Annotated in this window: 51 protein-coding genes and 2 pseudogenes (2 of these 53 running past the window's edge); 33 read left to right on the forward strand and 20 right to left on the reverse strand. The window is 68.6% G+C overall.

Annotated elements, in window-relative coordinates; genetic code table 11:
• On the reverse strand, positions 1 to 1,467 hold the 5' portion of the coding sequence (locus OG870_RS27275; protein WP_327691605.1) for a sigma-70 family RNA polymerase sigma factor. 405 nt of this gene lie to the left of the window's left edge; the window shows 1,467 of its 1,872 coding nt (coding positions 1-1,467); it begins with the start codon at positions 1,465 to 1,467; the stop codon falls past the left edge of the window.
• A 293-nt stretch (positions 1,468 to 1,760) separates the two neighbouring features.
• On the opposite strand from OG870_RS27275, the gene OG870_RS27280 reads away from it, so the two are divergent.
• The 8 genes from OG870_RS27280 to OG870_RS27315 all read left to right on the forward strand — a co-directional run bounded on the left by OG870_RS27280 (position 1,761) and on the right by OG870_RS27315 (position 9,206).
• Positions 1,761 to 2,174, forward strand: a complete 414-nt coding sequence (locus tag OG870_RS27280) for an SsgA family sporulation/cell division regulator (protein WP_266844519.1) — start codon at positions 1,761 to 1,763, stop codon at positions 2,172 to 2,174.
• Between the two features lie 243 nt (positions 2,175 to 2,417).
• The gene (locus OG870_RS27285) at positions 2,418 to 4,232 is read left to right on the forward strand and encodes a hypothetical protein (protein ID WP_327691607.1); all 1,815 of its coding nucleotides are present in this window, start codon (positions 2,418 to 2,420) and stop codon (positions 4,230 to 4,232) included.
• 590 nt (positions 4,233 to 4,822) lie between these two features.
• On the forward strand, positions 4,823 to 5,416 hold the full coding sequence (locus OG870_RS27290; protein ID WP_327691608.1) for a hypothetical protein: 594 nt from the start codon (positions 4,823 to 4,825) through the stop codon (positions 5,414 to 5,416).
• A 39-nt stretch (positions 5,417 to 5,455) separates the two neighbouring features.
• Positions 5,456 to 5,770 carry a hypothetical protein gene (locus OG870_RS27295; protein WP_266519410.1) on the forward strand — a complete coding sequence of 105 codons (315 nt, stop codon included), beginning with the start codon at positions 5,456 to 5,458 and terminating at the stop codon, positions 5,768 to 5,770.
• Between the two features lie 485 nt (positions 5,771 to 6,255).
• Entirely contained in the window at positions 6,256 to 6,477 is a 222-nt protein-coding gene (locus OG870_RS27300) for a hypothetical protein (protein ID WP_266519412.1), read from the forward strand.
• Positions 6,474 to 7,709, forward strand: a complete 1,236-nt coding sequence (locus OG870_RS27305) for a WXG100 family type VII secretion target (RefSeq protein ID WP_266844508.1) — start codon at positions 6,474 to 6,476, stop codon at positions 7,707 to 7,709. The genes OG870_RS27300 and OG870_RS27305 overlap by 4 nt, the downstream gene beginning before the upstream one ends.
• Before the next feature lie 25 nt (positions 7,710 to 7,734).
• Positions 7,735 to 8,523 (forward strand): hypothetical protein, encoded by a 789-nt coding sequence (locus OG870_RS27310; RefSeq protein WP_266844506.1) that lies wholly within the window; start codon positions 7,735 to 7,737, stop codon positions 8,521 to 8,523.
• A complete protein-coding gene (locus OG870_RS27315) occupies positions 8,520 to 9,206 on the forward strand; it encodes a hypothetical protein (RefSeq protein ID WP_266844504.1) in 687 nt (228 codons plus the stop codon). The genes OG870_RS27310 and OG870_RS27315 overlap by 4 nt, the downstream gene beginning before the upstream one ends.
• Positions 9,207 to 9,287: 81 nt before the next feature.
• Here the strand turns inward: OG870_RS27315 and OG870_RS27320 are convergent, their stop codons facing one another.
• Entirely contained in the window at positions 9,288 to 9,488 is a 201-nt protein-coding gene (locus tag OG870_RS27320) for a DUF397 domain-containing protein (RefSeq protein ID WP_266519420.1), read from the reverse strand.
• A 10-nt stretch (positions 9,489 to 9,498) separates the two neighbouring features.
• Positions 9,499 to 10,350, reverse strand: coding sequence for a helix-turn-helix domain-containing protein (locus OG870_RS27325; protein ID WP_266519422.1), 852 nt, complete (start codon positions 10,348 to 10,350; stop codon positions 9,499 to 9,501).
• A 238-nt stretch (positions 10,351 to 10,588) separates the two neighbouring features.
• On the opposite strand from OG870_RS27325, the gene OG870_RS27330 reads away from it, so the two are divergent.
• A complete protein-coding gene (locus OG870_RS27330; protein WP_266519424.1) occupies positions 10,589 to 11,008 on the forward strand; it encodes an ATP-binding protein in 420 nt (139 codons plus the stop codon).
• Between the two features lie 167 nt (positions 11,009 to 11,175).
• Here OG870_RS27330 and OG870_RS27335 read toward each other — a convergent pair whose 3' ends face one another.
• The 5 genes and pseudogenes from OG870_RS27335 to OG870_RS27355 form a co-directional block, all read right to left on the reverse strand.
• A complete protein-coding gene (locus OG870_RS27335) occupies positions 11,176 to 12,192 on the reverse strand; it encodes a hypothetical protein (RefSeq protein ID WP_266844501.1) in 1,017 nt (338 codons plus the stop codon).
• A 77-nt stretch (positions 12,193 to 12,269) separates the two neighbouring features.
• Positions 12,270 to 12,462 (reverse strand): annotated as a pseudogene (locus OG870_RS27340) (hypothetical protein); the annotation flags it as partial.
• Positions 12,463 to 12,607: 145 nt separating this feature from the next.
• A complete protein-coding gene (locus OG870_RS27345; protein ID WP_266844499.1) occupies positions 12,608 to 13,276 on the reverse strand; it encodes a hypothetical protein in 669 nt (222 codons plus the stop codon).
• Between the two features lie 159 nt (positions 13,277 to 13,435).
• Positions 13,436 to 14,509 carry a hypothetical protein gene (locus tag OG870_RS27350; RefSeq protein ID WP_266844497.1) on the reverse strand — a complete coding sequence of 358 codons (1,074 nt, stop codon included), beginning with the start codon at positions 14,507 to 14,509 and terminating at the stop codon, positions 13,436 to 13,438.
• Entirely contained in the window at positions 14,506 to 15,159 is a 654-nt protein-coding gene (locus OG870_RS27355; RefSeq protein WP_266519432.1) for a hypothetical protein, read from the reverse strand. Before OG870_RS27355 ends, OG870_RS27350 begins: the two co-directional genes overlap by 4 nt.
• Before the next feature lie 354 nt (positions 15,160 to 15,513).
• On the opposite strand from OG870_RS27355, the gene OG870_RS27360 reads away from it, so the two are divergent.
• The 4 genes from OG870_RS27360 to OG870_RS27375 all read left to right on the forward strand — a co-directional run bounded on the left by OG870_RS27360 (position 15,514) and on the right by OG870_RS27375 (position 21,075).
• Entirely contained in the window at positions 15,514 to 18,462 is a 2,949-nt protein-coding gene (locus OG870_RS27360; protein WP_266589302.1) for a BTAD domain-containing putative transcriptional regulator, read from the forward strand.
• Positions 18,463 to 18,517: 55 nt separating this feature from the next.
• The gene (locus OG870_RS27365) at positions 18,518 to 19,252 is read left to right on the forward strand and encodes a prepilin peptidase (protein ID WP_266683146.1); all 735 of its coding nucleotides are present in this window, start codon (positions 18,518 to 18,520) and stop codon (positions 19,250 to 19,252) included.
• A 145-nt stretch (positions 19,253 to 19,397) separates the two neighbouring features.
• Positions 19,398 to 20,597, forward strand: a complete 1,200-nt coding sequence (gene mqnC, locus OG870_RS27370) for a cyclic dehypoxanthinyl futalosine synthase (RefSeq protein ID WP_266589306.1) — start codon at positions 19,398 to 19,400, stop codon at positions 20,595 to 20,597.
• 7 nt (positions 20,598 to 20,604) lie between these two features.
• Positions 20,605 to 21,075, forward strand: coding sequence for an imidazolonepropionase-like domain-containing protein (locus tag OG870_RS27375; RefSeq protein ID WP_266519440.1), 471 nt, complete (start codon positions 20,605 to 20,607; stop codon positions 21,073 to 21,075).
• Between the two features lie 87 nt (positions 21,076 to 21,162).
• Here OG870_RS27375 and OG870_RS27380 read toward each other — a convergent pair whose 3' ends face one another.
• On the reverse strand, positions 21,163 to 22,185 hold the full coding sequence (locus OG870_RS27380) for a chitinase (protein WP_266844493.1): 1,023 nt from the start codon (positions 22,183 to 22,185) through the stop codon (positions 21,163 to 21,165).
• A 304-nt stretch (positions 22,186 to 22,489) separates the two neighbouring features.
• On the opposite strand from OG870_RS27380, the gene OG870_RS27385 reads away from it, so the two are divergent.
• The 4 genes and pseudogenes from OG870_RS27385 (at position 22,490) to OG870_RS27400 (ending at position 26,122) form a co-directional block, all read left to right on the forward strand.
• Positions 22,490 to 22,918 carry a hypothetical protein gene (locus tag OG870_RS27385; protein WP_266589312.1) on the forward strand — a complete coding sequence of 143 codons (429 nt, stop codon included), beginning with the start codon at positions 22,490 to 22,492 and terminating at the stop codon, positions 22,916 to 22,918.
• A 126-nt stretch (positions 22,919 to 23,044) separates the two neighbouring features.
• Positions 23,045 to 24,103 (forward strand): annotated as a pseudogene (locus tag OG870_RS27390) (glycosyltransferase); the annotation flags it as partial.
• A gap of 175 nt (positions 24,104 to 24,278) precedes the next feature.
• On the forward strand, positions 24,279 to 25,403 hold the full coding sequence (locus OG870_RS27395) for an acyltransferase family protein (RefSeq protein ID WP_266844489.1): 1,125 nt from the start codon (positions 24,279 to 24,281) through the stop codon (positions 25,401 to 25,403).
• A gap of 23 nt (positions 25,404 to 25,426) precedes the next feature.
• Positions 25,427 to 26,122, forward strand: coding sequence for a demethylmenaquinone methyltransferase (locus OG870_RS27400; protein ID WP_266519450.1), 696 nt, complete (start codon positions 25,427 to 25,429; stop codon positions 26,120 to 26,122).
• A 74-nt stretch (positions 26,123 to 26,196) separates the two neighbouring features.
• On the opposite strand, the gene OG870_RS27405 is transcribed toward OG870_RS27400, so the two are convergent.
• Both OG870_RS27405 and OG870_RS27410 read right to left on the reverse strand, forming a co-directional pair.
• A complete protein-coding gene (locus tag OG870_RS27405; RefSeq protein WP_266520551.1) occupies positions 26,197 to 26,520 on the reverse strand; it encodes a PASTA domain-containing protein in 324 nt (107 codons plus the stop codon).
• Between the two features lie 172 nt (positions 26,521 to 26,692).
• Positions 26,693 to 27,199 (reverse strand): GNAT family N-acetyltransferase, encoded by a 507-nt coding sequence (locus tag OG870_RS27410; protein ID WP_266519452.1) that lies wholly within the window; start codon positions 27,197 to 27,199, stop codon positions 26,693 to 26,695.
• Between the two features lie 99 nt (positions 27,200 to 27,298).
• Here OG870_RS27410 and OG870_RS27415 point away from each other — a divergent pair, with 99 nt between their 5' ends.
• The gene (locus tag OG870_RS27415; protein ID WP_266519454.1) at positions 27,299 to 28,591 is read left to right on the forward strand and encodes a geranylgeranyl reductase family protein; all 1,293 of its coding nucleotides are present in this window, start codon (positions 27,299 to 27,301) and stop codon (positions 28,589 to 28,591) included.
• A 609-nt stretch (positions 28,592 to 29,200) separates the two neighbouring features.
• Here the strand turns inward: OG870_RS27415 and OG870_RS27420 are convergent.
• A complete protein-coding gene (locus tag OG870_RS27420; RefSeq protein WP_327691619.1) occupies positions 29,201 to 30,007 on the reverse strand; it encodes a C40 family peptidase in 807 nt (268 codons plus the stop codon).
• A 767-nt stretch (positions 30,008 to 30,774) separates the two neighbouring features.
• On the opposite strand from OG870_RS27420, the gene OG870_RS27425 reads away from it, so the two are divergent.
• The 15 genes from OG870_RS27425 to recQ all read left to right on the forward strand — a co-directional run bounded on the left by OG870_RS27425 (position 30,775) and on the right by recQ (position 49,085).
• Positions 30,775 to 31,134: an NADH-quinone oxidoreductase subunit A gene (locus OG870_RS27425; protein ID WP_003992243.1), complete on the forward strand. Its 360-nt coding sequence runs from the start codon at positions 30,775 to 30,777 to the stop codon at positions 31,132 to 31,134.
• A gap of 13 nt (positions 31,135 to 31,147) precedes the next feature.
• Complete coding sequence (locus tag OG870_RS27430) at positions 31,148 to 31,702, forward strand: NuoB/complex I 20 kDa subunit family protein (RefSeq protein ID WP_030610600.1); 555 nt, start codon at positions 31,148 to 31,150, stop codon at positions 31,700 to 31,702.
• On the forward strand, positions 31,699 to 32,478 hold the full coding sequence (locus OG870_RS27435) for an NADH-quinone oxidoreductase subunit C (RefSeq protein WP_266519462.1): 780 nt from the start codon (positions 31,699 to 31,701) through the stop codon (positions 32,476 to 32,478). Before OG870_RS27430 ends, OG870_RS27435 begins: the two co-directional genes overlap by 4 nt.
• A complete protein-coding gene (locus tag OG870_RS27440) occupies positions 32,475 to 33,815 on the forward strand; it encodes an NADH-quinone oxidoreductase subunit D (RefSeq protein ID WP_327691622.1) in 1,341 nt (446 codons plus the stop codon). Before OG870_RS27435 ends, OG870_RS27440 begins: the two co-directional genes overlap by 4 nt.
• The gene (nuoE, locus tag OG870_RS27445) at positions 33,812 to 34,684 is read left to right on the forward strand and encodes an NADH-quinone oxidoreductase subunit NuoE (RefSeq protein WP_327691624.1); all 873 of its coding nucleotides are present in this window, start codon (positions 33,812 to 33,814) and stop codon (positions 34,682 to 34,684) included. The genes OG870_RS27440 and nuoE overlap by 4 nt, the downstream gene beginning before the upstream one ends.
• On the forward strand, positions 34,684 to 36,030 hold the full coding sequence (gene nuoF, locus OG870_RS27450) for an NADH-quinone oxidoreductase subunit NuoF (protein ID WP_405659251.1): 1,347 nt from the start codon (positions 34,684 to 34,686) through the stop codon (positions 36,028 to 36,030). Before nuoE ends, nuoF begins: the two co-directional genes overlap by 1 nt.
• The gene (locus tag OG870_RS27455) at positions 36,027 to 38,531 is read left to right on the forward strand and encodes an NADH-quinone oxidoreductase subunit G (protein WP_266589320.1); all 2,505 of its coding nucleotides are present in this window, start codon (positions 36,027 to 36,029) and stop codon (positions 38,529 to 38,531) included. Before nuoF ends, OG870_RS27455 begins: the two co-directional genes overlap by 4 nt.
• Complete coding sequence (gene nuoH / locus OG870_RS27460) at positions 38,528 to 39,892, forward strand: NADH-quinone oxidoreductase subunit NuoH (protein ID WP_266519479.1); 1,365 nt, start codon at positions 38,528 to 38,530, stop codon at positions 39,890 to 39,892. The genes OG870_RS27455 and nuoH overlap by 4 nt, the downstream gene beginning before the upstream one ends.
• Positions 39,885 to 40,496, forward strand: coding sequence for an NADH-quinone oxidoreductase subunit NuoI (gene nuoI / locus OG870_RS27465; protein WP_266519481.1), 612 nt, complete (start codon positions 39,885 to 39,887; stop codon positions 40,494 to 40,496). The genes nuoH and nuoI overlap by 8 nt, the downstream gene beginning before the upstream one ends.
• Positions 40,493 to 41,329 carry an NADH-quinone oxidoreductase subunit J gene (locus OG870_RS27470; RefSeq protein WP_266519483.1) on the forward strand — a complete coding sequence of 279 codons (837 nt, stop codon included), beginning with the start codon at positions 40,493 to 40,495 and terminating at the stop codon, positions 41,327 to 41,329. The genes nuoI and OG870_RS27470 overlap by 4 nt, the downstream gene beginning before the upstream one ends.
• Positions 41,326 to 41,625: an NADH-quinone oxidoreductase subunit NuoK gene (gene nuoK, locus OG870_RS27475; protein WP_242779136.1), complete on the forward strand. Its 300-nt coding sequence runs from the start codon at positions 41,326 to 41,328 to the stop codon at positions 41,623 to 41,625. Before OG870_RS27470 ends, nuoK begins: the two co-directional genes overlap by 4 nt.
• Before the next feature lie 15 nt (positions 41,626 to 41,640).
• Positions 41,641 to 43,536, forward strand: a complete 1,896-nt coding sequence (nuoL, locus tag OG870_RS27480) for an NADH-quinone oxidoreductase subunit L (RefSeq protein WP_266519488.1) — start codon at positions 41,641 to 41,643, stop codon at positions 43,534 to 43,536.
• A 5-nt stretch (positions 43,537 to 43,541) separates the two neighbouring features.
• Positions 43,542 to 45,113 carry an NADH-quinone oxidoreductase subunit M gene (locus OG870_RS27485; protein WP_327691625.1) on the forward strand — a complete coding sequence of 524 codons (1,572 nt, stop codon included), beginning with the start codon at positions 43,542 to 43,544 and terminating at the stop codon, positions 45,111 to 45,113.
• Positions 45,110 to 46,768 carry an NADH-quinone oxidoreductase subunit NuoN gene (gene nuoN, locus OG870_RS27490; protein WP_266519492.1) on the forward strand — a complete coding sequence of 553 codons (1,659 nt, stop codon included), beginning with the start codon at positions 45,110 to 45,112 and terminating at the stop codon, positions 46,766 to 46,768. The genes OG870_RS27485 and nuoN overlap by 4 nt, the downstream gene beginning before the upstream one ends.
• Before the next feature lie 241 nt (positions 46,769 to 47,009).
• Entirely contained in the window at positions 47,010 to 49,085 is a 2,076-nt protein-coding gene (gene recQ / locus OG870_RS27495; RefSeq protein WP_266520553.1) for a DNA helicase RecQ, read from the forward strand.
• A gap of 58 nt (positions 49,086 to 49,143) precedes the next feature.
• Here recQ and OG870_RS27500 read toward each other — a convergent pair whose 3' ends face one another.
• From OG870_RS27500 to fahA, 8 genes are all read right to left on the reverse strand, one after another.
• Positions 49,144 to 51,990 (reverse strand): fumarate reductase/succinate dehydrogenase flavoprotein subunit, encoded by a 2,847-nt coding sequence (locus OG870_RS27500; protein ID WP_327691627.1) that lies wholly within the window; start codon positions 51,988 to 51,990, stop codon positions 49,144 to 49,146.
• An 11-nt stretch (positions 51,991 to 52,001) separates the two neighbouring features.
• The gene (locus tag OG870_RS27505) at positions 52,002 to 52,808 is read right to left on the reverse strand and encodes an ABC transporter ATP-binding protein (RefSeq protein ID WP_266519496.1); all 807 of its coding nucleotides are present in this window, start codon (positions 52,806 to 52,808) and stop codon (positions 52,002 to 52,004) included.
• Positions 52,792 to 53,727 carry an ABC transporter permease gene (locus tag OG870_RS27510; RefSeq protein WP_266589322.1) on the reverse strand — a complete coding sequence of 312 codons (936 nt, stop codon included), beginning with the start codon at positions 53,725 to 53,727 and terminating at the stop codon, positions 52,792 to 52,794. Before OG870_RS27510 ends, OG870_RS27505 begins: the two co-directional genes overlap by 17 nt.
• Positions 53,724 to 55,082 (reverse strand): ABC transporter substrate-binding protein, encoded by a 1,359-nt coding sequence (locus OG870_RS27515; protein ID WP_405659234.1) that lies wholly within the window; start codon positions 55,080 to 55,082, stop codon positions 53,724 to 53,726. The genes OG870_RS27510 and OG870_RS27515 overlap by 4 nt, the downstream gene beginning before the upstream one ends.
• Positions 55,083 to 55,096: 14 nt before the next feature.
• Positions 55,097 to 55,324 (reverse strand): 4Fe-4S dicluster domain-containing protein, encoded by a 228-nt coding sequence (locus OG870_RS27520; protein WP_016437651.1) that lies wholly within the window; start codon positions 55,322 to 55,324, stop codon positions 55,097 to 55,099.
• A gap of 33 nt (positions 55,325 to 55,357) precedes the next feature.
• The gene (locus OG870_RS27525) at positions 55,358 to 56,146 is read right to left on the reverse strand and encodes a GntR family transcriptional regulator (RefSeq protein ID WP_266519501.1); all 789 of its coding nucleotides are present in this window, start codon (positions 56,144 to 56,146) and stop codon (positions 55,358 to 55,360) included.
• 145 nt (positions 56,147 to 56,291) lie between these two features.
• Complete coding sequence (locus tag OG870_RS27530; RefSeq protein WP_327667185.1) at positions 56,292 to 57,233, reverse strand: M56 family metallopeptidase; 942 nt, start codon at positions 57,231 to 57,233, stop codon at positions 56,292 to 56,294.
• A 231-nt stretch (positions 57,234 to 57,464) separates the two neighbouring features.
• A protein-coding gene (gene fahA, locus OG870_RS27535) for a fumarylacetoacetase (protein ID WP_327691630.1) crosses the window boundary here: on the reverse strand, positions 57,465 to 57,671 show its end. It continues 1,032 nt past the right edge of the window; the window shows 207 of its 1,239 coding nt (coding positions 1,033-1,239); the start codon falls outside the window, past its right edge; the stop codon is at positions 57,465 to 57,467.

A 57,671-nucleotide genomic window follows, 5' to 3' on the forward strand; every position in this document is an offset into this window, starting at 1 on the left:
GGGTGCGGGGGGCGCCGCCGGGGGTGCTGGGGGTGCTGGGGGTGTCGGGGGTGCCGGGGGTGCTGGGGGTGCCGGGGGTGCCGGGGGTGTCGGGGGTGCCGGAGTGTGCTTCGGCGGAGCTGCCGGGGCCGGGGCTTCCGGAGCCTGCGGCTCTTCGTGCTCCCTTCCCGTCGCGGGGGGAGCCGGATCCGTGCCCTTGGGCGTGGTCTCGGTCGGCTTCTCCGGCACGGTGCCGGCCGGCGACGGGGTGTCGTCCGTCTGCTCTCCCGCGGTCTCCCCGTCCGGTGTCACCCGGACCTGCTCACCGCCGTGCCCGCCATCCACCCGGGCTGATGTGCCCTCCCTCTCCGGCAGCCCGACCCGCGGGCCCTCAGCCGGCGGAGCCACCGCCGCAGCCACCGGCACCTTCGCTACAGGTACCTGCGCCACCGGCCTTTGCGCCAACGGCACCTTGACGGCAGGCGCCTCGGCCACCGGTGTCCGCTGCTCCGGAACCGTGGAGGAGTCGAGCGAGCCGAGCACCAGAAGGACCGCGGCGATACCTGCCGCAACCGCGCCGCCCGCAGCCGCCGCCTGCGTCTTCGAACCGCCGACCGCGGCCTGGCGCACCGCGTGCAGCAGCCCGCCACCGTGCCCGCCGCCGCCCGCCGTGAACGCGGCACCGGCAGAACCGGCCGTGAAGGCGAGCAGGAACTTGCCGCCACCGCCCACCACGAACACGAGCAGCGCCGGACCGACGAGCGCGGGCAACCGGTCGTTGGCACTCATCAGGGCGGCGAGCCGCGCCCGGCAGTCATCGCACGCGTCCACATGCCCGAGCAGCCGCTCGGACTGCTTCGCCGTTGCCGCACCGCGCACGTACGCGGGCATACGACTCCAGTGGACCTGGCAGACGGGATCGTCCGGAGCCCCGGTCTGTGTCTTCAGGAACGCCTGCCGCATGCCCTCGCGGGCGCGGTGCAGCAGCACGGCCGTCGCACCGTCCCTCGTGCCGAGCTGCGGGCCGATCGCCGCAAGCGGCTGGCCCTCGGCCTCGGCCAGCCACAGCGCCTTCACCCACCGCTCGGGCAACTGCCCCAGCACACGCACCACCAGGTCGACGCAGGACACCTGCTCGGCAGGGTCGTTCCCATACGCGTACCCGCCGGTCTCACCCCGCTCGTCGCCGTGCGGATCCTGCGGCGTCTCGCGTACGGCGCTGCCGGCGGCGATCGCGAGGTGCCGCACCGTCGTCATCAGATACGCCGGTACGTTCTCGATCTCGTGCCCCGCCGCCAGCCGCCGCCACACCTTGAAGTGCGCCTCGGCGACGAGGTCTTCGGCGGTCCAGGCGTTCCTGGTGAGCGAGCGGGCATACGCGACCAGACGCGGTTGCTGCTCTTCGTAAATGCGGGCGTACGCCGCCGTGGCCGTGGCCGTAGCGGTGGTGGAGGCCGGTGCGGACACCGCAGGGGAACCGTCGGACATGGCGGAACGCTCCAGTTGCCTGCTGAGGGTGGGGAGTTTTGTAAGCGTAGATGGCGAAACTTTCAACCAAAGTTTCAGAGTCAGGCCAATGTGACGCAGGTCACGAGAGTCGGCTTCCGTTACGGCGTAATGCCCACCCCCTCTACGTGCTCGAAGGGGTGTACAGGCCCAACTGGCCATCGCCCGGCCCGATATAGCTGACCTGACCCAACCTGACCCGACCTGACCCGACATGGCTCGAAATGCTCGACTTGATCGGCTTACTCGACATGTCTGAATGAGGGAGCACGCTCGTGTACATCGCCCTGGAGCAACCCACAGGCGCCCGTCTGCTCACCCCTGACCACGACGAGCTGGCGGTGCCCGTCACCCTCCGCTACGCCTCCGACGACCCTTTGGCGGTGCACCTCGTCTTCCCGGCCTGGATCTCGTTCGACGGCGAGGAGGTGACGTGGACGTTTGCGCGGGGGCTGTTGGAGGAGGGGCTGGGCAACGCCGCGGGCGTCGGCAACGTGCGCATCCGGCCGTACGGCCCGTCCCGCACCGTCGTGGAGCTCCACGCTCCGGAGGGCACGGCGGCCATCCTCTTCTACACAACCGCCCTCCAACGCTTCCTGCTTCGCTCGTACACCGTCACGGAGCCGGGCGGCGAGCCCCTGGAACCGGCGCTCGACCGGGGGCTGGCGTCATTGTTCGGCGGGGTGTGAGGCCGGGGTGTCTGCGGTATGGCGACTGGTGAGCCGCAGTGGTCCGCAGAGCACTCCACCTCACTCCACTCCACTCATCTTCGCTTCACTCCACTCTGCTCGGGGGTGACGCCAAACCGTTGGCACTAGCGAAGCTGCGCGCGCCCCCGATAGGGTCCGTAAGGCTGTGATCGCGCTCCGTCACCATCGTGTGGTGCCCGATCAACACCGGTGCCTACATGAGACGTTGACTAGGGGAAGTGCATGCGCCCGGACGACGGCGGGGGAGACTTCCGCGGTATCAACCCGGATCGACTCGGTGATCTGATCAGGGCGGTCAACTCCAGTACCGGCGATGGCGGTGCGGCGGCCCAGCCGCACATCAACAGCTGGATGAGTCACGCGCGTCGGCTTCAGATGGACACCTCGCGCCTGTCGAAGATGACCAAGCATCTGAGCTGGGCGCACGATCAACTTCCCATGCTCCGCCGCCGGCACAGCCTGGCCATGGACGAGGAGAAGCAGGACAAGGAGATCGGTCTCGGCGGTGGCATGGTCTCGGCCGGCGCCGGCGACATGGGCGCCTACAAGACCCAGTCCGAAGCCCAGAAGGCCGCGAAGAAGGACGCGAAGGCCTACAAGGACGGGGACATGGGCCTCGATGAGTACATGAAGAAACTCGAGGCCAACCAGAACGACCCGGACTACTGCAAGGCCGCGATGGACGAGCTGGGTCCCACGGCGCTCTACCGGCTGCAGGACGGCCCGATGATGTTCGACCCCGATCATCCCGAAGCCGGCACACGCATTCTGGCGACGACCGTCGCCACCGCCATGCGGAACGGAACGACGTTCAAGGACGACCAGGGCAACGAGGACCTCCAGCACCTGTCCGGACTCCTCGCGTTCGCCGACTTCCCGACGGACGTCGTAGCCAACCTCGGCAAGCAGTGCCTGGCCCCGGGCAACTACATGTACGGCGAGAAGGTCTGGGAGGCGATGGGGAACGACCCTGCGGCCTCGACCAAGTTCCTGCACGACAACATGGACCGGATTCCCCAGTGGATGAAGGACGACTCGGATCATCACGGGGGGCTGCCTGACTTCCAGGCGAAGGCTTTCGCAGGTGTCATTGCGGCGGGGACGCTGAACGGGATGGGCGCGGATGAGAACGTGGCCGCGGACAACACCACGAAGCTGATCAAGTATTACGCCAGCCACGACGGGGAGCACACCCATTCAGAGGTCCAGGCCGTCTTTGCCAAGGACATCGCCCACTACTTCCCGGACCTTCAGGCTTCGTTGACCGACCCAGGGTTCACGGACCTGGGTAAGGGGCACGTCACGGTTGATTCGAAACAATGGCAGGCTTTCACCGGCGAAGCTATGCAGAATGCAGACGCGGGGGCCAAACTCCTGGTGTTTGCATCGCAGCAAGCTGATGCCTATTCAAGAGATAATCCAGACAGTCCAGTAGCCACTCATGCAAGCGGGGTCATTGACGGATTCTTTAGCCAGGAAGCAACCAATGTGTACCAGCAGATGGTGCACGACAAGAAAGAAAATTCGGATGAATGGAAGAGTAAATTCCAGGAGCAAGCAAATACGGCTGCTGACACAGTGATCGATGTCGCCCTGGATCCGCAGGGTGCCGCCAAGACGGTTACCGTTACGGTGGTGAAGGATCTAATCCACATGACCACGGATGCCTTCTGGCCGGATGATGAGGCGCCTGCTCCTAAACCACCCCAGACAATTCAGTGGAGTCATGAGTGGCAAGAGGAGGCGGGAAAGGCGTATGTGCATGGCGGCGGCAAATTCCCTCCAGTGACTACGGCGGACGGAATCACCTGGACAGGGGATCCGGAAGGGTATGCGAAAGAATATGACTGCCCTAGCTTCATAAATTCCGAGGGGAACTTGACGTTGTCTGGATCGGAAAAGCAGAAGGCTGCACAAAAAGTGGCGTATAACGCGTGGCTGAAGGATCCGGCGGTAGGTAAGAAAATTGCCGGCGATACCGGATTCACTACTCGTGATCAAGGTCGTCATGATGGTCAAGATCTGGCGGGAGGCTGATGATGCGCCATCGATGGGCCCCGGCCACGCTCCTTTTTGCTGTGCTGATCAGCGCTTGCTCAAACGGAAAGAGTGAGAGTCTGAGTGAAGCTGAGGGGAGGCAGGCTGCTGACAAGGCACGGCGGCCAGTCGCCGAAGTTTATTGGCAGCTCTACAACTCGATCGGTGGTTCGGCATCCCGGGGGGGTGGCTCCGGATTCTTTGCCGACTGTGAAAAGGTCAGAAAGGATTCAGTGACGTACCGCGTCACGACTCTACTGAGCTCCAACAGTAAGAAAGAGCCATTGGAAAACCTGACGGCGACGGTGGCCAAACAGTTGAAGAGTGCAGGATGGAGTTTGAGCCCCTCCAGCGGAGTTCATCGTTCCGCAGCTAAGAATGGCACCACTGTTGAACTCAATCCGTCACCCGTGAGCGGCACGTCGCTACAGCTGCAGGTCCGGAGTAAATGCGTGAATGTGGGCAAGGAGGCGGATGTCCTCACGAGTGACTACGCCAACGCTTCGGACAGTTACAGCAATTCCCAGGCATCGGCATCTCCGGTCCCCACGACATTCGCCAAGCCTTAGCTGGGAAATGAGTTCGTGACAATGACTCACCGCAGTTTTCCGCCGCTGGCTGCCGCGGCGCTGGTTCTTGCCGCGTTTGCTGCAGGGTGCGGTGATGAGCGAATAGGCGTCTCTGACGGCAAGAGAGCGGCCGACGAATCCCGCCAGCCAGTCGCGAAAACGTACTGGAGACTGCACAACGCCCTCGCCAACCAGCTCTACCTGACGCTCGGCGTTGGCGGCTTTACCGATTGCGCGGATCGAAATATCAAGAATTCAGTAGAGTGCGTAGTCGATGAGCCTCTCGCGGCGAAATCGGAAAAGCAGACCGAAGACCAATTCGTGGCGATGGCGAAAAGCATCCTGAGCACGGCCGGCTGGGATCTGAAACCCGCTGGCGACATGCTTCAGTCTGCCAAGAAGAACGGCATCGAGGTCCAGTTGCGCTCGTTTGACCGAACAGGCGACGATGGCGCGCTGGTTCGCCTGGTCGTCGTGGGAAAGTGCACGAATGTCGGTCAGGCCAAAGACGACATCTTCGATGCCTACGGCGGATCGGAACGCGACGAGTACCGCTCCTCCTCTGCGTCGCCCATCCCCATTCCGAGCTTCCTCGATTCGGACGAGGCCCCCTGAATCACCTGTTCACGGTGCCCACCTACCGACTGGAGTCCCATGGCTGACAAAGTACCGAGCCCGATGTGGCAAGAGCTGGACAAGCTCTATCAGGAGGTGTCCAAGGGCATCGCCGCAGTGGCCGACGCGCTCAAGACCGCCGACAAGCAGATGGCCGGCGGCAAGGGCAACGTGTGGGTCGGTCCCAACGCCCGGACCTGGGGGAGCGATCTGCACGGAGCCAATACCGACCTGTCCAAGCAGGCGCATGATTTCCTTGCCGAGGTGACGAGGCAGCGCGCTTCGCACCCGAAGGAAGTCACCCAGGCCGAGGCCGACAGCGAGCGTCGATTCCTTGCCGGACGGATGGGTTGACCGTGATGTGGCGACGCCCGAAGCAAACGATTACCGGTCGTCATCCGTATCTCCAACCCCGGTGCCGGATACCTTCATCGATCCCCTTGCGGCCTCCTCACTCGCCGTCAGCCGTCCTCAGGCTGACCAACTACCAACTGCGTGCTGAGTGCCATGCCTGACAAAGCGTCTGGCTCGACCTGGTAAGCGCTGGACAAGCACTACCCGCTCCGGCTGAATCCAGGCCATCGACCGCTGACCGCCCGCCCCGCGACCACCCGGGAACATCCCCACGGCACACCCAGCTGATCGCAAAAGACCGCTCACCAGCGGGCCAAGAGTGGGTGATCCGGGGGTTCGGGCGTTGACGCCGGCCCGGTCTGTCGAGAAACGTCTGAGGCGGCCGTTGCAGGTGCTCGGCCGAGGGCCGGGTTCCAGAACGGGGTGCGACAGCTGTGGGCTACCGCGGCGGAGACGCAGAGCACATACATGCGTCTGCTTCAGCCATGAAAACGGTCGTGACCTCGGCCGGGACACACTCCAAAGCAGCGACTTCGGCCGGGAAGCAGGCCTCCGACGCAGCGGGCGACGCCAGGGTGGCCTCGGCGGTCATCGCACTCGCCCGCGCGCTGGCGAAAGCAGCGGCCGACACCAGTACCTCCGTCAGCGATCTGGGTGAGGTCGCCACAACCACCGCCGCCAACCTCGCGAAAGCCACCGGCAAGTGACCGCGCCCACCTACCCGGTGCCCTCCGGCGACCCCGAGACCCTGCGCACAGCCGCGCGCCAGTACAAGACCCTCGCGCAGGATCACTCCACCCTGCTGACGACCTTCCAGCGTCATGTCGACGCGATCCTCACGGGCTGGACCGGCCCGTTGGCCGCGCAATACAAGTCCGCCGCGGAAGGCGTGTATCCGCGCTTCAAGGCGGTTCACGAGGCCGCCGCTTCGGCCCACACCGCGCTGCACAAATACGCCGGAGCCCTGGAGACCGCGCAAAAGGCCGTGAGTGGCGCCAACAGGAGTTCCAGCAAAGACGCGCACAACTCCCACGCCTCTGCTGCCGCTCACGGCCAGTCGGTGCACCAGCTCGGCTTGCAGGTCGGCGATGCGAACTCGGCCCTGAGCCGCGCCGCAGGCACCTGCGCGTCGGCACTCGGCCAGGCGCAGACCACGCTGGCCAGGACCTGCCCGGACACGATGTCCGCGAAGCAGCTCAAAGAGCAGGTGGACAAGGTCGGCGAGGAACTGAAGGAAGAGAACCCCGGACTGTGGGAGAAGCTCTTCGGGCCGGAGGGCGAACTGCGGAAGTGGGACGAGAAGTTGCATGCCGTACCGGCGCCGTACGCCGACATGGTGCTGCTCAAGCTCATGAGCTCCGCTGAAGGTGCGGAGGAAAGTGCCAAAACTGCCGAGGAGTTCGCCGCCAGGATTCCCGAGCTGATGGAGGCCGACTTCCCGAAGATGGCCCGCCCGATCATGAACGCCATGAGCCGAGGCGAGGCCACGGAAGCCGATCTCGCCCAGGCGATCGAGGACTTCGCCAAGGACTGGGACGCGATCGCCAAGTGGAACGCCGGGACGAAGGCGGCCAGTTTGAGTGAAGCCGCGCGGCTGCCTTGGCTGCGCGGTGTGGGAGTAGGCCTGAACGGGCTGGCATTCATCGGCGACGCCTACACCATGGTGAATCCCGAGGACAAGGGTGCGATGGGCTGGGTGGACCGCGGCGCCGCCGGGGTCAACGCCGGACTTGTCGGGTGGGACACCCTCGCCCTACTCACACCCCTGGATGCCGTTCCTGGCGTGGGGGAAGTCGTCATGATCGGTACCGGCCTCTTCCTGGGTGGCGACTACCTTTACCACCACTGGAAGCCGTTCAAGAACGTGTGTGACGCCACCGGCCACGCCGTCGCATCCGCTGCCAAGAGCACCTGGCATGCGGTCACCAGCATTTTCTGAGAAGTCGGACGGAGACAGCAAAATCATGACAGGTGACCCACGGCAGGCGGATGCCGATGCGGCACAGGCCCTCATGGATCAGGTCGAACGGGACGGCGCTGTGCAGCTACCGGCCTTGTCGACAGCCGAACTGTGCGTACTCGGCGCCATGCAGGCCACGCTGATCGACGAGGTCTCCTGGTCGTGGTGGTCGGGCATGACGGAGGCTGAGCGGTTCGGGATCTCGGCCATGGCCCTGAAATTCCTCGTTCACCGTGAACTGCTCGATGAACCGGAGCCCGGGGCAATCGAGGATGATTCCACGGAGAACGTCGCCCTGCCGGCCCGTCCCCTGCTCGCCATGATTCTGGCCGGCCGGACACAACCGGCTTTCGTTGTCGTCCGCGCGGAGGGCGCAAAAGCTGCACCAGAGCGGATGCGCTTGTACGGAATTGCCGAAGAAGGCCGAGGCCTGCGGGCCGTACTGGCCGAGACAGGCCCCGGAAAACTGCCCACGAGGTTCGGGCCGGCCTACGAGTACGCACTGGTCAGCCCTGCCGAAGCGGTCAGTTCCCTACTGCGCTGGGTCGACCGCGCCCCGGCCGGTCACAAGCTCGGCCGACGTCCTGCCAAAATCATCGACGTGTACCAGCCCAACAAGGGCTCGGGTCCGGCGCGTGATCGCTTCGAGGTGCATCGGGGCGGCCCTTCGGGCCTGCGCGTCGAGCAGGGGAGTACCGACAGTTCCGGCACTTCCGCGCCGATCGACTTTGACGAAGACGGCTTCGGTCGGCTCCTGACCGACCTGTTCACTCGTCAGGGGAACGCTGCATGAACCTGCCCGAGATGACCGAGCCCGCCCACTACACGGAGGAGCGCTCGGCGCTGCGGTGGCCGCTGGTGTTCCACGGCTTCTTCTGGCCTCTGCTCCTGGTGGCGTCTTTCACAGCGCTGGCGGTAACCAAAAATTACGTATTCATGATCGGTGTGATTCTGGGCGTCTTCGGTTCCGTGAGTCTCGGCGGCCTGCACCTGGCCGAGAAGCGGCCGATCGGCATTCGTGTCGACTCGGCCGGAATCTGGATCGGCGGCATCCAGCGCGCCGAGCGCATGCGGGCTGCTGGGAAGACGCCAGCGAAGCTGTCACGGGCGGGAGCGCAGCAGCGGCAGGTCTTCTTCTGCCCCTGGGATGCGGTGCAACGGGTCGAGGTGATCACCGAGCGCAAGGAGATCCGAAAGATCGCCAAACTCGGCGAGGGTGTGGGTGCGTCCCGCTCGGAGGTTGCCACCCGCGCCATCAAGCTCGGCCTCCTGACGGCTCCGTACATGCGGGCCGTCCTGGTGCTCAACGTCGACCTCTCCGCCGCGGTCGTTCCGGAGTTCCGCCCACCGGTGGAACGCTCCTTCTGGAAAACCGGATCCCCTCAACGCTTCGCCCCCTCTCCTATCTGGTGCGCCCCCACCCGCCACCCGGAACAGCTGAGGACCGCCCTGGCTCACCTCGCTCGCCGCGCCTGATCAACGCCACCCATATCGGCACAGTTCGCTGTTACGACCCGTATCACGGTGACGGCTGGGGCGGATCGAGGAGGTTTTGGGTCAGACGGTCTTGCGTGACGTGTCCGTCTTGAGCGCCTCGATGAAGGTGGTGAAGGCTCCGGTCGGGAGGGCGAGGACGCCCTGGGAGGGTGCCTTCGAATCGCGTATGGCGATTCGGGTGTGCAGGTTCGCTATCTCCACGCAGGCGTTGCCGTCGCCGCCGCCGGAGTAGGACGACTTCTGCCAGTGGTCGGGGGTCACCTCGGTTGCCTCACAGTTCCTTCGCCAGCTCGTGGATGAAGTCGCGCGAACGCGTGGGTTCGAGCGCTACCGCTTCCACTCTACGGAAGAGTGTTCGGAACACGCCGAGCTGGGCTTCGGAGTCGATGAAGACGGTGCCGTGCGGGGCGTCGCGTACCACGGTGTCCAGCCTTGGTAGGGCGCCGCCCGCGTACACCATGGCGCTGCCGAGGTCAGCGAAGTCCTCCAGAGCGAAGGGGATGACGCGTACCGTGACCTGGTCCGCTTCGGAGAGTTCCAGAATGTGGGTCAGCTGGGCTTGCGAGGTGGCGCGGCCTCCAACCCTGATGCGCAGTGCTGCTTCATGGACCACAGCGGTGTAAGGGACTGGCGGCTCTTGCTCGATGATGACGCGCCGCCGCATGCGATGCCGTACACGCAACTCGAGTTCGTCCTGCGGGAGTTCAGGGATCCGGCGCGAGAAGAGAGCCTCGGCGTAGCTCTCTGTCTGGAGTAGTCCGGGGACGTGCAGGAAGTCCACGTCCCATCGGTAGGTGGCGTGGTACTCCAGCTCGGAGAGATCCAGGAACGACGTGGGCAGCAGCCCGCGGTACTCCTCCCACCAGCCGCGAGTACGGTCCGTTGTCATCGCCGCAAGGGCATCGACCAAGTCCTCGTCCGTGCAGGCGTAGTGCGCTGCGATCCGGCGTAGCCGTGTCTCGCTCAGGCCTGCGAGGCCGGCCTCGATCTGGCTCACCTGCGCGGAGTCCGTCCCAAGCAGTGCGGCGGCTTCACGTCCCTTGAGGCCCGCCGCGTCGCGTAGCTTGCGCAGCTCAGAACCCAGGCGCACCTGTCGTGCTGTGGCCTGCTGCCTGCGTGGCATGGCTTCCTCCTTGGGCTCAACCGCCGTGAAGCAGTGCCTCGTTCGGGCGCTAGATTACGGCAACGGCTTGCGTAGGACCAAAATTGACCCCTACTGTCAGTGGCGCGACGCACACGCTGTGGAGTCCCGGGGCCCCGGAAGCGCACCACTCCGTCCTGCCATGACGGCTGCGGCAATGCCACCGCCCGCGACCGCGGTGAGATCCGCCAACTCTCCCTCCCTCAATAGGAGTTCAGCCATGCCTGAAAGCGAGTCCGACCCCTGGGAGTACTCCCTCTACATCCCGAACGACCCCCGCGCTGTCACCGTCTGCCGCCGCACCCTCCGTCTGATCCTCACCATGCACGGCCTGATCCGCCTCGTCGACACTGCCGAGCTGCTCGCGACGGAGTTGGTCTCCAACGCCGTACGCCACACCAAGGGGCCCGCTGCGCTTCGCGTGCGCTGGTCGGCCGGCGTGCTGCGGATCGGGGCGTGGGATGCGAGCCCTGAACCGCCCGAGCCGCCAGGGGCGTTGGACCAGCTCGTCGGTCTCGATCTGGAGGAGGGACGCGGGCTTGCTCTGGTGCGGGCCTGTGCCGACGTGTGGGGGTGGCAGCCACTCGCCAGGGGCGGCAACCGGGGCAAGTACGTGTGGTGCGACCTGGTCGCGGCGTAGTGCGTTGATCACGTCGTACGGCATCGCCGATGAGGGTGAGGCCGAACGTAGTGCGGGTGTGGACCGGGAGCGTTTCTCCGGGTCCACACCCTGTTCTGTCCCCGTGCCTGCTCAGCAGCTCACGAAGAGAGCCACACAGTGGCGTTGAGGGCGACGGAGGCCCTCGCCTACTTCGAGTCCGTCATGCCGTACTCGTACGCGATCACCGAGGGCTTGCCACTCTTCGGCAGGACGGCAAGGGCCATGCCCTGGAAGGTGTCGGTGATGACGACCCGCTTGGCGGGGTTGTAGACGGCCTCCTCGTCGTCCGGAGTGATCTGGAAGCTGCTCATGTACTGCGGCTTGAGCATCTGTTCCTGGGTGTGCGAGGTCGGGATGACCGCGAGTAGGCCGCCGTCGGCCAGGCGCAGCGCGTACGTCTCCTTGTACGCCGGGTCCTTGGCGAAGAACTTCTTGGTCGCCCACTTGGCCAATTTGCCCTTGGTGCGGTCCTTGTAGAGCTTCAGGGCGTCCTTGGCCGGGCTGGTGGTGTGGGAGATCGCGGCACCGGCCTTCTTCCCGCCGGTCACGTACAGGTCCTCGAAGGCCGGGCCGACGTCGTTCGGGGCCAGGGTGCCGACGCGGGTCGAGGGGGCTACGGCGGTGGCGAGACCGTGGTTGCTGGTGTCGATCGTCGGAATCGGCGCGTCGGAGTAGACCGCCGACATCAGCTTCCAGCTGCTGCCCTCCTTGCCGAAGACCAACAGGGCCGGAGTCTTGGAGCCGCTGGCGGTGGCCTTGACCGCGAACCAGTCCTCGTCGGCCGGGATGTAGTACTCCCGATCCCGGTAGGAGAACGGCTTCTCGTAGTCGCTCTGGTCCGCCTTCGTCCATGTGCCGAAAGTCGCGTAGTCCCCCTTGCTCTGCTCGTGGACCTGTCCGCTCTCGACCGTGCCGAGCAACTTGGCGTTCCGTGTCCCGTTCGCCTTGTTGTTGACGGCAACGTAGTTGTCGACGATCTTCGCCGCCTGCGCGCGGGTCACCGCGCCCTTGGGGGGCGGGCTCGCCGAGGCACTCGGGGCGGCCGCGTCACCGGTGCCGCCGCTGCATCCGGTGAGGGTGGCCGCCGAGGTCACGCCGAGGGCGACGAGAATTATGACGCTTCTTCGGGCGGCGCGGGCAAGGGTGGGGGCGGGGCTAGACATGGCGGAGGTGCGCTCCTTGAGAGACGTGAAGTGGGAAGCCCTGTTTCAGGCAGTCGGTCGTACGGGGTCTCGTCGCGTCAGCGGTTGATCGCCTGGTACTCCACGACGTTCATGTCCTGGGTCGTGTCGAAGGTGCCGTCGGGAAGGTCGCCCTTCGCGCCGCCCGTGCCTTCCCAGGAGATCTGCCAGGTGATGCTGGCCTTCAAAGTGGTACGGCGTTCCGTTGGTGGCGCGGAGGTAGGTGATGCCGCACTGAGGAGTCTTGCCGGCGTCACCCGTGACGAACGGGGTGGACGGAGGCCGTTGTTGCCGCCGTGGGAGCCGGTGACGGGCTTGTCGGCATAGGCGGTGCCTGCGGTCCAGAACAGGGCGCCGGAGGCCAGGACGACGCCCCATTTCAATCGCCGAGGGGTGATCACTCCTGGCACTCCTTCGCCTTCCCCGTGACGGTTACCGATTGGGCCTTCCATACCGGTGAGGCCTTCGTCGACGCCATGAGGATGTTGAACTTCAGGTAGCTGCCCAGGCTTTCCTTGGTGTACAGGACCTTCCCGCTCTTCACTTCCTTGCCATAGGCCTTGGCCTGGTTCTCGCAGAAAGTGACGCGTGTGAGCTTGACGCTCTTCGACGCGCCGCCATCGCTGGTCTCGGCTTGGTAGTAGCGGTCGGTGCCGGTGAGTGTCCAACCGCCCTTCACGTACGTCTTGATCTGTGAGTTCGCATATCGCGCCGCATCCCCAGCCGAGTAGTACTGGTACGCCGGGTCGTTCGGGTCCTGCTGGGTGACGCCGTGGTTGATCGCACGGATGTAGTTCTCCGCGTCCCCCAAGGCGGCCACCCTGTCCGTGTCCGATGGCGTGTCGAAGTCGAAGACCAACTTCAAGTCCTTGGGAAGGCTCACATCCGGCCTGTCCGCAACGGCCGAGGCAGAAGCCGACGCCGAAGCCGACGGACTCCCGCTCCCCGTATCCGCCCCCTTGATGTCCCCCGAAGGCGACTTGTCACCCCCACCGCACCCGGTGAGCAAAAGCGCCGCCGCGGCGGTGAGCGCGGCGGCAGTGGTCGGCAGTGCGCGGCGGGCCACGGTTGATCTCCCCCGAGGTCGGTGTGTGCGACGGGCGTGGATGTTGGGTTGTGGGGCTGTGATTGATCGGCAGGCGGATCGCGCTCAGGGGGCGGTTGGTGAGGGCGGCCTGCCTCGTGTACTCCGCCCGTCTTGTTGCAAGAGCAGGTCCGTTGGGGCTCAGCGGTTGACGGCCTGGATCTCCTGGACGTTCATGTCCTGGGTCGTGTCGAAGGTGCCGTCGGGGAGGTCGCCCTTCGCGCCGCCCGTGCCTTCCCACGAGACCTGCCAGGTGATGCTCGCCTTCAGGTGGTACGGCGTGCCGTTGGTGGCGTGGAGGTACGTGATGCCGCAGGAAGGGGTCTGGCCGGCATCGCCCTTCTCGTACGGGGCGCCGATCGAGCCGTCGTCGTTGATCGTGCAGTCGCCCGAGGCGGGGTAGGTCGTCGCGTCCTCGGTGCCGGGGTCCAGGTGGAGGGCGACCGGCTTGGCGGTCGTCACGGCGTAGAGGTTGGTGCGGGGGAGTTCGGCGCGGACCTTGATCTCACGGAAGGTGCCCTTGTCGAGCCAGGCCCAAGTGGGCAGGTTCACCGTGGACTTGGTGGTGGGCTTCAGCTCGATCTCGGTGTCGGGAACCTTGACCTGGTTGTAGGCGTACTCGGCGAGCATCTCGGGCGTGGGGGCGTGGGCGACCTTGGGCACCACGTTGGCGTCCTGCCAGAACATGATCTTGCCGCAGTCCCACGAATCGGGATCGCTCTCGTCCGGCGCGACGCTGCGCCAGAAGTAGCCGTCCTTGCCGATGTTGTAGTCCTTGTAGCCCTCGGCGGTGCTCTGCTCGTCGTCGAAGTTGGTCTCCGGTTTGCCGTCCTGGTAGTGGTTCGTCCACAGCTCCTTGCCGTACCAGGACTCGTGGATGCCCACGTCGCCGTCGCCGTCGTTCTTGTCGACGAAGTCCTTCAGCTCCTGGCCGGTGAAGACGGGCTCGTACCAGCAGGCCGGCGGCTTCCAGTTGACGTCCACGGAGGAGAGGGCGCCGCGCTTGCCGCCGGTGGGGCCGCTCACCTGGCGGACTTTGATGTGGGAGTAGGTGGCGGAGGCGTAGATGTCCTTGCCGTGCTTTCCGCCGGAGGTGGGCGGTGCGGGCGGTGCCGGTGCGGGGCCGTCATTGGCGTGGGCGGTGCCGCTGCTGACCAGCGCCAAGGCGATGGCAGTAGTCAAGGTCAAGCGCCGGGAGAGCCCGTGCTTCGTCACTTCTGGCACTCCTTCGCCTTCCCCTTGACCTCCACCAGTGATGCCTTCCAAGCCTTGGCGGAGCCAGTGGGCGGATACATGAGCAGCTGGTACTTCACGTAACTGTCGGCGTTCTCCCCGGTGTAGAGGATCTTGCCGCTCTTGATTTCCTTGCTGTAGGACTTTGCCTGGTTTCGGCAGAAGGTGACGAGTTCGCGCTTGCCGCCGCTCAGCGAGGTGACGTTCGCGTCGTAGTACTTGTCCGTCCCCGTGACGGTCCAGTGCCCCTTCACCCAGGCTTGGATCTGCGACTTGCTGTACTGCGCAGCCTGACCCGTCGAGTAGTACTGGTACGCGGGGTCGTTCGGATCCTGCTTGGAGATGCCGTGCTTCAGGGCACGGATGTAGTTCTGCGCATCGGAAAGCGCCGACGCCTGCTTGGCATCGGACGGCACATCGAAGTCGAAGACGAGGTGGAAGTCGCTGGGCACGCTGATGTCGGGAGCGCCGGCGTCGGAGGTCGACGCCGAAGCCGACGGACTCCCGCTCCCCGTATCCGCCCCCTTGATGTCGTCCGAAGACGACTTGTCACCCCCACCGCACCCGGTGAGCAGAAGCGCCGCCGCGGCGGTGAGTGCGGCGGCAGTGGTTGTCAGTGCGCGGCGGGCCACGTTTGATCTCCCCCGGAGTCGGCTGTGTGCAACGGGGAACGAAGCTATCAGGGGGGAGTAAGAGGCCCTGGAGTGCCGGTGGGGGATTGTGTGGGGAATGTGAGGAGTGGGGCGTGGCGGGAGCGAAGGGCGTGGATCGTAGACGCGTGCGGTTGTGACGACAGCTGCGGGGCAACTCCGGCCAAGGGGGCAGACGGTGACGTATCGGGTGAACGGCGAGGTCTCAGGTCCGTATCCGGCCTTCGACGTCGCAAATCAGAGTCCATAAGATCTCTGTAGGCTCAGTACATCTCACGCACCCCGGGGCCCCGCGCCCCACCACCGCCCCACCCCACACAACCCAGGACACCCGCCATGCCGCGACGCAGCACCTCAAGCTCGACGGGACGCTCGACGGGCAACTCGACGGCTCCCAGGAACCGGACGCCCCAACCCGTGACGATCCGGCGGCGTTCCTTCGGGGACTTCGTCAAGGCGTTCTTCGCGTTCGTCGCGCTGCTCGGCCTCGTCGTCGGGGTGCCGGGTGCACTCGCCGTGTCCATCGGGTGGCCGTTGCCCAGCGGGGTGCCGAGTCTGGACTGGCTCCAGCAGGAGATCACGGTCACGACCTTCCTGCACATCCTGACCGTCGTGGTCTGGCTCGCCTGGGCCCAGTTCACCGCGTGTGTCCTCGTCGAGGTGAAGGCGGCCCTCTCCGGCGTCGGCGTCCCGGGCCGTGTACCCGGTGCCGGTCCGAGCCAGTTGCTCGCCCGGCAGCTTGTCGCCGCTCTCCTCCTCGTCGGCGCCACCGCCGCCAGCCTCACCCCCGGGTTGGCGAACCTCGGGCACAGTCTGGACGGCAACCAGAAGCCGACCGTCGCCGCCGCCCAGGCGACCCCCGGGCTCTTCGCCCAGCAGCAGGAGCAGGCCGCCAGTACTGCCGCCGCCCTCGCCCAGCAGGCTTCCCACGCGCAGGCCGATGCCGGCAGCAACGCCAAGCAGCACGGCGACACGAAGTACTACCGGATCCAGCCGCCCGAGGGGCGTCACCACGACTCCCTCTGGGAGATCGCGCAGCGGCACCTCGGTGACGGGCGCCGGTACAAGGAGATCTACGAGCTCAACAAGGACCGGACCCAGCCGGACGGTTCCAAGCTGTCCGAGGCCAGTCTGATCCGGCCCGGATGGATCATGGAGATGCCCGGGGACGCGCACGGCGGCGAACTCGTCGAGGCGCCCGACGCCTCCGCCCACGCCTCCTCCTCGGCCCAGCAGCAGATCCACGACTACGCCAAGTCCGGCGACCACGCCCAGGGCAGCCACGCGCAGGGCGGCGGTCACCACGCCCAGCAGGTCTCCGTGCCCGAGCAGCGGCCCGCCTCCGACGGCGGTCATCAGCACGCCAACCCCGCCGCATCCAGCAGCAGTTCCAGCAGCGCCTTCGGACTTCCGCAAGCCCTCATCGGCGCGCCCCTTCTCGCCGCCGGCCTCCTCGGCGCCCTCGGCCGTCGCCGTCGGCAGGCGTTGTGGCAGTCGGCGCTCGGTGCCATGGGCGGGCGGCGCGGGATGGAGCCGCCGCTGCCGGTCGGGGACGCCGCGGACGCGCAGGACGCCCTCCTCGTCGGCGCCGACCCCGAAGGCGTACGACTGCTGGACCGTTCGCTGCGGGGGCTCGCCGCCCAGCTCGCCGGTGAGTCGCGGGATCTGCCCACCGTCTACGCCGCCTGGCTCAGCAAGGGCGATCTGCATCTGCAGCTCGCCCAGCCCGCCGGGAAGCCGCCCGCGCCGTGGCAGCTCGGGCAGGACCAGACGTTCTGGATGCTGGCGAGGACCGACGCCGAGCAGTACCCGGACGTCGACACGGCCGCGCCCTACCCCGGCCTCGTCAGCCTCGGCACCATGGACGACTCGCGGCTGCTGCTCAACCTGGAGTCGGTGCCCGGCATCGTCTCCCTGAGCGGCCGCGAGGCCGACCGGGCCGCGGTGTTCGCGTCCGTCGCCGCGGAGCTGGCGACGAACGGCTGGTCGGACCGCATGACCATCACCCTCGTCGGCTTCGGCGAGGATCTGACGCCCCTCGCGCCCAACCGGCTGCGTCACCTCGACGGCATCGACGACCTGATCGAGACCATGGAGGCCGAGACGCGGCAGCGGCGGGGAGCGCTGGGCGCCGCCGGTCACGACTCCGTCCTCACCGGACGTACGGGGCCTGCCCAGCACACTCGTTGGGCGCCGCACCTCGTCCTGCTCGCCGCCCAGCCCTCCGCCGAGGACGCCGTCAAGCTCGCCGAACTCGCCTCCGACGCGAGCCGGCTCGGCATCGGCTACCTCGTCGGCACCGAGACCGGCGATCTGCCCGGCGCCGCCTGGGAGATGGAGGTCACCAGCGAGGGCAAGCTCCTCGCCCCGCTCCTCGGACTCGAACTCGACGCCCAGCTCCTGCCGTTGGCCACCCAGCGCGCCGTCGTCGAGCTGTTCGTCGAGGCCGACCCCGAGCGCGATCCCCAAGGGCCCGCGCCCACCCCGCCGTTCCTCGTCGACATCAGTGAGCAGGGGCGGCCCGCGGTGTACGCGCGCCTCGTCGGCCCGTACGAGATCATCGGCCTCGACACCCCGGACGGCGAGCGCAGCGCGCTGCTGCACGAGGCGCTCGCGCTGCTGTTGCTGCACCGCGAGGGTGTGCACCCGCGGGTGCTGTCGTCCGCCCTGTGGCCGCGGGGGGTCACCGAGGACGTGCGGGACGCGCTGCTGGAGCGGCTGCGGGTCTGGCTCGGTGCCGATCCCGACGGCACTCCGCGGCTGTCCGCCGACGCGACCGGGCGGCTCGTGCTCGCCAAGTCCGTCGTCTCGGACCTGGACGTGCTGCGCTCGCTCTACCACGAGGCCACTCAGGGCAAGGGCATCAACAGCCGTGCCGTCCGCGGGCGGCTGCTGACGGACGCGCTGGTCCTGGTCCGCGGCCCACTGCTCGCCGACCGGCCCGAGGGGCGCTACCGCTGGCTCACCCACGAGATCATCGACGCCCAACTCCCGCTGCTCGTAGCGGACATCGGGCTCGCCCTGTCCGCCTTCCACCTGGAGAAGGACCGCGCGGAGAAGGCCATCGAGGCCCTGGGCGCCTCCCTCAACTCCGCCCCCGCCGACGAACGCCTCTGGAACGAGCTGCTGCGCGCCACCCACGCCACCGGTGACGAGGGGCGCCTCCAGACGCTGGCCACCGACCTCGTGAACCGCAGCGGCGCACGCGGACTGCCGCCGCGCACCGAGGCGCTGCTCGACGAACTGCTGCCGACGTGGCGCAGCGGCGCCGCCGCGGTCGGATGAGCAGCGGGTTGAGCACCAGGTCCATCAGTGGGTTGAGCAGCGGAGGGGCGACGGGTTGAGTACGGGGCTGTTGGTCGCCGTCGCCGCGCTGTGGGGTGCGGCGACGGGGGCGCTGCTGCCGCGTGCCGTGTACCGCTTCTCCGTACCGTCCGGGGAGGACTGGCGGGACCGGTGCCCCGGCGAGCACCCCCTCGGCCGGTGGATCGGGCGGGCGCGATGTGCGCGGTGCGGGCCCACCGAACCGTCCTACGGCCCCGGTGTCGCCGCCCTGGCGATCGCCACCGCCCTCGTCTGCGCCGCCCTCGCCGCCGCCACCGGTACCCGGCCCGAGCTGGGCGTCTGGCTGCTGCTCGCGCCCGTCGGCGTCCTGCTCGCGGTGGTCGACTTCCGGGTGAAGCGGCTGCCCGACGTCCTGACGCTGCCGCTCGCGGGCGCCGCGCTGGTGCTCCTCGGGGCGGTGGCACTCGTACCCGAGCATGCCGGTGACTGGCTCACCGCGCTGTACGGCGGCCTCGCGCTCGGCGGCGCCTTCTTCGTGCTGTTCCTCATCAACCCGGGCGGCATGGGCTTCGGCGACGTCAAGCTGGCGCTGGGTCTGGGCGCCGTGCTCGGGTGGTACGGCTGGCCGACGGTCATGCTGGGCACCTTCGCCGCGTTCCTGCTCGGGGCGTTGTACGGGGGCGCGCTCGTTGTCGTACGGCGGGCCGGGCGCAAGACGGCCATCGCGTTCGGGCCGTTCCTGATCACCGGAGCGTTCGTCGGGCTCCTGATCGGCGCGTACGCGACCTGACGTCCTCGGGGCATACCCGACCTGAGGGCGGCGGCGTGCGCGACCTGAGGGCGGCGACGCGTGCGCGGCCTGACGTCGGCGGTGCGAAACGGCTGGCGTAGGCTGGTCAGGTCTGTCCACAACCCTTGACGAAAGGGACGCCCCGGTGACCGAGAAGGCCGATCTTCAGTCCGTCCTCGACCGTGCCGCGGCCGGCGGACGGATCACCCCGGAAGAGGCCCTCGACCTCTACCGCGACGCCCCGCTGCACGCGCTCGGCGCCGCCGCGGACGCCGTACGCCGCCGCAGGTACGCGGGCACCGAGCACATCGCGACGTACATCATCGAGCGCAACATCAACTACACGAACGTGTGCGTCACGGCGTGCAAGTTCTGCGCCTTCTACGCCGCCCCCAAGGACACGGCGAAGGGCTGGACGCGCGACCTCGACGACATCCTGCGGCGCTGCGCGGAGACCGTCGAGCTGGGCGGCACCCAGATCATGTTCCAGGGCGGACACCACCCGGACTACGGCGTCGAGTACTACGAGAAGCACTTCGCCGCCATCAAGCAGGCCTTCCCGCAGCTCGTCATCCACAGCCTGGGGGCGAGCGAGGTCGAGCACATGGCGCGGATCTCGAAGGTGTCGGTCGAGGAGGCCATCACCCGCATCCACGCCGCCGGCCTCGACTCCTTCGCGGGCGCCGGTGCCGAGCTGCTCCCCGAGCGGCCCCGCAAGGCCATCGCGCCCCTCAAGGAGAGCGGCGAGCGCTGGCTGGAGATCATGGAGACCGCCCACCGGCTGGGCGTGGAGTCGACGTCGACCATGCTCATGGGCACCGGAGAGACCAACGCCGAGCGCATCGAGCACCTGCGGATGATCCGCGACGTACAGGACCGGACGGGCGGCTTCCGCGCCTTCATCCCGTACACCTACCAGCCGGAGAACAACCACCTGAAGGGCCGCACGCAGGCCACGCTCTTCGAGTACCTGCGGATGATCGCCATCGCGCGGCTGTTCATGGACAACATCCAGCACATCCAGGGCTCCTGGCTGACGACCGGCAAGGAGGTCGGCCAGCTGTCGCTGCACTACGGCGCCGACGACCTCGGCTCGATCATGCTGGAGGAGAACGTCGTCTCCTCGGCCGGGGCCAAGCACCGCTCCAACCGGCTGGAGATCATCGACCTGATCAGGAAGGCCGGCCGCGTCCCCGCCCAGCGGGCCACGACGTACGAGCACATCGTCGTCCACGACGACCCGGCCAACGACCCCGTCGACGAGCGCGTGATGTCCCACATCTCGTCCACGGCGATCGCAGGCGGCACGGCACATCCCGAGCTGAAGCTCCTCACCTCCAACTGACCTGCCCGTGCTGACGATTCACGCGGCGGACGAGGTCCGGTACGTCTGGGACGACCAGGAGCCGGTCAAGGACGGCCAGAAGCCGGTCAAGGACGGCGGCGTCCTCGTGACCGGCGGCCGGGTCGCGGCGGTGGGCCTCCTCGCCGACCTCATGGAGCAGCATCCGGACGCGCGGGTGCGGCGCTGGCCCGGCGTGCTCGGGCCCGCCCGCATCCACGAAGGCCCGCTCCCGGACGCCCCGTCCCCGCGTGAACGCCTCCACGCCGTACTGAAGTCGGGTGCGGTGGCGGTCCTGGCGCAGCACGTCGACTCACCCGAACTCCGGGCGGCGGCCGAGCGGAACGACGTGCTCGTCCTGCCGGCTGCCCGACCGACGATGCTGGACGAGACCGCCCGCGCCGACCTCGCGGTCTTCGACAGAACCGGCACCTGCATCGCAACGGTGTGCGCCGGCCGCCTGGTGCACAGACGGCGGTAAGGCTTTCAGAGGCACACGGCTGCAAGGCTTTTCAGGGGCGCCGGGAACTGCGCGACCAGCCACGAAGCACCCGCACACTCTCCGCTCTCAGCCCGCGAACGCCTCCCCGAACGCCCCCGAACTCTGCTTCACCCCACTGCAATTGGTGGCCGCATCGTCAGACGCAGAGTCGTCGTCCTCGCACTGCTGGTCCCGGAACGTCGACCACATCGACACCCACGCCATCCCCTTTTCCTCGGAGAACTCCCGCACCTGCGCCGCGTCGGAGAGCGTGAACGTCTCGTTGGCGATGTCGTTGTCGCCGATCATCGAGGTGAGCGCCATGCCCCGCCAGGCGGCCGTGTCGGACAGGCCGAAGACCTTCTTCAGCTGCGTGTGGGCCGCCTTGGCCGAGGTGAGGGCGTAGTCGCCCATGTCGTCGGTGTAGGACTCGCCGTAGTTCATGGTCATGAGGTTGACCGTGGAGACCTGGACGTCGTACTTGTTCGCGGATTCCAGGAGCGCCAGGCCGTCGGAGTCCAGGCCGGACGGCATGACCGGGAGCGTGAAGGTGACCTCCAGGTCGCTGCGCTCCTTCTGCAGCAGGGCGATCGCCTCCGAGCGCCGGGCGACCGAATCGGAGTGGGTCAGCTCGTCGCCCTCGATGTCGAAGTCGGCCTGGGTGGAGCCGGCCGCGTCCAGTGCCTTGCCGTACGCCTTCGCCAGCGCCGAAGCACTGTCGCAGGTCGACGCCAGCTCCTTGCCCGAGGCACCGCCGAAGGAGACGCGGACGGAGCCGCCGTCCTTCTTCAGCTTCGCCGTACGGGACTTCACCGCCGAGTCGGTCAGGGCGTCCTCGCCGTTCCACTTCGGCGTGCAGTCACTGCCGTCGGCGATCACGAAGGCCAGGTTGTACGTCGACGGGGAGCCGCTGGAGTCGTTGCCGGAGGCGTCCGTGGCGCTCACGTAGGGGGCGTACGACGTACCGGGCGACTCGGCGGGCGACGCGGTGCCGGACTTCCCGGGCTTCTGCGCGGCGTCCGTGGTCCCGCCCGAGCCCGCGGAACAGCCCGCCGCGGCCAGGGCGAACAGACAAGTGAGCCCGGCCGCCGACTTCCGGAAACTCGGCATTCGCATGCACCCGCTCTCGTGATTTCTGTCTCAAGCTCGAAACAAGGGCTCATTCGAAAGGGAAACGTCTCACACGGAGCCGGTGTTCACGAAACCGGCTCATGCACAGGAAACACAGGGGAGGAACGGGTTGGATCGGATTATTCCGGCAGGCGGAACGCGACATTCAACTCGTTCCCCCCGGTGTCGAGTTGCGCAGGAATTCCAGGGATTCCATAGGTGGGAGACAGCTTAAGGCGTTTCTCATATGCGCCTCACAACAAGACTCGATTCGGTCACATAAAGACTCCCTAACGTCTGGGGAATGCATTTCGAGCCTGCCATCGAAAACCGAGCGACCGCAGGTGGTCGCCGCCGCAAACGCGGCAGCGGGTCCGTCGAGGGGCCCGTGTTCGTTGACAACTCCGGGCGCCGCTCCAAGCTGCTGCGCCGGATGGGGCTTCTGGCCGGCGTCCTGTGTCTCGGGTACGCCGTGATCCTGGGCCTGGCCTTCATGGGCATCGGCACCGCGACCCCTTCCTCGCTGCTGCCCTTCGCGGGCGGAGGCCCGGTCGGTGCCCGCAACTCCGGCCCCCGCGGCGCCGATCCGCAGGGCGGCATCGGCGCCCCGCCCGTGAGGCCCAGCGGTACTCCGCCCACGGGCACCGCCACAGGCGAGCCGCCCGGCTCCACACTGTCCGCCTCCGCGCCCGCGTCCGCGTTCGCGTCCCCGTCCGCCTCCGCGGCCAACTGACCGGAACGCGGCCAGACCCATGACGACGACAACCACCTCTCGCGGCCGCCGCCGCGCCCCCACCCGTATGCAGCGGGCGGCGGGCAAGGCCGCTGCGCTGCAGAAACCGCGAGTCATCCTCGCCCTCACAACGAGAAGGAGTGCATCGCCAACACCCTTGGGTCACTGGCCGGGAGCACCCATCCGATCGAGATCATCGTGGTCGACGACGGCTCCACGGACGGCACGTCGGACATCGCCCGCGACGCCGCCGTCTCACTCGGCATGACGAACGTCCGCGTCATCCGCCAGGAGAACGCCGGAAAGCCGGCCGCCCTCAACAACGGTGTCCGCAGCGCCAGTCACGACATCGTCGTGATGATGGACGGTGACACGGTCTTCGAGCCGGACACCGTACGGCAGTTGGTACAGCCCTTCGCGGATCCGGCCGTCGGCGCCGTCGCCGGCAACGCCAAGGTCGGCAACCGTGACACGGTCATCGGCGCCTGGCAGCACATCGAGTACGTGATGGGCTTCAACCTCGACCGCCGCATGTACGACCTTCTGCGCTGCATGCCCACCATCCCGGGCGCGATCGGCGCGTTCCGCCGGGAGGCGGTCATCCAGGTCGGCGGCATGAGCGAGGACACCCTCGCCGAGGACACCGACATCACCATCGCCATGCACCGCGCGGGCTGGCGGGTCGTCTACCAGGAGCACGCCAAGGCCTGGACGGAGGCGCCCGGTTCGCTCAAGCAGCTGTGGTCCCAGCGCTACCGCTGGTCCTACGGCACCATGCAGGCGCTGTGGAAGCACCGCAAGTCCCTGACGGACAAGGGGCCTTCGGGGCGCTTCGGGCGCGTCGGGATGCCGCTGGTGGTGATCTTCCAGATCGCCACGCCGGTCTTCGCCCCGCTCATCGACGTGTTCACCGCCTACTCGATGGTCTTCGTCGATTTCACGGAGGCGCTCCTCGCGTGGCTCGCGGTGCTCGGCGTCCAACTCCTGTGCGCGGCCTACGCATTCCGGCTCGACCGCGAGAAGTACAGGTACCTGCTGATGATGCCGCTGCAACAGCTGGCCTACCGCCAGATGATGTACCTCGTCCTGATCCACTCCTGCATCACCGCCCTGACCGGCGGCCGCCTGCGCTGGCAGAAGCTGAAGCGGACCGGCGAGGTCGGGACTCCGGCGGGGGTGAGCTGAGATGGGTTCGCACAGGAGAGGCGTACCGCTCCCGGCTGCTGCCGCGACCGCATCAGGCCCCGCTGCCGGCGGTCGTTCCCCAGGGCGACGGGGATCCCTCCACGCGGGTGAAGGCGAGAGCGGGGGAGGGCGGGCGCAGCAGCCCGCAACGCCGGGCCCGCCCGTATCCGACCTCATGGGTTCCGGCCTCATGGGTTCCGGCCTCAAGGGTTCCGGCCTCAAGGGGTCCGGCCTCAAGGGCTCCGACTCCACCCCACAGCCCCAACGCCCCGCACGCGACCGCTACTTCGACACCCTCCGTGCCGTGGCACTCGTCCGCGTCGTCACGTACCACACCTTCGGCTGGGCCTGGGCCGGGATGGTCTTCCCGTCGATGGGGGTCATGTTCGCCCTGGCCGGCACCTTGATGGCGAAGTCGCTGGAGCGTCCGGCACTCAAGGTGATCAGGAGCCGTATGCGCCGGCTGCTGCCCCCGTTCTGGTTCTGGGGCGTCTTCGTGATCCTCGCGATGCTGATCCACGGCTGGATGCCGGGCTGGCAGATCGTCTACTGGATCGTGCCGCTCGGCGACCCGCCGGGCAACGCCTGGGGCACGCAGGCCTGGGAGATCCTCTGGTACCTGCGCACCTATCTCTGGTTCGTGCTGCTGTCGCCGGCCCTGCTGAGGGTCTTCCGGCCGGCTCCTCTCCCGGTCCTGTTCCTCTCCCTCGCCCCGATCCTGGTCGTGCAATTCCTGTGGGAGCCCCCGGACAACCGCTTCGGCAGCGCCCTGACGGACCTCGCGACCTTCCTCTTCTGCTGGATCCTCGGCTTCGCGCACCGCGACGGGGTCCTGCAGCGGCTGAAGCCGGCCGTCGTCGTCCTGCTGTCCGTCGCGGCGGTCGGCTACGGCGGCTGGTACGCCTTCACGCACCAGGCGGAGACGGGCTCGTACGACCTCGACGACATTCCGCTGGCCCAGGCCTTCTGGTCGGCCGGGTACGTCATGTTCCTGATGTGGGCCAAGGCCTACTTCCGCATCGACTTCGCCTGGCTCACCCGCCTCCGGCGCACCGACCGCATCGTCACGATCTTCAACGCCCGCGCCGTGACGCTCTACCTCTGGCACGAGATCGCGCTGATCCTCGCAGTCCCGCTGATCGACCAGTTCTGGAACGTGCCCGCGTTCGAGAAGTACCTTCCGCTGGAGAGCCAGTGGTTCGTGTTCGGCATCGGCTGGATCCTGATCGCGGTGTTCATCCTGTTGTGCGGATGGGTGGAGGACGTGGCCGCGAAGAAGAAGCCCAGGCTTCTTCCCTGAGGGCGGACTGCAACAATGGCGGGGTGACCCGCGCTTCCCTGAACAAGCAGCCGCACGAAGTCGCCTCGATGTTCGACGACGTGGCGGAACGGTACGACCTGACGAACGACGTGCTGTCGCTCGGCCAGGACCGGGTGTGGCGCAAGGAGGTGGCCCGGGCGGTCGACGCCCGGCCCGCACAGAAGGTCCTGGACCTGGCGGCGGGTACGGCGACGTCCTCGCTGCCGTTCGCGCGCACGGGCGCGTACGTCGTCCCCTGCGACTTCTCCATCGGCATGCTCCAGGTCGGCAAGAAGAAGCACCCCTGGCTGCCGCTGACCGCGGGCGACGCGACGAAGCTGCCGTTCGGGGACGATGTCTTCGACGCCGTCACGATCTCCTTCGGCCTGCGCAACGTGCAGGACTTCGACGCCGCCCTGCGCGAGATGCACCGGGTGACCAAGCCCGGTGGCCGGGTGGTGATCTGCGAGTTCTCGCACCCGACCTGGGCGCCCTTCCGCACGGTCTACACCGAGTACCTGATGCGGGCCCTCCCGCCGGTCGCGCGCGCGGTCTCCTCCAACCCCGACGCCTACGTCTACCTCGCCGAGTCCATCCGCGCCTGGCCCGACCAGCCCGCGCTTGCCGACCACCTGCAGAAGGCCGGCTGGTCGAAGGTGGCGTGGCGCAACCTCACGGGCGGGGTGGTGGCCCTGCACCGCGGGTTCAAGGAGGCCTGAGCCCCGCAGGGGCCGACCCTGAGCCCCGCACGGTTCCACCTGAACCCCGCGCGGGTCCGGGAGAGCCGGGCGGGTCAGGGAACGCGGAATCCGACGACGGCGTACGGGTCCTCCGGCTCGTCGAGTTCGCGCTGCATCCCGCCGCTGGGCGGACGCGGCAGGCGCGGTTCGCGCACACCGGCGCCGCCCCCGCCCTCACCCTCGCCGAAGTCGAACCACACGTAGACCATCGAGTCCCGCGGCACTTCGGCATTCGGCTGCGGGTACTGCCGTACGACGTACTCGACGACGGTCTGGTGGAAGTCGGGCCGGTCCGGCGCGTTGATGAACAGGCCGGTCGACTCGGCTGTCTTGCGCGCATCCATGGCCATCAGTCCGACAAGTCGCGGTACGCGCACTTCGGGTGTCTTGGGCGGTATGTGCACAGATGTCACCCCCAGCGGTACCTGAAGGGTAACTCCAGCCCGGCATCACCCGGAAGTGTCATGTGTCTTTCTGTAACAGTCGACTACGTTGAGTAGCCATCGGGGGTCGTGGTCGGGCGCCACGGCCGCTCGTCGCAGTCGGGCGTCACAGATCGAGCCGGTAGCAGTGCCCCTCCTGCTCCCGGGTCGGCGTCGTGAAGACCTCGGCGAGGTGCATGCCCAGCCGCCGCGTCACCGCGATCGACCGTTTGTTGCCGGCCAGGACCATCGCGACCACGTTCGGCACCTCCGCCGCCCGCAGCCGTTCCAGTGTCATCTGCGCCGCAGCGGTGGCGTACCCCTTGCCCCAGTACTGTCGCCCGAGCCGCCACCCGATCTCGATCTCGCCCTTGGGGCCCCAGTCCTGCGGCCACGGCTGGGCGCCGGTGAACCCGATGACCTGCCCGGACTCGCCGACCATGGTCCACAGGCAGAAGCCCCGCTCGGCGTCGTGTCGGCGCTGTCGGGCGGTGAGTTCCTCGTAGAGGGAGAGGTCGGCGGACCTGCCGCCGTGGAACTCCATGACGTCCGGGTCGTCGAAGACCCGGTGCCAGGCGACGGCGTCCTCGTCGGTGGGGACGCGCAGCCGTACTACGGGGAGAGCTCGGTTCACGAGGCAGCCCTTCAGCCGGGTGATCAATTCTGCTGAATAGACTGCCTGTGTCCAGTGCCGCTCGGCACAGAGATTTGTCGAACTTGGGGAGATCCCGCCGTGACCGTCGTGACCGAGCCGCTCTCCGAGAACACCGCCGATGTGATCGTCGTGGGCGCGGGGCCGGCGGGCTCCACGACCGCCTACCACCTCGCCAAGTCCGGCCTCGACGTGCTCCTGCTGGAGAAGACCGAGTTCCCGCGCGAGAAGGTCTGCGGCGACGGCCTGACCCCGCGCGCCACCAAGCAGCTCGTGGCCATGGGCATCGACATCTCCGAGGAGGCCGGCTGGCTGCGCAACAAGGGGCTGCGCATCATCGGCGGCGGCGTCCGCCTCCAGCTGGACTGGCCGGATCTCGCCTCCTTCCCGGACTACGGCCTCGTCCGCAAGCGCGACGACTTCGACGAGCAGCTCGCCCGGCAGGCCCAGAAGGCGGGAGCGCGCCTGTACGAGCGCTGCAACGTCGGGGCCCCGATCATCGACGACCGCACGGGCCGCATCACCGGCGTCCACGCCAAGCTCGGCGAGGAGAAGCGCGAAGTCACCTTCCACGCGCCGCTCGTGGTCGCGGCCGACGGCAACTCCACCCGCCTCTCCCTCGCGATGGGCCTGCACCGCCGCGAGGACCGCCCGATGGGCGTCGCGGTCCGGACGTATTTCGAGAGCCCCCGCCACGAGGACGACTACCTGGAGTCCTGGCTGGAACTGTGGGACCGCCGAGGCCCCCAGGACCGCCTGCTCCCCGGCTACGGCTGGATCTTCGGCATGGGCGACGGCACGTCGAACGTCGGCCTGGGCGTCCTGAACACCTCCGACTCCTTCAAGGAACTGGACTGGCGCGAGGTCCTGAAGGCCTGGTGCGCCTCCATGCCCGAGGACTGGGGCTACACGCCGGACAACATGACCGGCCCCATCCGGGGAGCGGCCCTGCCGATGGCGTTCAACCGCCAGCCCCACTACACCAAGGGCCTGCTCCTGGTCGGCGACGCCGGCGGCCTGGTGAACCCCTTCAACGGCGAGGGCATCGCCTACGCCATGGAGTCCGCCCAGCTCGCCGCCGACGTCATCGTCCAGGCCCACGCCCGCCCGACGGCCGCGAGCCGCGAACTGGCCCTCCAGCGCTACCCGCGCGTCCTGAAGGACACCTACGGCGGCTACTACACGCTCGGCCGCGCCTTCGTGAAGCTCATCGGCAACCCGAAGGTCATGAAGATCGCGGCCCAGCGCGGCCTCACCCACCCCATGCTGATGAAGTTCACCCTGAAGCTCCTGGCGAACCTGACGGACCCGACCGGCGGTGACGCGATGGACCGGATCATCAACGGCCTCAGCAAGGTGGCACCGAAGGCGTGACCGACGAGCCGCTCAGCGCCTCGATGTCGGCGGCCGGACCCGCAACCTCGTCGCCACGCGCGCGAAGGTGGCGCCCACCCGCACCGTGGGCCGCGCCGGCATCGAGGCCCTGATCGTCTGGGGCATGCTCGGCCGCGGTCCGGCCGGTGACGCCGACGTCGACCCAGCTCTGGGATGTAAGGGACTTCTCGCGCGAATACGGCGACGGACGGCGGCCCATGACTGCCGGTCCGCGAACATCTCCGGATGCGACAAGCCTGGCATCGGGTACGGCAAAACGCCCAAAGAGGCAGCAGGGGAGAGGTCGCGCCGACCTCTGGGACTAGCTGAAGGACGGCCTGAAGGGGTCCGCGCGCCGGGCCGTCAAGCCGTCAACGCCTTCCCGGGCGCGGACAATTCGGACGCTGAGCCGTGCGAGCTCCAGGAGCCGTGCTGTGCCGGCCGGCGAGATGGGCCCCTGAAGCGCGTCGACGAGGTCGGCCGCAAAACCGGGCCTGCCCAACACCTTCGACCTCGGACAGGGCCACAGGGGCTGTTGGAGAGTGCGCGGAGGGGCCGCTGCCCCCGAGCGGCTGCGGCCCCTTCCGCGCGACAAGTGCGTCCCGTGGGTCAGAGCACCCGCACCGCGCCGGTCGGCGGGTCGTAGGACAGCGGCCTCTCGACGACACCGCTCGACGGGTTCTGCGCGCCGACGAACATGCCGTCACCCACGTACACCGCCACGTGATAGGCGCTGCCCGCGCTGCCCCAGTAGAGGATGTCGCCCGGCTGCAGGTTGCTCAGCGAGACCTGCGTGCCGGCCGTCGACTGGTCCTGCGAGACGCGCGGCAGGCTGATGCCGATCTGCTTGAACGCGGTCTGCACCAGGCCCGAGCAGTCATAGGCGGACGAACCGGTGGCACCGGACACATACGCCTTGCCGACCTGCGCCTTGACGAAGCTGACGATCGCGGCGGCCGAACCCGTGGCCGTCGACGAACCCGTCGAGACGGTGGAGGTCGTGGACGCGGCGAGGGTGGTCCGCTCCGCGCTGCGGGAGACGGCCCGCTCGGCGGCGGCCTTGCGAGCGGCCTCGGCCTTCTTCTTGGCCTCCGCCTTCTGCTTCGCCTCGGCGAGGTCCGCCTTGGCCTGCTTCGCGGCGTTTGCGGCGGCCGTGTCACGCTCGGCCTGCAGCTGGTAGTTCGCGGCCGCCTGCTGCGTGGCGTCCGCGGACTGGGCGACCTGAGTGGCCAGATCGGCCGTCAGGGTGGGCAGTTCGAGCGTCTGTGTCACCGGCTCGGCGGCGTTCGCCGAAGCCGACGCACCCGCCGCTGCCATGCCGAGGACGCCACCGGTGACTCCGACGCGCACAGCGAGCGTCGTGGACGCTGTGCGGCGGGGTTTCCGGTGGCTGCGTATGTGAGCGGTGTGGGACATGAGAACAACCGGTATCAGGGGCTCCTCCATACCTTCAAGAAACGTGTGCTGCGCCACAGTTGTTCAATCGGCACTCCGAATACCTGGCCTCTCGACCTTTATTGACGCCGTAACGGACATTGCGGGCCAGGCCCGCTGCCCCTGTGATCACGGTCTTTCATCGTTACGCCCGAATTGCCCCGCGCCTACCACTGGTTGGGACCGGTGGCCAAGCCCCGTTCTCAGGCGCCTCTCACGGGTGTGGCGGAGGTCACGCAACGGTCTCGGCCCAGCCCGCGTCCCGCGCGAAGATCACGACCTGATTGCGCTCGGGTCACGACCGGGCTCCGCTCGTGAATGTGCGCACGCGTCCACACCGCATCACCCACCTCGCTCTGACGTGTGAACGCGAGCCACTACCAGGACGCCCCGTCCAACTCCAATTTGCATGCAGAGGAAGTCTCTTGATATTGAGACGACCCCTCCGAGCTGGGCCGACGAGCGGAAATGTCACCTCTGGTGACCACTCGGACGCTTCCAGTACGAAGATCACCGCTCATCCGACTTCATGATCCTTCGTCAGGTGGTGGAGATCACAAAGCTTGTGCAATACCCCGTGTCGCAGATCACAGAGCGGCGGGCATAAGATGCGAGGCAGTTGGGCTTGTGACCTGCTTCACATGTTCTCGATCTTCGCCGGGACGGGCGAGGTTGGAGTGACGTATGAGGTCGGTGTGAGTCCGCCACCATCGCCAGCAGTCAGTGCCGACTGAGAGGAGCGAGGAGCGGTGAACGCATATGCGCCCATCCTCGTACTGGGAGCCCTCGGGGCAGGCTTTGCGATCTTCTCCGTGGTCATGGCCACGCTGATCGGTCCGAAGCGGTACAACCGGGCCAAGCTCGAGGCCTACGAGTGCGGGATCGAGCCGACCCCCACGCCGGCCGGCGGCGGGCGCTTCCCCATCAAGTACTACCTGACGGCGATGCTCTTCATCGTCTTCGACATCGAGATCGTCTTCCTCTACCCCTGGGCCGTCACCTTCGACGCCCTGGGGATCTTCGGGCTCGTGGAGATGCTGCTCTTCGTGCTCACCGTCTTCGTCGCGTACGCGTACGTATGGCGGCGCGGCGGCCTGGAATGGGACTGAGGGGCCTTAGAACATGGGACTCGAAGAAAAGCTGCCGAGCGGCTTCCTGCTGACCACCGTCGAGCAGGCCGCGGGCTGGGTGCGCAAGGCGTCCGTCTTCCCGGCCACGTTCGGCCTCGCCTGCTGCGCCATCGAAATGATGACCACCGGCGCCGGTCGCTACGACCTGGCGCGCTTCGGCATGGAGGTCTTCCGAGGTTCGCCCCGCCAGGCGGACCTGATGATCGTGGCCGGCCGGGTGAGCCAGAAGATGGCGCCGGTGCTGCGCCAGGTCTATGACCAGATGCCGAACCCCAAGTGGGTGATCTCCATGGGGGTCTGCGCCTCCTCGGGCGGCATGTTCAACAACTACGCGATCGTCCAGGGCGTCGACCACATCGTTCCGGTCGACATCTATCTGCCCGGCTGCCCGCCACGGCCCGAGATGCTGTTGGACGCCATCCTCAAGCTCCACCAGAAGATCCAGAGCTCCAAGCTCGGCGTGAACGCCGAGGAGGCGGCTCGCGAGGCGGAGGAAGCGGCGCTCAAGGCCCTGCCCACGATCGAGATGAAGGGGCTGCTGCGGTGAGCGACGCGAACGGCACCAACGGTGCGTCGAACGGGGTGAACCCCGAAAAGGACCTCGGCGCCTCCAACCTCCCCGGCCAGCGCGGCGACGGCGGCGAGGAGATCCGCGTCCAGCGCGGCATGTTCGGCGCCAACAACGGCGGCGACACCTCCGGCTACGGCGGCCTGGTCCGCTCGGTCCGGCTCCCTGGTCCGGCGGCCCGCCCCTACGGCGGCCCACGCGGCGGAGCCGCATATGGATACTTTGACGAGGTCGCCGACGAACTGGAAGGCGCCCTGGAGGAACAGGGTCTGCTCCCCGACAACGCGATCGAGAAAACGGTTGTCGACCGCGGCGAACTCACCTTCCACATCGAGCGCGAGCACCTGCTGCGCGTCGCCCGCACCCTGCGCGACGACCCGGCCCTGCGCTTCGAGCTGTGCACCGGGGTCAGCGGAGTCCACTATCTCCACGACAAGGGCCGCGAGCTGCACGCCGTCTACCACCTGCGCTCGATCACCCACAACCGGCTGATCCGCCTGGAGGTCAGCGCCCCGGACGCCGACCCGCACATCCCGTCCCTGGTCTCCGTCTATCCGACCAACGACTGGCACGAGCGCGAGACCTACGACTTCTTCGGGATCGTCTTCGACGGCCACCCGGCGCTGACGCGGATCATGATGCCGGACGACTGGCAGGGCCATCCGCAGCGCAAGGACTACCCCCTCGGCGGCATCCCCGTCGAGTACAAGGGCGCCCAGATTCCGGCTCCGGACCAGCGGAGGTCGTACTCATGAGCACGCAGTCAACATCCGCGGCCTCCGCCGCCTCGGCCCGCGAGACCACCGAAGGCACCGTGTATACGGTCACCGGTGGCGACTGGGACGAGATCGTCCAGGCCGCGGCCCGTGCCGACGACGAGCGCATCGTCCTCAACATGGGCCCGCAGCACCCCTCCACCCACGGTGTGCTCCGCCTGATCCTGGAGATCGACGGCGAGACGGTCACCGAGGCCCGTTGCGGCATCGGCTACCTCCACACCGGCATCGAGAAGAACCTCGAGTTCCGCACGTGGACGCAGGGCACCACGTTCGTGACGCGCATGGACTACCTGACGTCCTTCTTCAACGAGACCGCCTACTGTCTCGCCGTCGAGAAGCTCCTCGGCGTCGAGGACCAGATCACCGAGCGAGCCAAGATCATCCGGGTTCTCCTGATGGAGCTGAACCGGCTCTCCTCGCACCTGGTGTGCATCGCCACCGGCGGCATGGAACTCGGCGCCACCACGATCATGATCTACGGATTCCGTGATCGTGAAATGATTCTCGACATCTACGAGCTCATCACGGGCCTTCGGATGAACCACGCGTACATCCGCCCCGGCGGACTCGCGCAGGACCTGCCGCCCGGCGCGGTGGACCACATCCGCGAGTTCGTGAAGAAGATGAAGAAGAACCTCCCGGAGTACGACAAGCTCGCCACCGGGAACCCCATCTTCAAGGCCCGTATGCAGGACGTCGGCTACCTCGACCTGGCCGGCTGCATGGCCCTCGGCGCCACCGGCCCGATCCTGCGCTCCACCGGCCTGCCGCACGACCTGCGCAAGACGCAGCCGTACTGCGACTACGAGACATACGACTTCGAGGTCCCGACCGCCGACACCTGCGACTCCTACGGCCGCTTCCTGATCCGCCTAGAGGAGATGCGCCAGTCGCTCGGGATCGTCGAGCAGTGCCTGGACCGGCTGCAGCCCGGCCCGGTCATGGTCGCCGACAAGAAGATCGCCTGGCCCGCGCAGCTCGCCCTGGGGCCGGACGGCCTCGGAAACTCCCTCGACCACATCAAGAAGATCATGGGCACCTCCATGGAGGCCCTGATCCACCACTTCAAGCTGGTCACCGAGGGCTTCCGCGTACCGCCGGGACAGGCGTACGCGGCCGTCGAGTCGCCCAAGGGCGAACTCGGGGTGCACGCCGTGTCCGACGGCGGCACCCGCCCCTTCCGGGTCCACTTCCGTGACCCGTCCTTCACCAACCTGCAAGCCATGGCGGCGATGTGCGAGGGCGGCCAGGTCGCCGACGTCATCGTCGCTGTCGCGTCCATCGACCCCGTGATGGGAGGCGTCGACCGGTGACCACCTCTTCTTCGGAGCGGGGCGTCAGCCTGGGCATGCCCGGACTGCCCGCGCCCGCCTACCCGGACGACGTCCGAGCCCGGCTGGAGACAGACGCGCGCGAGGTGATCGCCCGCTACCCCGACTCCCGGTCCGCGCTCCTGCCGTTGCTGCATCTCGTGCAGTCGGAGGAGGGCCATGTCACGCGCACCGGGATGCAGTTCTGCGCGGACGTGCTGGACCTGACCACGGCCGAGGTCACCGCGGTCGCCACCTTCTACACCATGTACCGGCGCAGGCCGAGCGGTGACTACCAGGTGGGCGTCTGCACCAACACCCTGTGCGCGGTGATGGGCGGTGACGCGATCTTCGAAGAGCTCCAGGAGCACCTCGGCGTCGGCAACGGCGAGACCACCGACGACGGCAAGGTCACCCTGGAGCACATCGAGTGCAACGCGGCCTGCGACTTCGCGCCGGTCGTGATGGTCAACTGGGAGTTCTTCGACAACCAGACCCCGGGCAGTGCCAAGCGCCTCGTAGACGATCTGCGCGCGGGCAGGAGCGTGGAGCCCACGCGTGGGGCGCGTCTGTGCACCTTCAAGGAGACCGCGCGGATTCTGGCCGGCTTCCCCGACGAGCGGCCCGGGGCCGTCGAGGCAGGCGGCAGTGCGGGACCGGCGTCGCTGGTGGGCCTTCGCCTGGCAAGGGGAGAGGCCGCACCCGCGCGCGTGGTCCATCCGCGGGACGGCGGCCCGCACGACGAGCCGCCGGACAGGGCAGTGCACGAGCCGTCGCCGACCGAGCACCTCAGTTCGCACGATGCGCCGCACGACACGTCGGCCTCCGACCCGGCCCACCCGGCAGGGCCTGCCGCCGAGGAGGGGGAGTGATGACCTTGGCACCCGAACTGAAGGACACCAGTCCCGAGAAGCTGCTCGCACCCGTGCTGTCGGCCTTCTGGGACGAGGACCGGTCCTGGACTCTCGACGTCTACAAGAGGCACGACGGGTACGAGGGGCTCCGCAAGGCGCTCGCGATGTCCCCGGACGACTTGATCGCGTACGTCAAGGACTCCGGGTTGCGCGGCCGTGGCGGCGCGGGATTCCCGACGGGAATGAAATGGCAGTTCATTCCCCAGGGAGATGGAAAGCCGCACTATCTAGTTGTCAACGCCGACGAGTCGGAGCCCGGCACCTGCAAGGACATCCCGCTCCTCTTCGCGAACCCGCATAGCCTCATCGAGGGCATTGTCATCGCGTGTTATGCCATCAGGTCGTCGCATGCCTTCATCTATCTGCGTGGTGAAGTCGTCCCCGTATTGCGGCGGTTGCACGAGGCCGTGCGCGAGGCCTATGCGGCCGGCTACCTCGGCGAGAACATCCTGGGCAGCGGGCTCGACCTCCAGCTCACCGTGCACGCGGGCGCGGGCGCGTACATCTGCGGTGAGGAGACCGCACTGCTCGACTCGCTCGAAGGCCGCCGGGGTCAACCGCGGCTCCGTCCCCCTTTCCCTGCTGTCGCGGGCCTCTATGCGTGCCCGACTGTTGTGAATAACGTCGAGTCGATCGCGTCGGTTCCCGCAATCCTGACTCGGGGCAAAGAATGGTTCCGGTCGATGGGCAGCGAGAAGTCGCCGGGCTTCACGCTCTATTCGCTCAGCGGCCACGTCACGAGCCCCGGCCAGTACGAGGCCCCGCTCGGCATCACGCTCCGCCAGCTCCTCGAGATGAGCGGCGGCATGCGGCCGGGTCACCGGCTCAAGTTCTGGACGCCGGGCGGCTCGTCGACGCCGATGTTCACGGAAGAGCACCTCGACGTACCCCTTGACTACGAAGGGGTCGGCGCCGCCGGTTCGATGCTCGGCACCAAAGCCCTGCAGTGCTTCGACGAGACGACCTGCGTCGTGCGCGCCGTCACGCGTTGGACCGAGTTCTACGCCCACGAGTCCTGCGGCAAGTGCACCCCGTGCCGCGAAGGTACGTACTGGCTCGTGCAGTTGCTGCGCGACATCGAGGCCGGCAAGGGCGTCATGTCCGACCTCGACAAGCTGAACGACATCGCCGACAACATCAACGGCAAGTCCTTCTGCGCCCTCGGCGACGGCGCCGCCTCGCCGATCTTCTCCTCGCTCAAGTACTTCCGTGAGGAGTACGAGCAGCACATCACGGGCCGCGGCTGCCCCTTCGACCCGGCCAAGTCGACGGCCTGGGCCGACCGCACGGAGGTGAACGCATGACTGTGACCACCAATGCTCCCTCGGGAGGGGGAGAGGCGGCGGTCCCGCCGGAGGATCTCGTCTCGCTGACGATCGACGGCGCCGAGATCAGCGTGCCCAAGGGCACCCTGGTCATCCGGGCCGCCGAGCAACTCGGCATCGAGATCCCCCGGTTCTGCGACCATCCCCTCCTCGATCCGGCCGGCGCCTGCCGCCAGTGCATCGTCGAGGTCGAGGGCCAGCGCAAGCCGATGGCGTCCTGCACCATCACGTGCACGGACGGCATGGTGGTGAAAACCCACCTCACCTCGCCCGTCGCCGAGAAGGCACAGCACGGTGTGATGGAGCTGCTCCTCATCAACCACCCACTGGACTGTCCGGTCTGCGACAAGGGCGGCGAGTGCCCCCTGCAGAACCAGGCCATGTCCCACGGTCAGGCCGAGTCGCGGTTCGAGGGCAGGAAGCGGACCTACGAGAAGCCCGTACCGATCTCCACCCAGGTACTGCTCGACCGTGAGCGGTGCGTGCTGTGCGCACGCTGCACCCGCTTCTCCAACCAGATCGCGGGCGACCCGATGATCGAGCTGCTGGAGCGGGGCGCGCTGCAGCAGGTCGGAACGGGAGAGGGCGACCCCTTCGAGTCGTACTTCTCCGGCAACACCATCCAGATCTGCCCGGTCGGCGCGCTGACCTCGGCGGCGTATCGCTTCCGCTCCCGCCCCTTCGACCTGGTGTCGTCCCCGAGCGTGTGCGAGCACTGCTCCGGCGGCTGCGCCACCCGCACCGACCACCGGCGCGGCAAGGTCATGCGACGTCTCGCGGCCAACGACCCCGAGGTCAACGAGGAGTGGATCTGCGACAAGGGACGCTTCGCGTTCCGGTACGCGCAGCAGCGCGACCGGCTCCAGACGCCTCTGGTGCGCAACGCCGAGGGTGACCTCGAACCGGCCTCCTGGCCGGAGGCGCTGCAGATCGCCGCTCAGGGGCTGCTCGCCTCACGCGGCAGGACTGGCCTGCTGACCGGCGGCCGCCTCACCATCGAGGACGCCTACGCGTACAGCAAGTTCGCGCGCGTGGCGCTCGACACGAACGACATCGACTTCCGCGCGCGCGTGCACAGCAGCGAGGAGTCCGACTTCCTCGCCGCCAAGGTCGCCGGTCGCGGTCGTGATCTCGACGGTACGGGCGTCACGTACACCGCCCTGGAGAAGGCGCCCGCCGTTCTGCTGGTCGGGTTCGAGGCCGAGGAGGAGGCGCCCGGCGTCTTCCTGCGGCTGCGCAAGGCCTGGCGTGGGCACGGGCAGAAGGTGTTCTCGCTGGCCACGCACGCCACGCGCGGTCTGGAGAAGGCCGGAGGCACGCTGCTGCCGGCCGCCCCGGGCACCGAGACCGAGTGGCTGGACGCACTCGCGAGCGGAGTCGGCCTGGAGGATCCCGGCGCGAAGGCCGCCGAGGCGCTGCGCGCCGAGGGCGCGGTGATCGTCGTCGGCGAGCGACTGGCCGCGGTGGAGGGCGGGCTGACCGCCGCCGTACGGGCAGCGGCCGCCACCGGCGCCCAGCTGGTGTGGATCCCGCGGCGGGCCGGTGAGCGCGGTGCCCTCGAGGTGGGTGCGCTGCCCTCGCTGCTGCCGGGCGGCCGTCCGGCCACCGATCCACGCGCGCGTGAAGAGGTAGCCGCGGTCTGGGGCGTGGCCGAACTCCCGCACCGCTACGGCCGCGACACGGGCCAGATCGTCGAGGCCGCCGCGTCCGGCGAGCTGCAGGCCCTGGTGGTCGCGGGCGTGGAGGTCGCCGACCTGCCCGACCCGGCACGCGCGCGTGAAGCACTTCACGAGGCCGGTTTCGTGGTGTCACTGGAGCTGCGGCCCAGCGAGGTCAGCGAGCGCGCGGACGTCGTGCTCCCCGTCGCCGCGGTCGCCGAGAAGGCCGGCGCGTTCCTCAACTGGGAGGGCCGGGTGCGCTTCTTCGAGGCCGCGCTCAAGCCGGACCAGATGATCCGCCGGCTCGCGCCCACCGACGCGCGCGTGCTGCAGATGCTGGCCGACGCCATGGACGTACACCTGGGTCTGCCGGACCTGCGCACCGTGCGTGCGGAGCTGGACCGGCTGGGCGCCTGGGACGGTCCGCGGGCCACCGAACCGCTGGACACCGCGGCCCAGTTGCCGCGGCCCGCCGCAGGGGAGGCCGTACTCGCCGGACATCGGCTGCTGCTCGACCGCGGTGTCCTCCAGGAGGGCGACGAGGCGCTCGCCGGAACCCGGCACGCGGCCCACGCGCGCGTGTCGGCCGCGACGGCCGCAGAAGCCGGCGTCAAGGACGGCGACGCCCTCGCCGTGACCGGACCCGCCGGAGTCGTCGAACTCCCACTGCAGATCACGGAGATGCCGGACCGGGTGGTCTGGCTTCCGCTGAACTCCGCAGGCGGCGGCGTCGCCTCCGACACCGGGGCGCTGCCCGGCGCTCTCGTCCGCATCGGCCCGGCGACGCTCGTCGGCGAGGCCCCGAAGGAGGTGGAGGCATGAGCCCGTACCTCGCCGCTGAAGACCTCTCCATGTTCGGCCACGACCCCTGGTGGCTGGTCGTCGTCAAGGCGGTCTTCTGCTTCGCGTTCCTGATGGTGACCGTGCTGTTCTCCATCGTCTGGGAGCGCAAGGTCGTCGCCTGGATGCAGCTGCGTATCGGCCCCAACCGGCACGGCCCCTGGGGCATGCTCCAGTCGCTCGCCGACGGCGTGAAGCTGATGCTCAAGGAAGACGTCATCGTGAAACGCGCGGACAAGGTCGTCTACGTCCTCGCACCGATCGTCGCGGCCATCCCGGCCTTCATGGCGATCGCGGTGATCCCCTTCGGCCCGGCCGACAACGAGATCTCGATCTTCGGCCAGCGCACGACGATGCAGCTGACGGACCTGCCGATCGCGATGCTGTTCATCCTCGCGGTCGCCTCGGTCGGCATCTACGGCATCGTGCTGGCGGGTTGGAGTTCCGGATCCACCTACCCGCTCCTCGGCGGCCTGCGCTCCTGCGCGCAGATGATCTCGTACGAGATCGCCATGGGCGCCGCCTTCGCCTCCGTGTTCCTCTACTCGGGGTCGATGTCGACGTCGACGATCGTCGAACAGCAGCACGACCGCTGGTACATCGTGCTTCTGCCGGTCTCCTTCATCATCTACATCGTCACGATGGTCGGCGAGACCAACCGCGCCCCCTTCGACATGCCGGAGTCCGAGGGCGACCTGGTCGGCGGCTTCAACACCGAGTACTCGTCGATCAAGTTCGCGCTGTTCATGCTCGCCGAGTACGTGAACATGGTGACGGTCTCGGCCGTGTCGACCACGCTCTTCCTCGGCGGCTGGCGCGCCCCCTGGCCGATCAGCACCTTCTGGGAGGGCGCGAACCACGGCTGGTGGCCGATGCTGTGGTTCGTGATCAAGGTCCAGCTGCTGCTGTTCTTCTTCATCTGGCTGCGCGGCACCCTCCCGCGGGTCCGCTACGACCAGTTGATGAAGCTCGGCTGGAAGGTCCTCATCCCGGTCTCCGTGGTCTGGCTGATGCTGGTCGCCACGGTGCGAGCGATGAAGAACGAGAACTACGACTTCGCCGACATCGCCCTCTACATCGGCGCCGGCGTCCTCGCCCTGTTGCTGCTGTCCTTCGTCGCCGACATGTTCCGCGAGAAGGCGAAGGGCGCCGGACAGCCCGCCGCGGAAGCTGCCGGATTCGACCCTATGGCAGGCGGATTCCCCGTGCCGCCGCTGCCGGGACAGGAGCTGCCGGCGACGCCCAGGCGCCGTCCGCACCGTGAGCGGGAGCTCATTGTCAGTGGCGGGTCGGATACTGCCAGTGACGGATCTTCGGAGGGAAAGGAGGCGTCCGATGGCTGAGGAGCCCAAGGAGACCGAGCAGTTGAAGCCTGGCTTCATGAACCCCGTCGCAGGCTTCGGCGTGACCTTCAAGGCCATGTTCAAGAAGCGGCTGACCGAGCAGTACCCGGAGCAGCAGAAGACCACCGCCCCCCGATTCCATGGACGGCACCAGCTCAATCGCCATCCGGACGGCCTGGAGAAGTGTGTCGGCTGCGAGCTGTGCGCCTGGGCCTGCCCCGCCGACGCCATCTATGTCGAGGGCGCCGACAACACGGAGGAGGAGCGCTACTCGCCGGGCGAGCGGTACGGGCGCGTCTACCAGATCAACTACGCCCGCTGCATCCTGTGCGGCCTGTGCATCGAGGCGTGCCCCACGCGCGCGCTCACGATGACCAACGAGTTCGAGCTCGCCGACAGCAGCCGCGCCAACCTCATCTACACCAAGGAACAGCTGCTCGCCGGCCTCGAAGAGGGCATGGTCGACAGCCCGCACGCAATCTACCCCGGGATGGACGAGCAGGACTACTACCGAGGGCTCGTCACCGAGGCCGCGCCCGGCACCGAGCCCCAAGCCGCCGTGTCCAAGGGCGAGCAGCCCAGGGAAGAGGGGGCCGAGGCATGAGTAACCTCGCCGCCTACTCCACCTCCACCGGAGAGGCCTTCCAGTTCTGGGTCCTCGGCACCGTCGCCGTGATCGGCGCGCTGGCCACCGTGTTCATGAAGAAGGCCGTGCACAGTGCTCTGTCGCTGGCCGGCACCATGATCATCCTGGCGGTGTTCTACCTCGCCAACGGCGCCTACTTCCTGGGCATCGTGCAGGTCGTCGTCTACACCGGCGCGATCATGATGTTGTTCCTGTTCGTGGTGATGCTCGTCGGCGTGACGGCCGCGGACTCCCTGAAGGAGACCATCAAGGGCCAGCGCTGGCTGGCCCTTCTCTGCGGGCTCGGCTTCGGCATCCTGCTGTTCGCCGGGATCGGCAACGCGTCCCTCACGGAGTTCAACGGCCTCGGTGAGGCGAACGCGAACGGCAACGTGGAGGGCCTCGCCGCCCTCATCTTCACCAAGTACGTGTTCGCCTTCGAAATCACCGGCGCCCTGCTGATCACGGCCGCCGTCGGCGCCATGGTGCTCACCCACCGCGAGCGCACGGAGCGCGCAAAGACGCAGCGCGAGCTGTCCGAAGAGCGCGTCCGCGAGGGCAAGCACCTCCCGCCGCTGCCGGCGCCCGGTGTGTACGCCCGGCACAACGCGGTGGACATCGCGGGTCTGCTGCCCGACGGCACCCCGTCCGAGCTCACCGTCAACAAGACGCTGCGTGAACGCGGCCAGATCCGTGACGTGTCGTCGGAGGCGCTCAACGACCTCAAGGCGCTGGAGCAGCGCGCGGAGGAGCGCCTGGAGCGCACCGAGGTCGAGCGGGCCACCTTCAAGCGGGAGGAGGCGTCGAAGTGAACCCGGTCAACTACCTCTATCTCTCGGCCCTGTTGTTCACGATCGGCGCCACCGGCGTGCTGATCAGGCGCAACGCGATCGTCGTGTTCATGTGCATCGAGCTGATGCTGAACGCCTGCAACCTCGCGTTCGTCACCTTCTCCCGGATGCACGGCAATCTCGACGGCCAGATCATCGCCTTCTTCACGATGGTCGTCGCCGCCGCCGAGGTCGTGGTCGGGCTGGCGATCATCGTGTCCCTGTTCCGTTCCCGCCACTCGGCCTCGGTCGACGACGCCAGCCTGATGAAGCTCTGAGGGGTCGGAAGAATCGTGGAGAACCTGATTGCGCTGCTGGTGGCGGCGCCACTGCTCGGAGCGGCCGTACTGCTGTGCGGCGGCCGGCGGCTCGATGCCGTCGGCCACTGGATCGGCACGGTCCTCGCGGCCGCCTCCTTCGTCATCGGCGTCGTCCTCTTCGCCGACCTGCTGGGGAAGAACGCCGAGCACCGGACCCTGATGCAGCACCTGTGGACCTGGATTCCCGTCGAGGGATTCCAGGCGGACGTCACCTTCCGCCTCGACCAGCTGTCGATGACGTTCGTCCTGCTGATCACCGGTGTCGGCTCGCTGATCCATCTGTACTCGGTCGGGTATATGGAGCACGACGAGCGCCGCCGCCGCTTCTTCGGCTATCTGAACCTGTTCCTCGCGGCGATGCTCCTGCTGGTCCTCGCCGACAACTACCTGCTGCTGTACGTCGGCTGGGAGGGCGTCGGTCTGGCGTCCTACCTGCTGATCGGCTTCTGGCAGCACAAGCCCAGCGCGGCGACGGCGGCCAAGAAGGCCTTCCTGGTCAACCGCGTCGGCGACATGGGCCTGTCCATCGCCATCATGCTGATGTTCTCGACGTTCGGGACCTTCGCCTTCGGGCCGGTGTTCGACAGCGTCGGCAACACATCCGAGGGCAAGCTCACGGCGATCGCCCTGATGCTCCTGCTCGCCGCGTGCGGCAAGTCCGCACAGGTGCCGCTGCAGTCCTGGCTCGGGGACGCGATGGAGGGCCCGACCCCGGTCTCGGCCCTCATCCACGCCGCGACGATGGTGACCGCGGGCGTGTACCTGATCGTCCGCTCCGCAGCGATCTTCAACGCGGCGCCCGACGCGCAGTTGGCGGTCACCGTGGTCGGTGCCGTCACGCTCCTGTTCGGTGCGATCGTCGGTTGCGCGAAGGACGACATCAAGAAGGCGCTGGCCGGCTCGACCATGTCGCAGATCGGCTACATGGTGCTGGCGGCGGGCCTCGGCCCCATCGGCTACGTCTTCGCGATCATGCACCTGGTGACGCACGGCTTCTTCAAGGCCGGGCTCTTCCTCGGCGCCGGCTCGGTCATGCACGGCATGAACGACGAGGTGGACATGAGGAAGTACGGCGGCCTCAGGAAGTACATGCCGGTCACCTTCATCACCTTCGGCCTCGGCTACCTCGCCATCATCGGCTTCCCGGGACTGTCCGGCTTCTTCTCCAAGGACAAGATCATCGAGGCGGCGTTCGCCAAGGGCGGCACCGAGGGCTGGATCCTCGGCGGCTGCGCACTGCTGGGCGCGGCGATCACGGCGTACTACATGACGCGCGTGATGCTGATGACGTTCTTCGGAGAGAAGCGTTGGCAGCCCGATGAGAACGGCAACGAGCCGCACCCGCACGAGTCGCCCAAGACCATGACGATCCCCATGATCGTGCTGGCCGTGGGATCCGTCGCCGCGGGCTTCCTGTTCAACCTCCAGAACAACTTCCTGCACTGGCTCGAACCGATCACCGGTCACCAGGAGGGCGACTCGCCGGTCAGCGCCCTCACGGTCACGCTGGCCACCATGGTCGTCCTGGTCGTCGGTGTCGCCATCGCGTACGCCCAGTACGGCCGACGCCCGGTCCCGGTCGTCGCCCCGCGCGGGTCGCTGCTCACCCGAGCCGCCCGGCGCGACCTGCTGCAGGACGACTTCAACCACGTCGTCCTGGTCCGCGGCGGCGAGCACCTCACGCGCTCCCTGGTGTACGTCGACCACACCCTGGTCGACGGTGTCGTCAACGGCACGGCGGCCTCGGTCGGCGGCCTGTCCGGACGGCTGCGCCGACTCCAGAACGGCTTCGCGCGGTCGTACGCGGTCTCGATGTTCGGCGGTGCGGCGGTCCTCATCGCCGCGACCCTGCTGATGAGGGCGGTCTGATACCGATGTCCTTTCCTCTGCTGACAGCGACGGCGGTCCTCCCGGCCCTCGGGGCGGTCGCCACGGCAGCCGTGCCGGCCGCGCAACGCACCAAGGCCAAATGGCTGGCGCTGCTCGTCTCGCTCGCCACACTCGCCCTCGCGATCACCATCCTGGTCCGCTTCGACCCGGACGGCGACCGCTACCAGCTCACCGAATCACACGCGTGGATCGCGGACTTCGGGGTCAAGTACGAGCTGGGCGTGGACGGCATCGCGGTCGCCCTGATCGCGCTGACTGCCCTGCTGATGCCGTTCATCATCCTCGCGGGCTGGCACGACGCCGACCCGCTGGAGACCGGCAGCAAGCGGTGGCGGCCGACGCAGGGCTTCTTCGCCCTGATCCTGGCCGTCGAGGCGATGGTGATCATCTCCTTCGAGGCCACCGACGTCTTCCTCTTCTACATCTTCTTCGAAGCCATGCTCATCCCGATGTACTTCCTCATCGGCGGCTTCGGGGACCGTGCCCACGAGCACGGCGAGGAGGCGGCGTCGACGCAGCGGTCGTACGCGGCGGTGAAATTCCTCCTCTACAACCTGGTCGGCGGCCTCATCATGCTGGCCGCGGTGATCGGCCTCTACGTGGTCGCAGGCAACTTCAGCCTCCAGGAGATCGTGCAGGCCCGCGCCAACGGCTCGCTGCACATGGCGACCAACACCGAGCGCTGGCTGTTCCTCGGCTTCTTCTTCGCGTTCGCGGTGAAGGCGCCGCTGTGGCCACTGCACACCTGGCTGCCCAACGCGATGCAGGAGTCCACCGCACCGGTGGCCGTGCTCATCACGGCGGTCGTCGACAAAGTGGGCACCTTCGCGATGCTCCGCTTCTGCCTCCAGCTGTTCCCGGAGGCGTCGAAGTGGGCGACGCCCGCCATCCTCGTCCTCGCCCTGATCAGCATCATCTACGGGGCGCTGCTCGCCGTCGGCCAGCGGGACATCAAGCGGCTGGTGGCGTACGCGTCGATCTCGCACTTCGGGTTCATCATCATGGGCATCTTCGCGATGACCAGCCAGGGGCAGTCCGGGGCCACGCTCTACATGGTCAACCACGGTATTTCCACCGCCGCGTTGATGCTGGTGGCGGGCTTCCTGATCTCCCGGCGCGGGTCGCGGCTCATCGCCGACTACGGCGGTGTGCAGAAGGTCGCACCGGTGCTCGCCGGAACGTTCCTGATCGGCAGCCTGGCCACTCTGTCGCTCCCCGGTCTCGCGCCGTTCGTGAGTGAATTCCTGGTCCTGGTCGGCACGTTCACGCGCTATCCGGCAATCGGGATCATCGCGACATTCGGCATCGTGCTCGCCGCGCTCTACACCCTCGTCCTCTATCAGCGGATGATGACGGGCCCGGTGAAGGCGGAGGTCTCCGCGATGCCTGACCTGCGCGCGCGTGAACTCGTGGTCGTGGCGCCCCTGATCGTTCTGCTGATCTTCCTGGGCGTGTACCCGAAGCCGGTCACGGACATCGTGAACCCGGCGGTCAAGTCGACTTTGTCCGACGTGCACAAGAAAGACCCCAAGCCCGCAGTGGAGGCGGCCAAGTGAGCGCATCAGCCGTCCACAGCCTGTGGACAACGGCGGCAACCGCGGCCGACCCGATCGCGAAGATCCCCGCACCGAAGATCGAATACGGGCAATTGTCGCCCACCCTGATCGTCCTGGGCGCGGCGATCGTCGGGGTACTGGTCGAGGCGTTCGTGCCGCGCAAGTCCCGCTACTACGCACAGGTGTTCGTGTCCGCGGTCGCGCTCTGCGCCGCCTTCGCGGCGGTCGTGGCGCTCGCGGCCGACGGATACGGCACCACCAAGGCACACATCGCGGCGATGGGCGCGATCGCCGTCGACGGACCGTCCCTGTTCCTCCAGGGCACGATCCTGCTGGCCGGCCTCGTCAGCCTGTTCACCTTCGCCGAACGCCGCCTGGACCCGGAGGCGCACGGCAACCAGGTCGACTCCTTCGCCGCACAGGCGGCGTCCGTGCCGGGCAGCGAGAGCGAAAAGGCCGCGGTCAAGGCCGGGTTCACCACCACCGAGGTCTTCCCGCTGCTGCTCTTCGCGGTCGCGGGCATGCTGGTGTTCCCCTCGGCGAACGACCTGCTGACCCTGTTCGTGGCCCTGGAGGTCTTCTCCCTCCCGCTGTACCTGATGTGCGCCCTGGCCCGCCGCAAGCGGCTCATGTCGCAGGAGGCAGCGGTCAAGTACTTCCTGCTCGGCGCGTTCGCCTCCGCGTTCACGCTGTTCGGCATCGCGCTGCTGTACGGCTACGCGGGCTCGGTGTCGTACGCGCGGATCGCGCAGGTCGTCGACGGCACCGTCACGAACGTCGACCCAGCGCTCGCCGGCACCATGGGCAACGACGCGCTGCTGCTCGTCGGCGGCGCGATGATCGTCATGGGGCTGCTGTTCAAGGTGGGCGCCGTCCCGTTCCACATGTGGACGCCGGACGTCTACCAGGGCGCGCCGACCCCCGTGACCGGGTTCATGGCGGCGGCGACGAAGGTCGCGGCGTTCGGTGCGCTGCTTCGGCTGCTCTACGTCGTCCTGCCCGGGCTGCGCTGGGACTGGCGGCCGGTCATGTGGGCCGTCGCGATCGTCACCATGCTGGGCGGCGCGATCGTCGCGATCACGCAGACCGACATCAAGCGACTGCTGGCGTACTCGTCGATCGCGCACGCCGGATTCATCCTCGCGGGTGTCATCGCGACCTCGAAGGACGGCGTCTCGTCCGTCCTCTTCTACCTGGGCGCCTACTCCTTCGTGACCATCGGCGCCTTCGCGGTGGTCACACTGGTGCGGGACGCGGGCGGCGAGGCGACGCACCTGTCCAAGTGGGCCGGCCTCGGACGCCGCTCCCCGCTGGTGGCGGCCGTGTTCGCGGTGTTCCTGCTGGCCTTCGCCGGCATTCCGCTGACCTCCGGTTTCTCCGGGAAGTTCGCCGTGTTCAAGGCGGCGGCGGAGGGCGGCGCGGCCCCGCTGGTCGTGGTCGGTGTGATCTCGTCCGCGGTCGCCGCGTTCTTCTACATCCGCGTGATCGTGCTGATGTTCTTCAGCGAGCCGCGTCCCGACGGCCCGACGGTCGCCGTCCCGTCGCCGCTGACGATGACCGCGATCGGGTTCGGTGTCGTGGTCACGCTGGTGCTCGGTGTGGCGCCGCAGTACTTCCTGGACCTGGCGAGCCAGGCCGGAGTGTTCGTGCGCTGACGGGCTGTGGCTGTACGTCCGAGAGGCCCCGGTTCCGCAGGTGGGAACCGGGGCCTTCGCGCGTCCCGCGCTGCTCGCCCAGCGCTCGCGCGCCGGTCACCCCGTGCTCCCCGCGCTCCCCGCGCTCATGCCGGCCGCACATGTGTCCGGACCTGTGGATAACTCCGGCACTGTCGGTGCCGACCCCTATCGTGGACGCAGTGGTCGAGGGACGACGCACGGGGGACGAGCGATGCACGGAATGGGCGGGACGGTTGTGACGACCGCAGCACACACATCGGCGGCACACGGCGAGAGCGAGGCGCTGGCCACACTCCACCGCGTCTTCGGGTACGACAGCTTCCGCGGCGAGCAGGAAGCGGTCATCGAGCATGTGGTGACCGGCGGCGACGCGGTGGTCCTCATGCCGACCGGTGGCGGCAAGTCCCTGTGCTACCAGATCCCGGCCCTGGTCAGACCTGGTACGGGCATCGTGGTCTCGCCCCTCATCGCGCTGATGCAGGACCAGGTGGACGCGCTGCGGGCGCTCGGCGTGCGTGCCGGGTTCATGAACTCCACGCAGGACTTCGGCGAGCGCAGAGTGGTCGAGGCCGAGTATCTGGCCGGCGAGCTGGACCTGCTGTACCTGGCGCCGGAGCGGCTGCGGCTCGACTCGACGCTCGACCTTCTCTCCCGTGGCAAGATCGCGCTCTTCGCCATCGACGAGGCGCACTGCGTGTCCCAGTGGGGCCACGACTTCCGCCCCGACTACCTGGCCCTCTCCCTGCTCGGCGAGCGCTGGCCCGACGTCCCGCGGATCGCGCTCACGGCCACGGCCACGCACGCCACGCATCAGGAGATCACCCAGCGGCTCCACATGCCGACGGCCCGGCACTTCGAGGCGAGCTTCGACCGGCCCAACATCCAGTACCGCATCGTGCCCAAGGCCGACCCCAAGAAGCAGCTGCTGAGCTTCCTGCGCGAGGAGCACGCCGGGGACGCGGGCATCGTCTACTGCCTGTCCCGCAAGTCGGTGGAGTCGACGGCGGAGTTCCTCAGCCGCAGCGGCATCGAGGCCGTGCCGTACCACGCGGGCCTGGACGCGGGCACGCGCGCGGCGCACCAGTCCCGGTTCCTGCGCGAGGAGGGCCTGGTCGTGGTGGCGACCATCGCCTTCGGGATGGGCATCGACAAGCCGGACGTGCGCTTCGTGGCCCACCTGGACCTGCCGAAGTCCGTCGAGGGCTACTACCAGGAAACGGGACGCGCCGGCCGGGACGGGTTGCCGTCGACGGCATGGATGGCATACGGCCTCAACGACGTCATACAGCAGCGCAAGCTGATCCAGTTGGGCGAGGGCGACGAGGCGTTCCGGCGCCGGGCCGGAGCCCACCTGGACTCGATGCTGGCGCTGTGCGAGACCGTCCAGTGCCGGCGCGGCCAGCTGCTCGCCTACTTCGGCCAGGACCCCGACCCGGCGGGCTGCGGCAACTGCGACACCTGCCTCACCCCGCCCGAGACCTGGGACGGCACGGTCGCGGCGCAGAAGGTGCTGTCGACGGTGGTGCGGCTGCAGCGCGAGCGCGGGCAGAAGTTCGGCGCGATCCAGATCGTCGACATCCTGCTCGGGAAACGCACGGCGAAGGTGATCCAGTTCGACCACGACCAGTTGTCCGTGTTCGGCATCGGCGAGGAACTCGCCGAGGGCGAATGGCGTGGTGTCGTACGGCAGTTGCTGGCGCAGGGACTGCTCGCCGTGGAGGGGGAGTACGGCACTCTGGTGCTGACCGAGGACAGCGGGACGGTGCTTCGGCGGGAGCGGGAGGTGCCCCTGCGCAAGGAGCCGAAGAAGCCGGCGCCCTCACGGTCGGCGTCGTCGTCCTCCGGAAAGGGCGAGCGCAAGGCCAAGGCCGCCGTGGCCGAGCTGCCCGAGGAGCTGCAGCCGGCGTTCGAGGCGCTGCGCGCCTGGCGCGCGGAGCAGGCCCGGGAGCAGGGCGTCCCGGCGTACGTCATCTTCCACGACGCCACGCTGCGGGAGATCGCCACCGCCTGGCCGACCTCGGTCACGCAGCTCGGCGGCATCAGCGGGGTCGGCGAGAAGAAGCTGGTGACGTACGGGGAGGGCGTGCTGGAGGTGCTCGCCGAGCTGGGCGGGGCACCCGGCTCGACCCCGACGGCCGGCTCGACCCCCACGGCCGACTCGTCTCCGGCAGTCGGTTCGTCTCCGGCAGCCGGTTCGGCGTCGGGGGCCGGTTCGGGGTCGGCCGGCGACGGCGGCCACGGTGATGACCACTGGCCCGAGATGGATGCCGAGCCGGAACCGGACGACTGGATATAGGCGAGGGGCGAGCCGACCGCCCGGGTCGGAGTTTGGTGCGCCGGGCAGTCGGTGGCAGTCACAGAGCCCGTGCCGCGTACGCCCTCACATCCGCGTCCGAGTCCGAAGTGGCCGTGGACAGGGCGGCCCGGGCGTCCTCGGCGCCGCTGTGCCGGGTCAGGGCCAGCACGGCTGCCTTGCGTACGTCGGCGTTCTGATCGGCGAGCGCCTTGGCGAGGGCGGGGATGGCCACGTCCGGCTCGGCGGCGGACAGCGCTGTCGCGGCGCCCTGCCTCACCTGCCAGGCCGAGTCGGACAGTGCGGCCACGGCGCGTGCGGCGAGCGGTGCCGGGCAGCCCGTGGTGCCCAGCGCCCCGTAGGCGGCGCCCTGGACCAGCGCGTCCTGGTCGCCGGTGAGGTCCGCCAGGGCCGTGAGAACGGAGTCAGGGTCGAGGTCGGGGCTGAGGTTTCCGGACATTGCCGCGGCACCCTCTGTGCCCTCCACCCGAGCCGCCCACACCGTCGCCAGGGACTTGGCGATGGTGACGCGGACCTCCCGGGAGGGGTCGGCGGTCGCCGCGTTGGCCAGTTCGGTGGCGGCGTCGACCGAGACGAGGGCTCGTACGGCCTCGATGCGCACGGAGATGACGGCGTCGGTCAGCAAGCCCGTGAACAGCGCCGCGTCACCGAGGCGCAGGGCGCGCAGGACGTCGAGGGCGGCGGCCCGGACGACCGGGTCCGGTTCGGCGAGGGCGGCGGAGAGGCCGTCCCGCAGGGCGGGTTCCGGCGGCAGCGTCTCGACGAGCTCGCGCAGGGACGCGGCTGCGGCGGCCCGTACCTCGGCGGCGGCGTCGCGCAGAGCCTCGGCGAGGGCGGGGCCGGTGCCCGGCGGCACCGTCTCGGTCAGGACGGCGACGGCCTCGCGCCGGACGGCGGGTGACAGGTCCGTCAAGTAGGGCCTCAGGGCGTGGAGTTCGGGCTCCTCCTCGGAGAGGGCGACGAGTTCCAGGAGACGGGCGGAGGTCTGTTCGGGACGGGACTCCGGCGAGTCGGGGGTGTCGTCCCCGCCCGGCCCGGCGGTCTCGGCCACGGCCGCCGGCGTCACCTCCCGTGCCCCGGAGGCCACCGGTGCCACATCGCGGGAGCCGGCCGTGGCGACGTCCTCGGCGTGGACCTCGCCGAGGTGCCGGGAAGGACCGCCGACGGGGGTGAACTCGTCGACGGGGACGAGATAGGGAGCCACGGGACGGGCCGTGAACTCCATGGAGCCAGAGGGGGACTTGTGCAGGTCGAGGTGGTGGAACCAGGAGGCGTCGTCGCGTTGGGGGTGGTCGAGACGGTCGTGGTAGAGACCCCAGCGGGACTCCGTGCGGGCCAGCGAGGCCCGCGCGGCCATCTCGGCGCAGTCGCGGATGAAGGAGACCTCGGCGCAGCGCATCAGTTCGTGCGGGGTGCGTGCGCCCATCTCCGCGATGTCGTCGTGCATCCGCTCGAAGGCCTCCAGGGCCAGGGACAGCCGGGCCCCCGACTTCGGCGGGGCCACGTAGTCGTTCACGAAGCGGCGCAGCTTGTACTCGACCTGGGACTGCGGCGGGCCTTCCGGATGGTGCAGCGGGCGGTAGATCAGCTCGTGCGCCTCGCGCAGCTGGTCCTCGGGGAACTCGCCCTCGTAGGACTGGTACTGGGATGCGTCCGCCCCCGCCAGGTCGCCGAAGACGAACGCGCCGATCATGTAGTTGTGCGGAACGCAGGCCAGGTCGCCGGCGGCGTACAGGCGGGGGACCGTCGTACGGGCGTGGTCGTCGACCCGGACGCCCGAGGCCGAGTGGCCGCCGCACAGGCCGATCTCGGAGATGTGCATCTCGATGTCATGGGTGCGGTAGTCGTGCCCGCGGCCCGAGTGGAAGGTGCCGCGGGTCGGGCGCTCCGTGGAGTGCAGGATCGACTCCAGGGCGGAGACCGACTCCTCCGGAAGGTGGCTCAGCTTCAGGTACACGGGGCCGCGGTCGCTCGCGACCTCCGCCGCGAACTCGGCCATCATCTGCCCCGACCAGTAGTCGGAGTCGACGAAGCGTTCGCCATGGCGGTTGACCTGGTAGCCGCCGAAGGGGTTGGCGACGTAGGCGCAGGCGGGGCCGTTGTAGTCCTTGATCAGCGGGTTGATCTGGAAGCACTCGATGCCGGTCAGCTCGGCGCCCGCGTGATACGCCATCGAGTAGCCGTCACCCGCGTTGGTCGGGTTCTCGTACGTGCCGTAGAGGTAGCCAGAGGCGGGGAGACCCAGGCGGCCGCAGGCGCCCGTCGCCAGGATCACGGCTCCGGCGCGGACGGTGACGAACGCGCCGGTGCGCGTGTTGAAGCCGACCGCCCCCACGGCCCGCCCCTCGGCGGTCAGCACCCGTACCGGCATCACCCGGTTCTCGATGCGGATCTTCTCCCGCATCTCGCGCCGCCGCAGCTGCCGGTACAGGACCTTCTTGACATCCTTGCCCTCCGGCATCGGCAGCACGTAGGAGCCGGAGCGGTGGACCTGGCGGACCGCGTAGTCGCCGTGCTCGTCCTTCTCGAACTTCACGCCGTACGACTCGAGGCGCTGCACCATGCCGAAGCCGCGGGTGGCGGTCTGGCGGACGGTGGACTGGTCGACGATGCCGTCGTTGGCGCGGGTGATCTCGGCGACGTAGTCGTCGGGTTCGGCGCGGCCGGGGATGACCGCGTTGTTGACGCCGTCCATGCCCATGGCGAGCGCGCCGGAGTGGCGGACGTGGGCCTTCTCCAGGAGGAGCACGTTCGCGCCGTGCTCGGCGGCGGTCAGCGCGGCCATGGTGCCGGCGGTGCCGCCGCCGATGACGAGGACGTCGCAGCGGATCTCCTCGGCGTCGGTGAGCGCGGGGATCTCCAGGGGCGTGTTCACGGGGGTGGTCACCGGGGGGCCTTTCAGGTACCGAGTGAGGAGAGGACGTCGCGCCGCAGCGCCACGCGCGCGGGGTCGTCGTGCGCCGTACGGTCGCGCGGGCGCGGCACGTCGCGTACGGCGGTCAGCCGGCCGTTGCCGAGGAGCGCCACACGGTCGCCGAGAAACAGGGCCTCGTCGACGTCGTGGGTGACGAAGACGACGGTCGCGCCCGTGCCCTGGAGCACCTCCACCAGCAGGTCCTGCATGCCGGCGCGGGTCTGGGCGTCGAGCGCGCCGAAGGGTTCGTCCATGAGGACGGCGCGGGGCGCCCCCGCGAGGGCGCGGGCCAGCTGGGCGCGCTGGCGCTGTCCGCCGGAGACGCGGTGCGGCAGGTGCCGTGCGTGGTCGGCGAGTCCGACCCGGCCCAGCCAGGACTCGGCCTGGGCGCGGCGCTCGGTGCGCGACAAACCCCTGATGGCGAGCGGCAGTTCGACGTTGGCGCGCAGGGTGCGCCAGGGCAGGAGGGCGTCCTCCTGGAAGATCAGGGCGCGTTCGGCGGAAGGGCCCGTCAGCGGGCTTCCGTCCTGGGTGATCTCCCCGGCCAACGGCGTCAGCAGGCCGGCCAGGGTGCGCAGCAGGGTCGATTTGCCGCAGCCGGAGGGTCCTACGACGGTGAGGATCTCGCCGGGTGCGACATCCAGGTCGACGTCCGCCAGGACCGGGGCGTCGGGGCGGCCGAGCGCGGCGCGGCCAAGGGTGAGCCGTGTGCCCCGTACCGCCGGCGGCGTCTGCGCCTGTGTGTCGGTGCGCGGGGCGGCGGTCACTTCGGTGTCAGACGAGGTGCTCATCGCGTGCCTCCTCGGTCGACGGGTCGGTCTTGGTCCGGGTGGGCGCGGAGGCGGGGGCCGCCGGGGCGGCCGCGCGGGCCGGCCGGGGCCTGCCGGCGGGGACGTACGACGTGCGGGGCAGCCAGCGCGTCAGCCTGCGGCCGAGGAGTTCCACGGCCGTGGAGGTGAGCCAGCCGAGCACGCCGATCGTGACCATGCCGACGAACACGCCCGCGTAGTTGACGACGGTGTAGTCCTGCCAGGTGCGGTAGCCGACGCCGTACTGGCCGGAGATCATCTCGGCGGAGATCACGCAGATCCACGAGACGCCGATGCCGACGGACAGGCCGCCGAAGATGCCGGGCAGCGCGCCCGGCAGGATGACCGAGCCGAGGACCCGCCACCGGCCGCCGCCCATGGTGCGCACGGCCTCCTCCCACACCGGCGTCAGCGCGCGGACCGCGTGCCGGGTGGAGACCAGGACCGGGAAGAAGGCGGCGGTGCAGGTGATGAAGACGATGCCCTGTTCGTTGGACGGGAACAGAAGGATCGCGACCGGGACGAGGGCGATCGCCGGGATCGGGCGGATCACCTCCAGGACCGGGCCGAGCAGGTCCTCGGCGAGACGGGAGCGCGCCACGAGCACGCCCGTCGCCACGCCCAGGAAGGCGGCGAGCAGGAACCCGGTGAGGATGCGGGTGAGGCTGTCGGTGAGGTCCGTCCAGTAGTCGGGCCCGGACAGCCGGTCGGCGAAGGCGTGGGCCACGTCGACGACCGTGGGGAACTGCGAGAAGCGCAGCCACAGGTCGATCTTCAGGCCGGCCAGCAGCTGCCAGGCGCCGAGGGCGGCCGCTAGCGAGGCGAGCCGCAGGGCGAAGCGGCCCGCTCGCCGCGGATAGCGGAGCGCGAACCTGCCCCGCCCCCGCGGTTGCGGGCTCACGACGCCCGCCCCAGCGCGTCGGCGTACGTGATGACTCGGGCGCCCCCGTGCGCGGCGACGTACGCCTTCGCGGTGGCCGGCGCCACGAAGGGGAGGAGCTGGTCGCCGTCGGCCACCCAGACCGCCTTGTCGGCGAACCAGAGGGTGCCGGTGGTGGCGTCGGGGACGTACGCGGCGCGGATACCGTCCTTGTGCTGGGCGACGTAACCCAGCAGCGCGGCAGGGGACTTGAAGCCGATCGTCTTCTCGGAGCCCTTGGGCCACACCTCGCTCGCGGCGGCGGGCGGCTTCGAGGTGAGCCGCGAGGTGTAGGCGGTGCCGAGGGCCTTCTTCACGTACTGGTCGTCGACGAAGGAGTCCACGTCGATGTCGCCGGTCAGCTTCGCCGCCTTCAGCACGGAGACGTCCTGCTTCAGCGCGGAGACGAGCTGTGGCTTGACCGCCGGGTCGAAGGTGGAGATGCCGTGGGCGCCGTTGTAGAGGTAGACGACCTCGGCGGGCAGGCCGGTGGCCTTGGCGACCGAATCGGCGGCGGCGACCGGATGGGCGTTGAGGTAGTCCGTGGCCTCCGACTGGGCCTTGAGGAAGGCCTCCAGTACGGCCGGCCGCTGCTTCGCGAAGTCCTCGCGGGCGGTGACACCGTGGAAGGTGGGGAGGTTCAGCTGGGCGCCGTCGTACAGCGCCTTCGCCTTGCCCTGGAAGGTGAGCAGGCCCGGCCAGGCGACGAACTGGGACAGCGCGTCCGCGCTGCCCGCCGACAGGGCCGAAGCACCCACCGCGGGCTGCTGGTTGAGCTTCTCGATGCCCTTCTCGGGGTCGATGCCGGCGCGCTGCAGGGCCCGTACGAGGGTGCCGTCGGCGGCCGAGCCGATGCTCGTGGAGACCTTCTTGCCCTTCAGGTCGCCGAGGGAGGCCAGCTTCGAGTCGGGGGAGGTGACGATCGTGTTGAGACCGCCGCGGAGGTTGTAGCCGGTGACGGAGACCAGGTGGGTGGGCTTGCCGAGCTGCTTGCCCCGGGCGGCGTTGATGAGCAGCGGGAAGTCGCCCATCGAACCGATGTCGATCTTCCCCGCGGTCATCTGCGCGGTGATGGGGGCGCCGGTGGCGTAGTCCTGCCAGTCGACCTTGTAGGTGTGGCCGTCGTGGAGGGCGTTGAGGTCCTTCTCGAAGTAGCCGAGGGAGCGCAGGAGGGTGCCGGCCGTGACCGTGTTGATGGTCTTCGACTGGTAGCCGACGGTGATGGTGACGTTCTTGCCGTCACCCGCCTCGGCGCTGCCGCCGCAGGCGCTCAGCGCAAGGAGGAGAGCGGCGGTGGACACGGCCACCGTCGTGCGTTTCACAGAGGTGCGGGACATCGGGTTCGGGCCTCTCACCGGAGCAGATAGGGCATGTTGACCGTCACGGCTCCGGTGGGACAGCGGGCCGCGCACGGGCCGCAGTACCAGCACTCGTCGACGTGCATGTAGGCCTTGCCGCTGCTGTCGTCGATGGCGAGGGAGTCCAGCGGGCACATGTCCACGCAGAGGGTGCAGCCGTCGATGCACTTCGACTCGTCGATGGTCACGGGCACGTCGGCCCGCTGGGGCGCCAAAGGCATGGCTGTCTCCAGGAAACGGGTCAGATAAGGGGGCTAGAGGACGCGGTGCAGCAGGCCGCTCATGGTGATGCGGTCGCCGCGGAAGCGGATGAACTCCAGGTCCACCGGGCGGCCGTCGGCGAGGTGCGTGAGCCGTTCCAGCATGAGGACGGCCGCACCGTGCGGGGCTTCGAGCACGGCGGCGGAATGGGTGTCCGCGTTCACCGCTTCCAGGGTGATCTCGGCGTGGCCGAGTCCCTGGCCGGTGATCGTCTCCAGGAGGCGGAAGACGTCGGTGTTCTCCAGGTCGGCACCGAGCAGGGAGGTGCCGATGTCGAGCGGGATGTAGGTGAGGTCGAGGGAGAGGGGGAGGCCGTTCAGGCGGCGCAGGCGTTCGATGTAGAGGACGTCGGTGCCGGGCTGGACGTGCAGGCGGTCGGCGACCGGGGCCGGTGCCGGGGCGGGGCCCATGGTGCGGACCTCGTTGGTGACCCGGCCGTGCTCGCGGAGGGTTTCCGCGAGGCCCATCAGCCGGTCGAGGCCGTGCGGGTACTTCTGGGCGACGACCACCGTGCCGACTCCGGGGAGCCGGTCCACGAGGCCTTCGGCCCTGAGCAGGTCCAGGGCCTGACGGACGGTGTTGCGGGTGGCGCGGTAGTCCGTGGCGAGGATCGTCTCGTGGGGGAGTGTGCCGTCCGGGAACCCGCCGGCCAGGAGCTGATGGCGCAGCAGGTCGGCGAGCTGCCTGGCCTGGTCGGCCCGCAACCGGCGCCGCGCACGGTGGGCGGCGACGGTGGTCGCGCCCTGGCCGGCGTGGTCTCGGATGCGGTCGCTGGGTGGCATGTTTCGAACCATAGCGACCTGGTAGGGAAGGCGGTGTTGCGGGAATGTTGCGCCACCTGTGAAGGCGTCAGACAACTCGCTGACCTGGGGAAACAGTTGCGCCGATGTAAGATCTGCCACAACCCCGGTGTCCGGGGGAGGGCGGTCACCCCAGCGCCGTCAGCCCCGGAGCGAACGCGATCAGCAGCGGCAGCAGTGGCACCAGCGCCGCCGCCGTCGTCGTGAGGGCACGGTGTCGGCGGCCCAGGCGCGGGGGCGGTTCGAGGAGACGGTCGACGCGTTCGCCGAGGAGGCGGTGGCTGGAGGCGCAGGACAGTACACCGCGGTGCTGGTTCAGCTCGATCAGGGCGAGCGCCGTGGTGAGGTGTCCGCAGCGGCGCGACGCCGTGTCGTCCGCGGCCAGTTCCACCAGCCGGTGTGTCTGGTCGCAGAAGTGGGCGAACAGCGGCACCCGGGGAAACCCGGTGGCCAGGGCGGTCGACAGGTGCAGGAGCCAGTCGTGGTGGGCGCGGGCGTGGTCGCGCTCATGGGTGAGGACGGCGTTGAGCTGGTGGTCGGTGAGCCGGTGCAGGGCACCCGTCGTGACGACCAGTTGGGGCGGATGGCCCGGCATCCACCAGGCGTCGGGGTACTCGTCCTCCAGCACCAGCAGCGGGCCGCGCGCCGTCTCCTCCAGCCCGGCGGGCAGCTCGGGGGCGCGTTCACGCAGGTGCGCACGGGCCTGGCCGCGGCGCCTGCGAGCGTCGACGAGTTCACGCGCGAGCATCGCCGTGGTCCAGCCGGCACCGCAGGCCAGCAGCAGGGTGAGGGCGACGGCCCAGGCCGGGGCGGCCGTCAGGTCGTACGCCGCGGCCACGGCCGGGGGCGCCGGCGCGAAGACGTGGTCGCGGAAGGTGTGGAAGACGGCGGCCGCGCCCAGCACGAGCGCCGTCAGACAGCACAGCAGCACGGTGGCGACCAGGCACTGCCACACCCACAGCGCGACCACGGGCTCCCGCTCGGGCCACGCCGCCCGCACCAGCGCACGCGGAACCGGCACGGCGGCCATCACGGCGGCGACGCTCAGCAGGAGCAGACAGACGGTCATGCCACGGTCTCCTGATCCTGGTGAGGAAGGGGCGGGGCGGTGGGACGACGCGGCTCGGCGCGCGGGACCCCGCCCGCCAGTATGACGGCGAACGGCGCGTGAGTCAGGGGCTGACGGCCATCACGTACGTCCCACACTGTCATCGTGTACGTCCCGCACGGACCGCCCCGTACGTCCCGCGCGGTCGTCGTCACACCCCGCGACTCCCACTCCACACCCCGCGACTCCCGCTCACTCCACCCCGCCTGTCACGATCCGGCCGCTCACCTCGCCCAGTCCGACCTGGGTCCCGTCCGGCCCGGGCGCCCACGCCGAGAGCGTGACCACGTCCCCGTCCTCCAGGAACGTCCGCTTGCCGTCGGGAAGTTCCAGCGGATCCCGTCCGTTCCAGGTCAGCTCCAGCAGGGACCCGCGCTGCGACAGCTCCGGGCCGCTCAC

The organism is Streptomyces sp. NBC_00461 (assembly GCF_036013935.1).
GTDB lineage: Bacteria > Actinomycetota > Actinomycetes > Streptomycetales > Streptomycetaceae > Streptomyces.

Excerpts from the sequence above, each read along its gene's own strand:
- OG870_RS27455 (WP_266589320.1), top strand. The coding sequence starts at position 36,027 with ATGACTGTGACCACCAATGCTCCCTCGGGAGGGGGAGAGGCGGCGGTC.
- OG870_RS27485 (WP_327691625.1), top strand. The coding sequence starts at position 43,542 with ATGTCCTTTCCTCTGCTGACAGCGACGGCGGTCCTCCCGGCCCTCGGG.
- OG870_RS27470 (WP_266519483.1), top strand. The coding sequence starts at position 40,493 with ATGAGTAACCTCGCCGCCTACTCCACCTCCACCGGAGAGGCCTTCCAG.
- OG870_RS27440 (WP_327691622.1), top strand. The coding sequence starts at position 32,475 with ATGAGCACGCAGTCAACATCCGCGGCCTCCGCCGCCTCGGCCCGCGAG.
- OG870_RS27330 (WP_266519424.1), top strand. The coding sequence starts at position 10,589 with ATGCCTGAAAGCGAGTCCGACCCCTGGGAGTACTCCCTCTACATCCCG.
- OG870_RS27395 (WP_266844489.1), top strand. The coding sequence starts at position 24,279 with ATGGGTTCCGGCCTCATGGGTTCCGGCCTCAAGGGTTCCGGCCTCAAG.
- OG870_RS27325 (WP_266519422.1), bottom strand. The coding sequence starts at position 10,350 with ATGCCACGCAGGCAGCAGGCCACAGCACGACAGGTGCGCCTGGGTTCT.
- OG870_RS27295 (WP_266519410.1), top strand. The coding sequence starts at position 5,456 with ATGGCTGACAAAGTACCGAGCCCGATGTGGCAAGAGCTGGACAAGCTC.
- OG870_RS27315 (WP_266844504.1), top strand. The coding sequence starts at position 8,520 with ATGAACCTGCCCGAGATGACCGAGCCCGCCCACTACACGGAGGAGCGC.
- OG870_RS27360 (WP_266589302.1), top strand. The coding sequence starts at position 15,514 with ATGCCGCGACGCAGCACCTCAAGCTCGACGGGACGCTCGACGGGCAAC.
- OG870_RS27505 (WP_266519496.1), bottom strand. The coding sequence starts at position 52,808 with ATGAGCACCTCGTCTGACACCGAAGTGACCGCCGCCCCGCGCACCGAC.
- OG870_RS27530 (WP_327667185.1), bottom strand. The coding sequence starts at position 57,233 with ATGACCGTCTGTCTGCTCCTGCTGAGCGTCGCCGCCGTGATGGCCGCC.
- OG870_RS27525 (WP_266519501.1), bottom strand. The coding sequence starts at position 56,146 with ATGCCACCCAGCGACCGCATCCGAGACCACGCCGGCCAGGGCGCGACC.
- OG870_RS27300 (WP_266519412.1), top strand. The coding sequence starts at position 6,256 with ATGAAAACGGTCGTGACCTCGGCCGGGACACACTCCAAAGCAGCGACT.
- OG870_RS27385 (WP_266589312.1), top strand. The coding sequence starts at position 22,490 with ATGCATTTCGAGCCTGCCATCGAAAACCGAGCGACCGCAGGTGGTCGC.
- OG870_RS27515 (WP_405659234.1), bottom strand. The coding sequence starts at position 55,082 with ATGTCCCGCACCTCTGTGAAACGCACGACGGTGGCCGTGTCCACCGCC.
- OG870_RS27335 (WP_266844501.1), bottom strand. The coding sequence starts at position 12,192 with ATGTCTAGCCCCGCCCCCACCCTTGCCCGCGCCGCCCGAAGAAGCGTC.
- nuoF (WP_405659251.1), top strand. The coding sequence starts at position 34,684 with ATGACCTTGGCACCCGAACTGAAGGACACCAGTCCCGAGAAGCTGCTC.
- nuoH (WP_266519479.1), top strand. The coding sequence starts at position 38,528 with ATGAGCCCGTACCTCGCCGCTGAAGACCTCTCCATGTTCGGCCACGAC.
- nuoI (WP_266519481.1), top strand. The coding sequence starts at position 39,885 with ATGGCTGAGGAGCCCAAGGAGACCGAGCAGTTGAAGCCTGGCTTCATG.
- OG870_RS27310 (WP_266844506.1), top strand. The coding sequence starts at position 7,735 with ATGACAGGTGACCCACGGCAGGCGGATGCCGATGCGGCACAGGCCCTC.
- OG870_RS27285 (WP_327691607.1), top strand. The coding sequence starts at position 2,418 with ATGCGCCCGGACGACGGCGGGGGAGACTTCCGCGGTATCAACCCGGAT.
- recQ (WP_266520553.1), top strand. The coding sequence starts at position 47,010 with ATGGGCGGGACGGTTGTGACGACCGCAGCACACACATCGGCGGCACAC.
- OG870_RS27380 (WP_266844493.1), bottom strand. The coding sequence starts at position 22,185 with ATGCCGAGTTTCCGGAAGTCGGCGGCCGGGCTCACTTGTCTGTTCGCC.
- OG870_RS27520 (WP_016437651.1), bottom strand. The coding sequence starts at position 55,324 with ATGCCTTTGGCGCCCCAGCGGGCCGACGTGCCCGTGACCATCGACGAG.
- OG870_RS27290 (WP_327691608.1), top strand. The coding sequence starts at position 4,823 with ATGACTCACCGCAGTTTTCCGCCGCTGGCTGCCGCGGCGCTGGTTCTT.
- OG870_RS27420 (WP_327691619.1), bottom strand. The coding sequence starts at position 30,007 with ATGTCCCACACCGCTCACATACGCAGCCACCGGAAACCCCGCCGCACA.
- OG870_RS27430 (WP_030610600.1), top strand. The coding sequence starts at position 31,148 with ATGGGACTCGAAGAAAAGCTGCCGAGCGGCTTCCTGCTGACCACCGTC.